Below are 57,671 nucleotides of genomic sequence, written 5' to 3'. Positions count from 1 at the left end.
TACCGAGCTCTGTGAATTTTTGATAAAGAGACATGGTGTAAAAATACGTTGGAAATACGGTTCTATTCAATAAGAAAGCGCTCTTTGTCTTCGGAGCTTAGTTTGGCTACGTGGCCCATTGTTTCAGTGTCGTTTAGTCTGTCAATGATAAATTCAGGATTCAATGCGAATACCCGTTCTGTACCGTCAAAATAAGCGACCCTGAAAAATTCACCGTCTTCTGAAAAAGAGTAGCTAACCCCACTGTTGTCAATCCAAAAAAGGTTCAGTTTTATAAGCAGGTCTCCACTCGCATTAAATACGCCCAAAAAATTAGCCTTGTAACCATTAGCCTCATTATCAATATAATCTAAACCCGAATGTTGCGCCTTTGGAAAGGAGGTAATGAATTCATCCTTATCATATAGCTCATGTGCTCCCAGAAAAACAAATGAGGATTCTTCGGCATCTTCTGGTAGTTGTATCTCCATATTTTCACCCAATGAATAATACATTCCGTCTTTTTCATTGGTATTGAATTCAATATAAGGGAATGGCTCTACTTGGTAGTAATATATTGCATTACCCAAAACAATGACTCGCTCATTCTCGGTCTTTGTAGATAAGCTTAAAGTGGCCAAGTACTTTTGGTCTTCGGAAAAGGCTACTTGTTCTATTGGATCATTGTTCCTGGTATTAAAGATGGCCCTATCTTTAAAAATATTTATTTTGGATTCTCTTTGGTAAAGGGTATTATCTATGAGAACAGCTTTGGAATTTGCTGCGCCTAGCAACGAATATTTTCCGTTTTCCGCGATGGAAACATCAGAAATATAGGCTACATAATCCAAGAACTCTTCCAATACAATATCAACTTTATTTACACTTAGATAGCCTTCGTAATCTTCCTCGAAAAAATGAAGTTGAGGAAATTCTGATTGTGGCCCCGTTCTACTTGTAATCAAATAAAGTGGTGGTATGCTATTGTTACCAGGAAAAATGGCTCCCGTGTAACTTGCGTATCCCTTATTTTGCCCCGCTTTTTGATAGATGGAATCTGCATAATTGCGTATGGCATAATAGTAAGGATTCTGCTGCTTTTTAAAATCAACTTCAGACTTGTTAAAATCGACGGACAAATTCAAACCTTCTTGATAGAATCCATTGCCACTATAAAAAACCTTTATCAACTGTTCCGCAGCCTCTAGCGAAGGCAGGTTTTTTTCCTTAGCATATAAATAGGCGTGCTCTGCGAGTCGTAACGCCTTCGTGGGATCTTCGCTCAATTGAGCTTTTGAACTTGCCAGGTAATTGTTCAGAAGAGCAGTATTTCGTTGTTTTATGGCATTAATTGTCGCGAAAATAGAAATCAATAGCAGCGTACTCAACACCGCAAGAGCTGCATTTCTAATTCGTAATGTGCGTTTGTGCTGTTTAGCTGCTTCACCCACCATATCACCAATACTTTTGCCGTGTAGCGTAGCAGCCAAAAGCACCAATCGATTTTTAAAGCCAGGATTGTCAAGGTTCTGTTCTTGGGGCTGACCAGCATCCCTAAAATCAATGAAAAAAGGTTCTCCTTTAAAAAATCCGGATAACTCCTTGGGCAATGCAGTGGTTTTGTCCCAATCGAAGTCATTGGTATTTTCATCCCAGAGAATTTCTCCATCAGTTAGTAGAATTAAAAAGTTGTCAACTGATTTATTTTCGCGCCAAAATTCGGCTTCGCGAACACACCATTTTGAGTTGGCATATTTGGGATTTGCCAAACAAATAAAGTACTCGGAGTTGTCAAGACCCCCTCTAATTTTTTCACCTAAATCTGCAGCCGCTGACAAATCGTTACCGTCTCTAAAGATTTCAATGGCCCGTCTCTTAAAAGTAGGTTTGGCAAACTTTTCTAAAGCTTTTTCTAAGTTTTTTGCTAGTGCATCATCATCACCATGCTTATAGGAAATAAAGCCTTTGTATTTCATTTTTGGTTGGTTTTAGGTTGTGGGGAACCTATTAAAGGTACCAAAATGAATTTCGGAATTGAATTGAAAGACTACAAATATGCACTGATACACATTACCGTATCACCAATATTTATTGGTGGGGTCGCAAGTTTGTATAAAATAATACCAGAAATGGAGGCTTTATATTCTTCAAGTACATTGCCAAATTCATCAGTGGTGTAACCAACTAGTTGCCCTTCTTCTACTTTATCACCGGCCTTAACCGAACTGTAGAAAATGCCTTGCTTGGTTGAACGAACGTAAACTTGGTGATTTCGCCTAATAATGTTTTCAACTTGCCTTGTGGGGTGATCATACATGTTAAGCTCCCTAAGCATATTGTATACCCCATTTTTGACCATTTCGACGGCTTCTTTTTGAACGTTGCCCAATTTACCTGCTTCAATACTTACCCCAGTCTTACCATCCTGTACCGCTTGTTTGAACATGTATTTTGCGGGGTCATCATCCGATAAGGAATAGGGGTAGGAGACCACATATTCAAAACCACTTGTCTCTGAGAGTTTTTTGGCCAATTGGGTTTGTTCAGGCTTTTTTTTGTTGTCGTAATAGCAGATAAACGGGAGTAAATCTTCTGGTGCATCGCCACCATGTATGTCTAAAAAAATATCTGTAACAGGAATAATATTTTCAGTAATGAAGTATGCGGTCTTTTGTGTAATCGTTCCATTTTGAATTCCAGGGAAAGCATTATTGAGATTGACATTATCCTGTGGATTTCTAAAGGGTTCCCGGCCGTAAAAAGACCCAACACTTGCTAGAGGAATGATTATGAGGTCTCCGCTTAATTTAGCTGGATCTAATTCTTGTAGTAATTCTTGAACGCCCATGATAGGGGGGTACTCAAAACCATGCACACCTGCAACTATAGTAAAAATAGGACCTTTGGTTTTCCCCTTTAGAATGGAAATCGGTAAAACACCTTCGTTTCCTAAACTATCAAGAATTGGAATTCTGATGTCCTGTCTTGATGGTCTAGGATTGTCTGAAAAACTAGTTTCAAAATTGGATTGACCCTGTGTTCGGAGAAATCCTAAAAGGCAAATGAGCATCAAAAACCTGGTCATTGTTATAGTTTTTCGAGTTTTTCCCGCCATTTTTGTGGAAGTGCCACTTTTTTCAAAGCACCATAATCATAAGGTATGATATCTTGTTTTGAGATGGCCGCAAGGCGATTGTGTTTTTCAGAAAAAATTCCACACTCTAATTTGAATCTATCCTCTAATATTTCAAAGCATCGAACGCCAACAATTATAGTATCTGGAAACGTGATAGGAAAAATGTATTTGCATTCTTGCCAACCTAAAATTGGACCGACATCGCCCGTTGAAAAGGATGTGGAAATCTCCGTTGCCCTCATAAATCCTATTCGTGCGGATTCCGCCCAACGTAAGTAAATCAAATTGTTGACATGGTTAGCGGCATCCATGTCACCCCAGTGAACAGGATACCGCTCCTTAATCTTGTATGACTCCAATGAAATCTTCATTGGCTATCCTAAAAATGGATAACGATAATCTTCAGGGCTGACAAAGGTTTCTTTTATCAATCTTGGAGAAACCCAGCGCAATAAATTCTGGGCAGAACCGGCTTTGTCGTTGGTTCCTGAAGCTCTTGCCCCACCGAAAGGCTGTTGTCCTACTACGGCTCCGGTAGGTTTGTCGTTAATGTAGAAGTTTCCAGCACTGTTCTGTAAGGCCTTTGTTGCCTCATCAATTGCATACCGGTCAGTTGCCAATACCGCTCCAGTCAATGCATATTCAGAAGTTTCATCAACCAGTTGTAAAGTCTTGTTCCAATCTTTGTCCTCATAAACATAAACCGTAACAACCGGGCCGAATAATTCGGTTTCCATTGTGGTGTATTTTGGGTCTGTGGTAACGATGACCGTAGGTTCTATAAAGTAACCAACTGATTTGTCGTAGCCTCCGCCCGTAATAATTTCCGCGGTTTTGTCTTCTTGGGCTTGGTCAATATATTTGGCCAATTTGTCAAAGGAACCTTCATGTATAACGGCAGTTATAAAATTTGAAAGGTCTTCAGGTGATCCAGGTTTGTTAAAACTTTCTACATCCTTTTTGACCAAGTCCAATATTTCATTTGCGGAAGATTTTGGTAGGTATACCCTCGATGCAGCACTACATTTTTGGCCTTGAAATTCAAAAGCCCCACGGGTTATTGCTGTAGCCACTTGTTGAGGTTTAGCACTGGGATGCGCTACTATAAAATCTTTACCACCTGTTTCTCCAACTATTCGAGGGTAGGTTTTGTACTTGTGTATGTTAGTACCGATTTGCTTCCATAATCCTTTGAATACGTGAGTGGAACCCGTAAAGTGGACACCAGAGAAATCGGGGCTATCTAAGATTGTTTCGGTTATCATGACGGGATCACCCATTACCATATTAATTACGCCATCTGGTAAACCTGCTTCTTTAAAAACATCCATAATTACTTTCGCAGAGTAAACTTGACTATCACTTGGTTTCCAAATAGTTACATTACCCATCATGGCTGCGCTTGCCGGAAGATTTCCCGCGATAGCGGTAAAATTAAAAGGGGTGATGGCATAAACAAAACCTTCTAAGGGACGGTATTCAACTCGATTCCATATTCCTTCTGCAGAATCAGGTTGTTCTTCGTAAATCTGACTCATAAATTCTACATTAAAACGTAGGAAATCTATGAATTCACAGGCAGCGTCAATTTCTGCTTGATGAACTGTTTTGGATTGCGCCATCATTGTAGCAGCGTTAATTTTTGCACGATAGGGACCTGCAATCAATTCTGCAGCTTTCAAAAAAATCGCAGCTCTTTGTTCCCAAGTCAAATCAACCCATTTTGAGCGTGACTCCAAACAGTTTGCAATTGCGGCCTCTATATGTGTTTTCTCAGCGGTATGATAATGACCCACTACATGTTGATGATCATGAGGTGGTGACATTGTTCTAGTTTGTCCTGATCTGATTTCTTCAGACCCAATGTATAGAGGTACTTCAATTTTAGAATTATAGTATTCCTTGTATTGTTTTAGTACTTCTTTGCGCTCAGCACTACCTGGAGCATAACTTTTTACAGGTTCGTTAATAGCTGTTGGAACTTGAAAAAAACCTTTACCCATTGTGAGAATATTTTATTTTGAATTCTCGCAAAGGTACGGAATGCCTAGGGTAAAAAATGTAAAATTTAGTAAGGGTAACTACTAATTAAGTACGAAAGGGGCCGCTAGTTTAAAGGTCGGTACTTCTACTTCAAATTCTTCGGTAGAAGCTAAGTTTACCATATTATAGTAACCTGTCATGGCACCAATTGGTGAGGCCAAAAGGCAACCAGAACTATAGGTATGCGATTTTCCTGGTTGAATGACCGGTTTCTTTCCAATCACGCCTTCTCCATCAATAGTCTCGGTTTCTTTTAAAGAATCTAAAATGTCCCAATGTCTCGAAGTCAATTGAACAACATCATTAGTTTGGTTTTCAATTGTGATAGTGTAACCAAAGGCATAGTGCATTTTGTAATTTTTGAAGAAGGTACCTTCAAAAGTGGTTTGAACAGATACTTTAATTCCTTTGGTAACTTGGGTCATCATAATTCAAATGGTAAAAAAATACTCCCTATAGACAGCAACAATAAGGCAACGACGGCCAAAATTGTAAACACTGTGTTAAGGAACAAATATTTTATAATCGTTTTAAAAACATTCTGCCCGTAAAATCTACGCATCGCCTGAAAAAGGTAAGTTGCAAAGAGAACAAGGGCTAAACCAGCGGTTGCAAGACCAAATATTTTGTCAACAATCCAGCTAATTATGAGCAAGATAAATAATAAAGATTGGTTGTGGAAACTAAAGATCAAATGATCGGTATAGGTGTAATTTTTGCGGATGTATGCCACAAAAATGAAAACGGTGAACACCGGTAGAAACAGAAAAATGACAAATGGAAGTTTTGCAATTGTATCGTTGAGCCAGTCACCAGGTTGGGCAATTGCCTTCATAAAACTCTTTGAAGAATTAAAGGCCATTTCACCGCTGAAACTTTCTTCAACACCAAATTTTTCTTGAGCTTCTTTATAAGTAGAAATGGAATCCCTACGAAGCATTGTCCAAAAAAATTCGAATTGAGGGCCAAAACCTAGGTTATCTTCTTTTTTCAGTTCGGCTATGTATTGTCTGGGGTTAGCCTTCAATAAAGAATCTTTTCGTTGTTTTTCCTTGACTCCTAATGCTATTATTGAATCTAGCGAACCCAATTGGGAAAGTCCTTCGGCTACCTCGGGACTTCCGTTTTGTATGGAATCTATTGGGATTAGGTCTTTTATTTTTTTACGATTACCCAAGGTATCCACTTCAAAGCCATCCTCATTAAAACTGAAATTGAAGTTCTCTTCGTTGTTAACCTTTTTGTCTAGATTCCAACTATCGGCAGTCTCTGCCCAATTACTACCCAACGAAAACAATAAAAGATAGATAAACGCTAAACTAAACAAAAAACGAAATGGGTTGGTATAGCTAATTCGTTTACCATTAATATAATCTCTAGTGATGGTGCCTGGCTTTAACATCATCGTGTATAAGGTCTTCAGTAGCTTCGAGTCGTAGTTGATTAAACTGGATAGGAACTCATCAACAAAATCGCGTAAGGCCAGTTTCTTGGTACTGTTAACTTGACCGCAATTAGGGCAGTATTTGTCGGTAATATCTAAAGGTTGCCCACAATTACGACACGCTTCCCCTCGATATTTAAGTTCAAAGCGCCCTTTGGTGATAAGGGCTTTCTTTTTTCCCATTTACTTTATCGGTTCTGGGAATAAAAATAATTAATTAGTAATAGTTCTAGAATTAGCAGTTCCAATACCTATTATGCCATCATACAAATCACCAAAATCCCGGTAATAGACCAAGATGAGGTAATTGTTTTCGGTAAAATGAAAGTCTCCACTAACCAAATTGGAATCCAAGGTGCCATCTTCACGTTTCACCACGTATTTATAGTTATAAAAACCTTGTTTGAATGGATATTCCAACTCGAAATTTGCAGTTTCATCGTTGTAGACCATTTTATTTTCCTCATTCAAATCGTAGTTGTTGAACTTTCCGATTACATAAACGTCATCAAGACCTATGTCGGAAGAATAGGGTAGACTGAAATGGACTTTGGTGTATTCTGCCTCTCGGTCTACATCAGTGCCCTGTAAGGTTCTTACAGCAAAGTCTCCATTTATGTCAGGAAAATAAGTATACGGCCTATCAAATCGATAGTCGTTTGTAAACAAATAATGATGGTACAGTTCTTTGAATTCAATCTTGGAAATGGCAAAGCTAGGTGCCCGTAAATCTTTGGTGTCGAAATTCAGAAATTCATTTCCTCCCATAAAACTGGTCTCCTTATCATAACGATATACCAATTCCTGTCCTCTCGTAAACTGTGGTTTTATGTTGAACTTTGCTTTGGGCCAATAGTAATTTTGAATAAGCGCTACTTTGACTTCAGTCCTCGGATTCACAACGGGGAATCCGGCCGTGTTAATGGTGAATTGAACACTTTGTCTTTCGTTCAAAAACCCAAAATCTCGTGAACGTTTGACAACTCCGCCGACACTAACTAAATCTCTGTAGACAACAAACCGTCTTGTGAATTGTAAATCACCGAACATATTGTAAACCTCAAGAACGTAGTTTCCGTCTACTTTAAGGCTTACTTCATTATTAGGAATGGTCAATCGATAGTTGGAGTAGGGTTGTAAGGTGGTATAGCTATTTTCGTAATCAATGATACGTTGATTATCCATCCCATCTAGGTATTGCGATTTTAGTAACTGACTGGGAGCCCAATCATAATCACAGTGTACAATTTTGTAATAATAGTCTTGTTCGTTTGCTGTTAAGTCATCAAAAGTCAAAAAAATGGGTTCTCCGAGCTGAACAATAGGAAACTGATCTTCGGTCTCACCTCTAAATATGATGGTTTTTATGTTTTCAGGCGGATTAACTTCAACTTGTTCTTGGCCAAGCGTGAACTGCACAATGAAGAAGAGTACATAAAATTGTTTAACGCAATGGGGCATATTTACGCAAAATTTCGGTCAAAGGTAAACAAAAAGCATGCCGTTCAAACTTAGTTCGATAAAACCCCATTTTTCTAGTCAAATAATGCAAAAAATTGCCTTCTATGTGGTAAATTTGCATCGATTTTTACTAATCTAAGGTCTACAGAAATATGTCAAAAGACATCCGAATTAAAAAAGGTTTGAACATTAACCTTGTCGGGGCTGCAGAACAGACTACCACCAAAGCTGTATCAAGTAATATTTATGCCATTAATCTTGATGATTTTCATGGTATAACTCCTAAGATGTTTTTCAAGGAGGGTACAGAGGTAAAAGCTGGCGAACCGATTTTCTTTAACAAGAACAACGAAAAAATGCTTTTTGTCTCACCTGTTAGTGGTGAATTGGTTGAAATTGTTCGCGGGGCACGACGCCGAATCCTGACCGTGAAAATTTTGGCTGACAAAGAACAGCAGTATAATGAGTCAAAGACGTTGGATTTGACAAAAGCCAATGCAGAAGGGTTGACTGAACATTTGCTTGCTTCCGGTTGCTGGCCATTCATTAAGCAGCGACCTTATGACATTATCGCAAATCCAGACGCAACCCCTAAGGCAATTTTTATTTCGGGGTTTTCGACATCTCCACTTGCAGCTGATGTTGATTATCAGTTAAGGGGTAGGGAAAAAGAAGTCCAAGCAGCCATTGATGCCCTAAAGATTCTTACTCCTGGTAAGATTCATGTTTGCGTTGCGAATGCTGAAACATCCGTATTCACTTCGATTCAGGGTGTTACCAAGCATAAAGTGTCGGGTCCACATCCGGCAGGATTGGTTGGAACCCAAATAAACAAGATAGACCCTATCAATAAGGGAGAGGTGGCATGGACCATCAATCCACAAGATTTGGTAATCATGGGTGAGTTCTTGCTAACTGGTAAATTTAATGCAGAACGCACAGTGGCATTGGCCGGTTCGTCAATAAAGGCTCCAAAGTACTACACCACTAAAATCGGAGCTGAAATTTCTACATTTCTCTATGCGAGTGGAGTTAATGACAATAATTTCAGATTGATTAATGGTGATGTGTTAACGGGCAGTGCTGCAAAGCCAGATGGACACCTTGGTTTTTATAACACCACCGTGACCGCCATTCCAGAAGGAGATGATTACGAATTCTTTGGATGGAACAAGCCTATTTTTAATAAAATTTCTTCTACACGGGCATTGACCTTCTCATGGTTGAATCCGAAGAAGAAGTATGACTTAGATACAAATACCAATGGAGAACACCGGGCTTTTGTGGTCACCGGAAGGTATGAGGATGTTTTTCCGCTCGATATTTATCCGTTACAGTTGTTGAAGGCTTGTATGGTAAAGGACTTGGATGAAATGGAGCAATTAGGTTTGTATGAAGTGGCTCCTGAAGATTTTGCTTTAACGGAGTTCATTTGTATTTCAAAACAACCACACCAGCAAATAATCAGAGAAGGATTGGATTTATTGCATCAAGAAATTGGATAAGCTATGGGATTGAAACAAAAAATGCATGAGTTAAAAATGAAGTATGAAGGCAAAAAAATGGCACCGGCCTTTAATGCCTTTCATACCTTTTTATATACTCCAAATTTTACGACTAAAGGCGGTACCCACGTAAAAGGGGCCGACGACCTTAAAAGGACCATGAATACGGTCATTTTGGCCATGGTTCCTTGTTTGTTATTTGGCATGTTCAATGCCGGATATCAACATTATTCTGCCATCAATGGTTTTCCTGAGAACTTTTCGCTGTTCGAGCACTTTTTAACTTGGGATAACTTCTGGCTAGGGGCGATTACCATATTGCCATTGGTTATTGTTTCATACGGAGTAGGTCTATTGGTTGAATTCATTTTCGCTGTTATCAAAGGGCACGAGGTTGAAGAGGGCTATTTGGTAACAGGTATGTTGGTACCATTGATTATACCAGTTGATACGCCTTTATGGATGTTGGCTGTCGCCGTAGTTTTTGGGGTGGTCATAGTTAAAGAGGTATTCGGTGGAACTGGCATGAATATTTTAAATCCAGCACTTAGTATACGAGCTTTCTTATTCTTTGCATATCCGACATGGATGAGCGGGGACAAAGTTTGGGTTCATGGTGCACGTGAACGAGCTGATATGATTACAGCTGGGGCAAATATGGATGCCATTTCTGGTGAGACGGTGTTAGGTTATTTGGCTGCTGGCAATACGGAGAGTATGTATGAGAAATACGACTTAGCTGAAATGTTCTTTGGATTTATTCCCGGTTCGGTCGGGGAAACTTCCACCTTATTAATATTGCTTGGAGGTCTATTTTTAATATTTACCAAAATCGCAAGTTGGAGAATCATGTTGAGTGCTGTTCTAGGTGCTTTAGCAATGGGTCTGATTTTCAATGGAGTAGTTGAAATGGAGTGGATTCAAGACTACAGTAAATTCTACGCCTTGATGAAATTTGAATTCTGGCAACATTTAATTGTTGGTGGGTTGGCATTTGGTATTGTCTATATGGCAACGGATCCGGTGACCGGCTCACAAACCAATAAAGGAAAATGGATTTATGGCTTTTTGATAGGATTGCTATCCGTTATGATTCGAGTGTTCAATCCTGGTTATCCAGAAGGTGTCTTTTTGGCCATTCTTTTAATGAATGTATTTGCACCGACCATTGATCACTATGTGGTCCGCGGCAATGTTAAAAGAAGACTGAAGCGTATGAAAAATGCTACGATTCTTCCAAAACCAAGTGATAGTCAAGCAGAAGAACTTAAAGTTGAAACCGTTTAATTATGGCAGTAAATACTGAAAAGAATATATATACCGTAATCTTTGCCGTTGTTATGGTAGGGGTCGTAGGAACCATTTTGGCTTCTATGGCTTCAGGACTAAAACCAAAGATTGACGAGAACCAACGATTTGAAAAACAACAGAACATCCTTTATGCAATGGGTGTCAATGATAATGAGGGAGAGGGTGATGTTGCTTTTGTGCCAAAAACAGAAGTTGAAGGTGAGTTCTCTAAGTACATTACCAAGCAACTACTGGTTGATTCAAGTGGTAATACAACAGAAGATAATGAAGCTTATTTGGTAGATGTCAAAAAGCAACTTGCGTCTTTAAAGTCTGGTCAGGACGTTGGCCTACCCTTGTTTATAGGTGAAAAAGATGGGGAAACCTTTTACATATTGCCAATGTATGGTAAAGGCCTTTGGGATGCCATCTGGGGATTTGTTTCCCTTGACGAAAATATGGTAGTCCAAGGTGTGTATTTTGACCATAAGGGCGAAACCCCTGGTCTTGGTGCCAATATCAAACTGCGTTATTTCATGGATGACTTTACAGGGGAATCCGTTTTGGATGGAAATAATTACAAAGGGATTGGTGTGGTCAAAGGAAATAATGATCCACTTAATTCTGATAAAGACGATAATGAAGTGGACGCTTTGGCTGGCGCAACGATAACCGGAAACGGCGTTACTGCAATGATTAAAGAAAGCTTGAATCTTTACAAACCTTATTTAGAAAAAATTAGAACCAATTAATATGGCATTACTATCAAAAAAAGATGCGAATCTAATTCTTGATCCGCTTGCCGATAATAACCCCATAACCATTCAGGTTTTGGGTATCTGTTCTGCATTGGCCATCACTGCCGAATTACAAGCCTCTGTGGTAATGTCTATTGCTGTAATTTTTGTATTAGGAGTTGGTAACGTTGTCATCTCATTGATGCGTAACATCATCCCATCAAAAATTCGAATTATTGTACAGCTTATTGTGGTTGCAACTTTGGTAATTATTGTTGACCAGGTATTAAAAGCTTTTGCTTACGAATTAAGTAAAACGCTTTCGGTCTTCGTGGGACTAATTATTACCAACTGTATTATAATGGGTCGTTTTGAAGCTTTTGCTTTAGGTAATGGACCTTGGAAGTCATTTTTGGATGGAATTGGTAATGCATTGGGTTATGGTGTAATCTTGGTCATTGTCGGATTCTTTCGTGAGCTATTAGGTTCCGGAACCCTATGGGGCGTTCCAGTATTGGGCGATCCAATTGCAAAGACAGGATTGTATGCCACTGGATATGAGAACAACGGATTTATGATTATTCCGCCTGCAGCTTTAATTGTTGTAGGAATCATTATCTGGGTGCAGCGCTCAAGAAACCGCGCATTAATTGAAGAAGCTTAAAAAAGAAAAACATGTTAGAGCATTTAGAATTATTTTTTAAATCAATTTTCATCGACAACATGGTTTTCGCCGTGTTCTTGGGAATGTGTTCCTACCTAGCGGTATCAAAGAAGGTGAGTACTGCAGTAGGCTTAGGTGCAGCTGTAATCTTTGTTTTAGGGGTGACGGTGCCACTAAACTGGTTGTTAGATCAATATTTACTTCGCGATGGTGCATTGGCATGGTTAGGACCAGAATATGCAGACTATAATTTAGGTTTCCTTTCCTTTATATTGTTCATCGCCACCATTGCAACAATGGTACAGCTTGTGGAAATTATCGTAGAGAAGTTTTCTCCTTCATTGTATAACTCTTTAGGTATATTCTTGCCTTTGATTGCTGTGAACTGTGCGATTTTGGGTGGTTCCCTCTTCATGCAGGCTAGGGAAATACCAACTTTAGGTTTGGCTTTGAATTACGGAATCAGTTCAGGTATTGGATGGTTCTTGGCCATTCTCGCGATTGCTGCAATCCGAGAAAAGATTAGATATTCAAATGTTCCGGCCCCATTACGTGGACTAGGAATTACCTTCATCATCACTGGTTTGATGGGCATAGGTTTTCAGAGTTTTGGTGGAATGTTGACTGGGGATAACGATCCTCCTGCAACTGAAGAGACTACGACGGCCGAAAATCTCGAAGAGAAAAAAGTAAAAAAAGAAATTGAAGAAGATGGCGATGCCATTTCGTTTAACGATGCTATAAAAGAAGAAAAATGATATTAGCTACAACTGGCGGTACGATTTTAATAACGGTAGTTTCATTTCTGGTTCTACTATTACTTTTGGTAGCCTTATTGTTGTTTACCAAAGAAAAGCTGAGCCCTTCTGGTCCCGTGACTTTGACCATAAACGGTGAAAAGAAGATTGAGGTTGCCTCTGGAGGAACACTTTTGTCTACGCTTGGTAACCAAAAGGTATTTTTACCATCGGCTTGTGGTGGTGGTGGAACCTGCATTCAATGTGAGTGTCACGTGCTATCTGGTGGAGGTGAAGCGCTACCAACAGAAACACCGCATTTCTCAAGAAAAGAGTTACAACATGGTGCACGTCTTGCATGCCAGGTTAAGGTGAAGCAAGACATGGAGATTACCATTCCTGAGGAGGTATTTGGTATCAAAAAATGGGATGCGAAAGTTGTTCGTAACTATAATGTTGCTTCATTCATCAAAGAGTTTGTTGTTGAGATTCCAGAAGAGATGAATTACAAAGCAGGCGGATATATTCAGATTGAGATACCACCTTGTGAAATCAAATATTCTGATATCGATATCACGGCCCACCCAGAGGAGCATGAAACCCCTGATAAGTTTCAGACAGAATGGGACAAGTTCGGTCTTTGGCCTTTGGTAATGAAAAACCCTGAAACTGTTGAGCGGGCATATTCAATGGCCTCTTACCCCGCAGAAGGTAGAGAGATCATGCTGAACGTACGTATCGCTACGCCGCCATGGGATCGTTCTAAAAATGGATGGATGGATGTAAATCCAGGTGTTGCGTCTTCCTATATTTTTGCTTTAAAAGAAGGTGATCCGGTAACTATTTCAGGTCCGTTTGGTGAATTCTTTATCAATGAATCGGAATCTGAAATGCTTTATGTAGGCGGTGGGGCCGGAATGGCACCAATGCGTTCACATTTATACCATTTGTTCAAAACATTAAAGACCAATAGAAAGGTAACTTACTGGTACGGGGGGCGCTCAAAAAGAGAGCTGTTCTACATTGATCACTTTAAACAGTTGGAAAAAGATTTCCCCAATTTCAAATTTTATATGGCATTATCTGAGCCTTTAGAAGAGGATAATTGGAAAGTAAAAGAAGACATTAATGCTCCTGGTGATGGTTTTGTTGGGTTCATCCACAATTGTGTTATTGATAATTATTTGAACCATCACGATTCTCCGGAAGATATCGAATTGTATTTCTGTGGCCCACCATTAATGAACAAAGCAGTTCAAAAGATGGGAGAGGACTTCGGTATTCCTGATGAGCATATTAGATTCGATGATTTTGGAGGATAGAAAATCCAGCAAAAGTTTAATCATAGAATATTTAATTTAAATATAAACCGATGCCTAGGCGTCGGTTTTTTATTAAATGAGGGACGAAAGAAGAACACTAACGGAACAAGAACTTCATAATCTTGCCATGAACATAGTTGGTCGGCAATTAGAGGCTGACGGATTTGAGTTTATGGCCGTGAACAGTAAACCAAAGAAAAACCCTCAGTTTGTTTGTCTCAAGGACAAAATCCTTCATTTTATAATTGTGAGGCATGTGAATCATCCAGAGAATCCTAGAACATACGATGAAGGACTCTTGGCTAAAATGAAGAACCATGCAGATAAATTTGAAGCCAAGACCTACTATGCCGGAGTAGGGCTTTCGAATGCAACAGATCAAAACATCCCCGTATATTTGAATGAGGATTATTTGGTCGATTATCAAGGACTAATTGAGGTATGATATGAAAAAAGCTTGCTTTGTCATTTTGTTATCTTTTCTGTTGTGTTGTAAAACTGAAAAGCCTTTAGAAAAGAATATTGCTGTAGGTGAGGCAATGGGTACAACATATGCAATTACCTATTTCGCGAAAGGCCAGGTTGATTTGCAAAATGAAATTGAATCGGTTTTTGCTGAAGTTTATCAATCGATGTCCACCTACATACCGAACTCAGATATTTCAAGAATAAATAGTGGTGACTCAACGATAGTAGTTGATGACATGTTCAAAAAGGTTTTTGAAGTTTCGAAAAAGGTACATAAGGCATCCAATGGTTATTTTGACCCAACAGTTGGTGTTTTGGTCAATGCCTGGGGTTTTGGCCCGGGAGAATCAATAATTTTGGACAGTACAAAAGTGGACAGCCTTCTACAATTCGTCGGATTCGATAAGGTCAGCCTTACCAAAAAAGGACGGATAAAGAAATTAAATCCAGCAATTGAATTCGATTTTAATGCCGTGGCCAAAGGGTATTCTATTGATTTATTGGGAAATCTGCTTGATGAAAGGGGTTATAAAAATTATTTAGTTGAGGTTGGGGGCGAGATTTTAACGAAAGGTACTAATGTACTTTCAGGCAAACGATGGACAGTAGGTATAGATAACCCTACTGATTTATCTTACCGTGGCTCTGCTGCTGTAGTTTCACTTGAAAACAAAGCATTGGCTTCTTCAGGGAATTATAGAAAATTTAGAATTGATGAACGTACCGGTGAAAAATACGTTCATAGTGTTGATCCAAAAACTGGGTATACCAAAAATTCAAATGTTTTAGCTACAACGGTTTTAGCAAAAGACTGTGCAAGTGCTGATGCATTTGCCACTGCATTTATGGTAATGGAATTGGAAGACACCAAAGCCTATCTAAAATCAGACAAAGATGTAGATGCTTTTATCATTTTTATAGGTGATGATGGTACCACCCAATCCTATATGACGCCAGGATTCGAAAATTCTTTGGTTCGAATGGGTTTTTAATCAAATTTAGTTTGCAACCCAACTGAATAAAGACATATCCAAACTTGATGATACCTCATAATCGTCGTTGGGGTCGGCATCTTCACCATTAATGTTGACATTGGCCAAAGGGGCACCATCAACCATAATTAGTGAAGTATTAAACCCATCTAAAGAAAGGCTTTCAATTGTTGCACCGGAATTTTGTTTGAAGGCTAGTGCATTACCACCCATAGAACTGATTGCAGTCACATTTGTTAAGGTTGGCCTTGATTGATTTCCCTCGGCTTCAAGGGCACTTGAAAATGATGTTCCAATTTCTATGTAGGCATTTGTAATGCCACCAGCCCATTCTTCTGTCCAGTCAATCGAATCATCGGCGTTATTTTTCAGGTATAGGTTTTCTACAGCTACCGCACCTCCAAAAAACTCAATTCCATCATCATTACCGTTAAGAATTGCAATATTAGCGAGAGTAGTTCCAGAACCAACTGCATAGAGCGAAAGTCCGTTGTATTGTGACTCAGGATTTATCAATGCTCCGGCATATTCAATTTGTAAATAATTGACATTTCCTGAAGAATCTGCGTTATTGCTTCCACCGTAAACAATATTTCCTACTTCAGCCTGAATGTCAACACCAATAGAAGTAATTCCATTACCAGCAATTATCAAACCACCCCAGTCACCAGCTTCTTTATTTGAAGAAGTCATTAAAACCGGACTTTCAGACGTACCATTAATGGAAATTTGCGCATCTCTTTGTACTACAATGTAAGTTGCAGTTTCTTCACCGCCTTCAACATCTGCAATAATTTGGGTTCCTGCAGGAATAGTAAGGGTATTTCCTGCTTCTACACTTAAAACACCATCAAGGTAATAGGTGACTTCAGGGTTTAGTTCAAGGTCACTCATTAATTCACCAGTTATGGCCATTGAATTTACCTGAACTTTATCTGATACCCAATCAAAAAGATTTGAGTCAACAGTTGGTGATGCGATGTATGGCAAATCTGTATCTATACTATTGCCATCCAAAGAAATATTCGCAATTGTACTGCTATTAGGTACATCAAAAGACTTACCATATCCGAGAAGTGATAAATTAGAAATTTCCGCTCCAGAATCGTTCTTGAACTGCATCGCAGTTCCACCATGTTCCGAAATACAAGTAATATTATTTAATTCTGGATTGGCATTGATACCATCTGCCTCCACTGCTGTTGAAAAATTTTCAATAGTGTGGACAATTAAGGCATTAGTTATTGAGCCATTCCAACCTTCAGTCCAGTCGATGGAATCATCTTGAATATTTTCCAAATACAGATTACTTACAGAAACCGTACCGCCAAATAATTCGATACCATCATCACTCCCGTCAATGACCGCAACATTATTTATTGTGGTTCCCGAACCAACTGCATAAAGCGTTAATCCATTATATTCTGAGTTTTCAGTTATTTTGGCTCCAGTATTTTGAAGGACCAAATGGTTGATTGTCCCTGAGTCATCGTTGTCAGTTGTACCTCCATATTGAATTTCTCCAACTTCAGCAGTAGCATTTACACCTGCTGAGGTTGTCGCATTTCCAGCCAAAATTAGTCCGCCCCAATCTCCGGGTCGTCCATTCGAAGATTTCATCACCACAGGATTTTGTGCGGTGCCAGATACTTCGATTCGTGCTCCTTGTTCAACTAGGATAAACGTATTAGTAGAGTTGCCGTTTTCGACATCTGCAATGATTTCAGTACCCGCATCAATGGTTAGTGTTGCCCCTTCCTTTACGCTTAATGACCCAGTTAGAAAATAGGTTGATGAAGCTTCCAAAGTGGTATCTGAAGTTATATCACCACCGACCGTAACAAAATCAATTGTTGTTAGTTGACCTGCCCAGCCAAAATCGGTTTGGTCTACCCTTGCCTGTGCGATATAGGGTAGGTCTACGACTACATCTTCGCCGTTCACTGCTACGTTTGCATTGGTAACGGCATCAAAGAGCTCAAATGATTTTTCAAATCCAATTAAGGCAAGACCTGTAATATTAGCGCCAGATTGATCAAAGAATTGAAAGGCTGTATTGCTTTGCTCGGAAATTGCAGTAAAGTTTGAAAGATTGGGTAAATTATTCTCCCCGTTCGCGCTTACGACAGCAGTTAATAGATTTGTATTCACTGCCATTGAATTTGCAATCGTTCCTGACCAACCTTCATTCCATACCAAGGCATTTCGAGAAGCATTTTCAATGTATATGTTTTCTGTTGTATTGTTACCACCATAAATGGACAAAGCATCACCCTGAGTATCGAAAATAGCTACATGATCAATGGTTGTAGCAGTACCCAAACCATAAAGGGCTAGGCTAGCTCTACCAATTTCACTCGAACTTGAAGTTGAACCAGCATTTCTTATGATCAAGTAGGAAATACTACCAGAATTGTCTGCGGGTTCGTTTCCGCCAAAAGTTGTTGTACTTCCTGTAATCGAAGTGCTTTCGCCACTTGTTACCGGTGCATTGCCTGCAATGACAAGCCCTCCCCAAAACCCCGAGGAACCAGGTTTCAATTCCATAATCACTGGGTTTTGTTCCGTACCTTCAATGGCGATATCACCACCTTGCTCGACCAAGATATGATTTGAACTTCCAGATTCAGCTTGAATTCTAGTTCCAGCTGGTATGATTAAAGTACCACCACTCCGAACAACCAATGACGATCCCAACGTATAGGTAATTGAAGAATCCAAAGTAAATTCTTCAGTGATTGTTCCGCCCAGGTCTGAAGGGTCATCACTAACACATTGTGAACAAGTTCCTCCACAATCCACACCAAGCTCATCACCATTTTGTATACCATCGCTACAGGTTGCCGTAGGATTGTCATCTGGGGTGATAACTTCAGGATCAGTGTCTTTTGAACAAGAAATTATGACCATAAAAACGAATAGTAGGGCGAGTGATTTGCTTATTGTAGACATGGGGTATTTACTTACAAATTAAGTAGTAAAAATATCTATATGTAAGCTGGAGGAGAAATTATTGTTGTGAATGGGGAAATAATGTATGCAAACTAAAAAGGCCAGCATTTGCTGGCCTTGATTATATACTATTTTAAAACATTATTCAAAAATCAGCTTACCTGAGAGGTTATCTTCGTTATTTAAAATAAGTTGGTAAGAATAGTTGCCAGACGCCTGGTTGCCTCGCTCTATCTCTACTCGGTTTAAACCAGGTGTAATTTTACCTTGTTTTACGTAAACGACATTACCATTCAGATTATACACGTACAATTCAAAGTGATCTGATTTTTTACTTTCAAATGCCAGGGTTGAGACTGAGCTAACAGGGTTTGGATACACTTTATTTAGCCTTTCTTTTCCGCTGTTTTTACCTGTTTTTGCATCGTTACCGTTAGAGGTTAAACGTAATTTGGATAGTTCCAAGGCAAAATGGGTTTCTTCATATGTCCAGTTCAAGGCTTCGAATATGATCATTGAGATATTTTTCAAGTTTTCTTGATCACCTACAAATGAAGCGAAATCGATAAAATACGCATCTTGTTCTTCACCTAGTACTATGTTTGCTTTTAATTGCTCTTCGAAAGATAATTCTGGATTAATCAAAATCACATCCATTTCACGAACCTGACTTGCTTTTGCATCAAATGCAACACCTTCGTATTCTGAAATATCCTTAACACCGAATTTTGCTTCAACAGAACGGTACAGAACAAACTTCTCATTAATGGTACCTCTGATTTTGGCTCCACGTTCTATGTAAAGATCATCGTCATTTTCGCTTTGAAAATCTTGGAAGGTGGCAAATGTTGAAACGTTCTCTTTTGTTTCGTCAACATCATAACCCCAAACTCCATCTGCAAAGAATATGTTATCAGTTACCGGAGCATCGTCGTTAATTGTAAATCCGATAGTGTACACCCCTTCAGTATCAAAAACGATTTGGTCTTCAATATCTCCAGACAAATCAAAAGTGTCATAAAAGGCACGGTCACTATCTGTTTCTGTTGACGCCAATATACCTTTCACAGAAATTTGGTTCAATCCACCAGGATTTACGACATTGATGTATAGTTTATTATTTCTATAATCAAAATTTCGAACAAAAACTTCAGGGATATCACCAATAGTATAATTGAGCTCATCAGACGTTAATCCTTTAATATTTTGAATAACCTCATTTACCAAAAGCTTCAAATTAAACATATTGTCAGCCCAGACCTGTAGATTGTAGTATTGGTCATTATAAGTGTAATCAGCAATATTCCAATGGTTTTCGATATTGATTTTATCAGTTTCATCGATAAAGAAGGAGAACGTACAGCTGTATTCTATCAGGCCTTCTTTATTCTCAAGTTTCGAAACCATAAGTTCTTGGTCATCAAGCATTGGTACCTTCCAAATATTTATGATTGAAGTTCCTGTTACCCTATCACAAACTGCTTTGGTGTGCTCGTAAACCCCATTTTCGGAAACCGTACTTAAAATAGCGCCCTTACGTATTTCATTGTCAAAATAGTCAACGGAAAGGGTTTGTGTTGCATTGGTAATTCCGATTAAATCATCGGGTGTACTATTGTATACCGAGGTATTTGGGATGCCACTCGTTGGTATCAAATCAATCAATTCGAAAGAATCTACATTCTTAGCTGATTTTACCGGTCTCTTTTGAAAACGATAATCTTCAAATGAACGCTCTTGTGTATTGACCTTTAAGTTGAGCTTATTGTTTTTGTACCGTTCATAATTACGTTTTGCAATCTTTTCAGAAAGTCTGTTGTTACTTTCAAGACCACCATTGTTACCTCCACTGGTTGCAGTAGTCTCGCAATCTCCAAAGTTTGCACAATCGTCATCATCGCAATCAAAGAGACCATCCAAATCATCATCGATTCCGTTATCACATATTTCGGCAGTACCAATAGCCTGACGGTAATCTTCTACTTCACCCAATTTTTCGTTTATTCCAGAAATGTCCTCACTCGAAAGTGCTTCCTCGGTTACGACTACTCTAAAATTAACTTGGGTCGTTACGTAATCAACAGGAACACTTAATTGTTCTACTACTGAAGCCGCACCGTTTATGGCACTTGAACCTGAAATTATTTGATCAAAAGTTCCATCGCTATCCCAATCAACTCCTAACAAGTAATTCGCTGTTGTACTGAAATTCGAATTTAAATTTATGGTTACTGCTAGTTGGTTGTTATCAACTTGAGAGGCAATTACGATTCCATCATCAATGTCTCCGTCAGCAGTTGAATTGGAAAGGTCATTGTCATCAACAGTAATGGTGCTTCCTAGCCATACCATTTGGTTTTCAGGTATCGTATCATCACCAATATCTTGCTTATAACTAAGAAAACCAGCTTTTGGAATTCCAGAGTTATCGCCATAATCATAACCATAAACCGCGGGTATTGAAGTTGGGCATGAGAATCCATCATTCAACTGTAAACCATCAATTGATTGGGAAACTATTCTGGCAACACGTGTATTGACATCCACTCTTGTTATTTTACCTGTGGAGTTGTTTGATATGTATAAGTATCCGTCAGAACCGGTCCACTGAGCTCCGTTACCTGTCGATGGGATACCATCACCGATTAAAGCACCGACCGTAGATTTTTTATTGGTAGTGGTGTCAAATTTGTATAGAGTATTGTTATGAACCGAATAAAAGTTACCGTCCTTGTTATATGCAATATCCCAGCCAGATAGGCCCTCACCAACGTAACGGGCTATTTGGGTCGGTGTTCCACTAACATCTATAACTACCATATCGCTACCATCAACACCATACCACAAACTGTTCTGGTCAACATCGCCGCGGTATACATTTTTATTGAACGTAATACCTTGGTAGGTAACCACACCCATGCTGTCAAGCTGAATGAACTTACGTCCTGAAGCGCCATAGACAAGCCCAGTGTTTATATCAAAGCCAAGTGCATTTGCTTTATCTGATGCCACGGCTATTTGATCGTAATCTCCCGTTAAGGGATCAAGCCGCCCATATAAATTGGGTTGATTTTTTCCTCTTTTCTTGTAAACCTGATAGAATGCTGGGTCACAAGAATAGCCCTCTGGTGTATAATCGTCCACAACTTCAACAGCAGCCTGTAAAGTTCCTTCCTTAAGTTCATTATTAGAAAGAGTGAATAAATTTTGATAGGTATCGGGCTGTACAGAACTATTTATGATGAGGTCGTAAGCAATTCTCAGGGTTTCTCCTGGCTCTAAACTTAAGGTTCCCCACGATAAATTATTCTGGTCTCCTTCAATTGGATTTAAGGCAAAGTCAGATAGTCCGTTTTGGTCAAAGTCTAAAGTATCCTGTACAAATTCAAAACCTCCAGGCAATGTGTCATAAGCCGTGAAACTCTTATTTATATTCGTATTATTTGTTAGGAAAACTTGATACGTTACAAATCCATTTTCAAGCGATGTGGAAGTTGATAGAATGCTTCCATCAATTTTACATGCATCACTCAACGTACAATCGTCATCTTCACAATCAATTAGGCCATCACCGTCATCGTCTATTCCGTTATCACAAATTTCTGGGAAAACTGGTGGTTCTGCCTGAGAGCAAGCCATACCATCATTACTTCCATTAGGCTCACTTGTAGCTGCAAAGGTGAAACCGGTAACATTGCCACTTGCGTCAAAGCTAGCTTTGTAGATATTTCCGGTAGTATTATTAAAAAAGTAGACATTCCCTTCATTGTCTGTCCATACAGCACCAAAAGCCGCTCCGCCAGAAACTTCATTCGAATAATCGGCAATAGGGGTAACCGTAAAATTAATATTATCAAATTCATGAATCACACCCCCGCGCATACCATAGAATTTTCCGGTCAAAGTATTGTAAGCGACATCTGCACAATTGCCCAAACTACCCGAACCTGGCATTTCAAAAATGGTATCTACGGTAGCTGTAAGATTTGACGTATTACTTACATCAACAGTGTTCATTGTGAAAGTGCCGTTATTATCCTTAAAAGAATACCAGTTTCCATCGGTGTCAAAATCACCGGAATAGCTTAGGGCGTTAAAACCACTAACATTGCCCAGACTGGTTGCTTGGCCTGAGTTGTTGATGCGGACCATTGTAGATCCGCTCATGCCGTAGATGTACCCATCTTCAACATTAAAACCGGCTCCATTGTATGTAATACTCGAGGTGCCCACATGCTCATAGCTTCCAGTGGTCGGGTTAAGTTTTTTTAAGTCCCTACCATTTACAACTTGATACAATTCACTATTACAGTTGAAATTATCTTGGGCGTTGGTTAAAGAGGGTACTATGAATGTTCCTAAAAACAAAAAGGTCACGGCAGCGCGTAACGAAATTCGAAGAATCGTAGTTCTTTGCATAGGTAAGCTATTGTAAGATTTGTACTCCTTAAACTTATTTGTAAGTAAATTATTGTTAATAAGTAAAAAAATACCTACTCATAACGAAATAAATACTTAAAGGACAAAGAGAATAATTTTTAGGAAAGGAATAATATTTCAGTGGATTCTTGTCTATTAACTATCGACAATTGGTAAAAATATATCGATAATCGATTTCTATTTTTTTACAAATGGGATAATCTCACCCGATGCCAATCTGTATTTTTCCACTTCATTATCAGAAAGTTGACTTGTGTAATCAACCTCTTCTACTTGAAATCCAATTTCGCGAAGTCTATCAAAATAATCCCTTCCATAAATACGAACATGATCGTATTGGCCAAAAATTTTGGCACGTTCCTTTTTATCGGTTATTGAATCGTCTTCAAAAGTTGTTGGGCGATTCAAATCTTGCGGGACCTGAAAAATGCCCCAGCCTCCTTTTTTTAGTATGCGATACAGCTCTTGCATTGCCCTTTTATCATCGGGAATATGTTCCAAAACGTGGTTGCAAAGAATAACATCAAAAGATTCATCTTGAAAGGGAAGGTTGCAAATATCCGCTTTAATGTCCGCCAGTGGTGAGTTTAAATCGGTGGTAACGTAGTCCAAATTTTTGAGCTCCCTAAAACGTTTATAAAAAGCTTGTTCAGGGGCAAAATGGAGCACCTTAAGTTTAGCATTGAAAAAATTCGATTTTTCCTTTAAGAATAACCACAAAAGACGGTGCCTTTCGAGTGATAGGGTAGAAGGGGAAAGTACATTCTCACGCTGGTTTTCGTAACCGTATGGTAAAAATTTTCTGAAGCTCTTACCATCAATAGGGTCGACATAATTCTGACCTTTAAAAAACCACGCGATAATAGGCCGAACCCAATAACTGATCTTAATCAACCATGGTCTTGGAATTAAATTTAATAGGGTTTTAAAAATTTTTGACACTTAGACCAAGCTCTTACTTCTAAATTCCGATTCTTCATCAGATTGTATACCCAACGCTTCGTATATATATTTAAATGTCGATAGCAGTTCGGGTTTACCATCTATAAGTGCAACATCATGTTCAAAATGTGCACTAGGTTGACCATCTGCCGTCAATATTGTCCAGCCATCTTTAAGCTGCTTAATATTGCGCGTACCCATATTTATCATGGGTTCGATAGCTACTACCATTCCATTCTTAAATTTTTTTCCTCGACCACGTTTTCCATAGTTGGGCATTTGGGGATCCTCGTGCAGGTCTTTACCCAAACCATGGCCCACCAACTCCCTTACTACGCCGTATCCATGACTTTCGCAGTGACTCTGAATGGCAAAGGCCACATCACCAACCCTGTTGCCCAATTTGAATTGTCTAATACCGACATAAAGCGATTCTTTGGTCACTTCAAGAAGCTTCCTTGTCTCCTCTGCAACTTCACCAACTTCGAAAGTGTAGGCATGATCCCCATAGTAGCCGTTCTTTAAGGCTCCACAATCAACTGAAATGATATCGCCTTCCTTCAAAGTTTCATTGTTTGGAATACCATGCACGACCTGTGCGTTGGGACTCCAATTTAAGGTGTTTGGAAAATCATACATTCCTAAAAACCCAGGTTCAGCTCCCTGCTCACGAATAAAATCTTCAGCCATTTTGTCCAGCTTTAAAGGATTTGCACCTGGCTTAATTTCAGAAGCCAACATTCCCAGGGTTTTAGAGACCACTAAAGCGCTTTCGCGCATCATTTCTATTTCCTCTAACGTCTTGATTTTGACCATAGCTACAAAGATAATCTGATTTGATATAAAGCTTAATCGATTTTAAACCAATGACTTTTGGGTCATAGTTTCTGGTTGCCCTATGCCCATAAGTTTCAAGATTGTCGGCGCAATATCTCCCAGAACTCCATTTTCAATGGCATCAATGTCCTCATCAACCATTATCAATGGTACTGGATTTGTTGTGTGGGCAGTGTTTGGGCTCCCATCAGGATTTATCATGGTATCACTATTGCCATGGTCAGCAATTACGATAGTGGAATATCCATTTTTTGAAGCGGCTGTAATTACATCTTTTGCACATTCATCTACAGTTTCACAAGCCTTAATAGCTGCATTCATATCGCCAGTATGGCCTACCATATCAGGATTGGCAAAATTTAAACATACGAAGTCTACCTCACCTTTTTGAAGTTCGGGCACAATAGCATCACGAATTTCATAGGCACTCATTTCTGGTTTCAAATCATAGGTAGCGACTTTAGGTGACGGACAAAGAATACGTTCTTCTCCATCAAATGGCTCTTCCCTTCCACCATTAAAGAAAAATGTTACATGTGGATATTTCTCTGTTTCGGCAATTCTTATCTGTTTTTTTCCCGCTTTTGAAAGGATTTCGCCTAGCGTATCTTTTATATTTTCCTTGTCATAGACCACTTTCACTCCAGTGAAAGAATCGTCGTAATTCGTTAGGGTCACATAGTATAAATCTAGTTTCTTCATACCGTGTTCTGGAAAATCAGCTTGACTAAGAACTTGGGTCAATTCGCGACCGCGATCAGTTCTAAAATTAAAGAATATAATAATATCACCTTCGGAGATTTTTCCTTCGGAGTTTAAGCAAATTGGTTCTATGAATTCATCGGTCGTTCCTGAATCATAGCTATTTTGAATGCTCTGAGAAAGGTCACTACTTTTAGTTCCTTGCCCATTTACCAAAAGGTCATATGCTTTTTTAACCCGTTCCCATCTTTTGTCGCGATCCATGGCAAAATACCTCCCAATAACAGAGGCTATCTCACAATTTTTGTTTTCACAAAAGTTTTGAATTTCCTCTAAAAAACCTTTTCCACTTTTAGGGTCAACATCCCTACCATCGGTAAATGCATGCACAAAAGAGCGTTCAACCCCTGCCTCATCCGAAGCTTTTATTAAAGCCTTAAGGTGGTTGATATGACTATGAACACCACCGTTACTTACCAGGCCAAGAAAATGGACTTTTTTGTTTTGTGATTTTGCAAAATTAAAGGCCTCTCTAAGTACTTTTTCATCTTTCAAAGTGTTTTCTTCAACTGCTAAGTTGATTTTTGCCAAGTCTTGATATACGATTCTACCAGCTCCGAGATTCATATGGCCAACCTCAGAGTTACCCATTTGGCCTTCTGGGAGTCCCACGTTCATGCCATCAGTCAATAAATCGGCGTTGGGATATTTAATATGTAAGGAATCAATAAATGGGGTTTGGGCCTGATCAATTGCAGAAACTTCAGGATTTGGTGATTTACCCCACCCATCTAAAATCATCAAGACAACTTTTTTATTCATAGTGTTGAATTTCTGTCAAAAGTAAAATGAATTGTTCAGTGTAGGATAACTTATCCTTTGAAATCCGTAGGAATTGTTAAAAAAAGTATTGGTGAATCGGCAGCTGTTAAAGTTCGCATATCAAGCTGTTAAGCATGTAACATATTGCTATCGAGACAGTCTATCTTTATATCAATCATATTTATAATCAAAAATCGTACATCATGAAAAGAACAATCCTGACCGTGGCTTTTGCCTTATCAATGTTAGTAGACCTGAGTGCTTCTGAAAAGCCTGAACCTTATTTCGACAATACGATTGTTGTTGAATTTTTTAAACCCAATTCTTTCTGTAGAGCAATTATGAACGGTGACACCGAAACCGTTAAGAAGATGATTCAGCTAGGAGAGGATATTAACCAAAAATCTCTTGGTATGACCCCACTACATTTTGCTGCACGTTACAACAAGGCGGAAATCATGGAGGTTTTATTGGAGAATGGAGCAGACCTTGACAAAAGATGTGATAAAGGGTATACGGTTCGAAAACATGCCGAGCTTTCAAATGCTGACGAAGCACTTAAAGTTTTAAAGGCTGCAAATAAAAAGTAATTGGGGTTTATTCATCAAAATCAAAACCCATCCGTTTAAGGATGGGTTTTTTACTTATTTCATGTAGTGTTCAGGTAAAAGAGCGTTGTTCTTAAAACTCAAAACCTGTAAAAGCGCGGTGAAAAAATGCATACACCGCCATTGTAATCATAAGTGCACTAAAAATAGAATAAATTTTTAAAAGAACTACCAAAAAACTTGGTTTGCAATTTCTGAATGCCTCTACATACAGATCTCTAAAATTTGTAAGTGTTCCCATATTGTTAAATTTAAAGATTGAGGTGTAGGTCTTAATCCCGATTTCAATAGTTCAAATGTACGTAAAAAGCGGTAGACAGCGGTTTATCATCGACGAACAGGAAATATCATCGACCTTGATACTTAACGATTGCTTCTTTGATTCTTTCTATTCTATTTTCGGGATCAGGGTGGGTACTTTGAAATTCTGGAACCCTATTAGGACCAGCTGCCGCCTTAAGTATTTTCATTACTTCAATGAGCTCATAGGGGTCATAACCAGACTGAATCATTAGCAAAACCCCTAACTCGTCACTTTCAAGTTCGTCACCACGCCCATTTTTCAATAAGGTATTCTGGCCTATGGCACCGACAACGCTACCAAGGTCGCCAGCACCAACTGTGGCCCCCATCATGGTTTGTTGCCAAAATTGACTATCAGCAATGCGTTCCGCGGAATGCCTCCCAATGACATGACCAATTTCATGACCCATAACCCCCGCGAGTTGAGCTTCATTCAATTGCTTAAATAATGCATATGTGATAAAACATTGCCCGCCCGGTAGTGCGAAGGCGTTTATGGTCCTATCATCGGCCAATAGGTGAAAATCGTACTGATAAGGTGTCTCTCTCGCAATACTATTGTTTACTAATTTTTGCCCAACGGCATCGACAAAAGCTTGTAAACGTTCATCAGGATAAAGACCGCCGTGTTGTTGGGCCATTTCTGGAGCACTTTGCAGGCCTATGGCAATTTCTTGCTGTGCATCCATCGTAATATGTTGTTCACGGCCTGTATACGGATTGGTCTCCGTGTTGCTACACTTGTTGAAATAGGCAAAGGCAACAATTGCCAAACCTATGAATATTCGAATCTTCCAACTTCCTCTGCTTCTCATAATTAATTAGTTAGCAGGTGGAAGATACAAAAAACGCCTTACAGCAAATAAGGGTTGATATCTAAAATATTGTTGTGAATGTAATCCTTTAAAAATGCCGTTGTAAAGTGTTCGCAACCTTCGAAATTTTCGTTCGAAATCAATTTAAGAATATTACGTTGGCGAAACTGCTCAAGCATAGGAATTGACAAAGGGGCATAACTGTAATGCCAGGGTTCGTATTTGAATCCTTTGCGAAGAATACTATCGGTGTATACAATGTGAAAATCGAATTTCTTGGAATTTTCGTCCAACCATTTTTTGAATGGGGCAAAAGGACCGTCTCCCTCAAATTTCTCTGGAACAAGAACATCTCCTGAACTTTTCGGATTGCCATCGATGATATCAATCTCGGTCCCCCAATGATGACGACTGGTACCGGGTATAGTTGAATACTCAACGATTTTAAGAATGGCATCCATGGGTTTTAAACCGTCTTCTGTATATCTTATGAACTTACGCTCAAAAATTGCCTTTTGACGCTCAAATGAACGATAGCTTGATATCATCTTTACATCAAATCCCTCTGAATAGGCTGCCTTTTTCATTGCAACAAATGCATCGTGTGCCTCTTTTCTGAGGTTTATACCTTCACCGAACAATTCAATATCAGCTTGGCCCATCAACTCTTTGGTGCTGTATTCCTTTTCAACCGTAATTGGAAAAAGGGGTAAGGATGCAAGGGCTACCGAGGCTCCTGAGGTTTTTTTGAGAAACGAACGTCTTAGCATGGTTCAAAGAATTTGCGCAGAGTACGCAAAGATAAAACCATAAGTAGGACAAAATTATTGTGGGGATTAACCACTAACGGTCGAGAAAAATAAATCCTTGATAAGAGAGATTCATTTCAGGTAAGTCAATGGTGTAGAAATAAAAGCCCTCAGGAAGTCCGAGTTCTTCTTTGTATATAAGAAGACCAGTATTCGCAAAACCCCTGAATTCATTGGTATAATTCGCTTGTTCAAATACTTTTTGACCAAACTTGTTGAAAATTCTAACTACGTTTGACCCTTCTGCGTCCTCCAAATTATCAAATACCAACCCCTCATTAATTCCATCTCCATTAGGTGAAATAAAATAATCACCCAGTGTAGGATTGTTGGTCGCGAAAGTATTCGTTTCCAATGGTACGGTACCGAAAGTGATGGCTGCATATTCATTTGGCAAGAATGGATTACTAGTAATACTACCGCTGTCAAGATCACCAGAGCCCGAAGCATCACTCAACGGAACCCACCGACCCAAACCAATGTTCCAACCGACAAGAATTATTTCTGCAACATCGGTAGCCAATAAGCCAAGGTTGCTTGACTGGTTCCAATCAAGAGTAACTCTAGAACTGACATCTGTTGCAAGTTGCCAAAACTCGTTTTGTGACACAAAACCAATTCCTGCTGCGGTGATATCCGTATCAAAATTACCAGTGACTGAGGTTGGATCATTTGGGTTTTCAAAAAGATATCCTGCCTTTGCAAATGAATTAATTCCTTCTGAAATTAAACTCAAGGGTCTAAGTTGTGTGTTATAACCTATTGGGAAAACAAAATCTTGCTTACCCTGAATACCTGCAAAACCAACTAATTTTTCAGAATCACCTTCACCGGTATAGAAGGAGTTTTCTAAAAAGTTCACGAATGCCGCGTCGTTGTCATAAGGGGAAGAAATGTCTCCGCTAATAAAATTCAAATTGTTTACAACGTTCAATTGGGTCAGTAGGGTAGAACCTGAGAAATTGGCAAATTCAGCATCGTAGAGTGTAAATGGTTGACCCTCTATCTGATTCGGTTCAAAGCCATAAAAACCTACCAAAGAAGTAGCGTCGGCATTTATATCGCCAAGATTCGTTAAATCACCATGAATACCAACTGTTGCAGTATTGTGAACGCGCACATCTCCGAAATTCGCTATAGTTTGCGAAAAACCAAGCAAGGGTATAAAGAGCCAAAATGTAAGCAAGAACCTTTTCATCACTACCAGCTAGTTTTTGCCCAACATTTCTTTAATCGCTTCAATTTCGGCCTTTAGGCTGTCCAATTCAGACTTAAGTTCCTTATTCTCGTTGTTTAAATTGTCGATTTTCTTTTGCTGCTCAATGGTGTGCAGAAAAAGTTCTTCGATTTTTTCAAGGTTTATTTCAGTAGCTCGATTAACTAGTATTCCTCCTTGAACTTTTATCTGATTTGCAGAAGGTACACCTGGAAGATGGTTATATTTTCTTGTGAATTCCTCTATTTCTTTAAGAGAAAACATCTCATAGGAAGGTTTTAAGGGGCTGTAGCCGTCAAAATATGATTGAAAGACATAATCAGGAGTAATAGTTCCTGTCGCTAGGATATTACCATCAACATGCAATCTTTCGGCAATCGCTATGGCACCACCACCGTAGAACGCTGGTCCAATACCCACATTTTGGGCGGCATCAATTCGCATAGCTTCGGTTCCAGCTGTAGCAAAGTCTAATGTGCTGGCAACTTCTTTATACATTCCGGTACTTGAATCATCAAAGAAGCTATAAGAGACATTGCCTGCTGCCGCACCATTAGCATTCCTAATACCAGTCGTATTAATGGTACCATCTACTTGTAGTTTTGCTTCATTTGGATTATCGGGTATACCAGAAATAATAACGTTACCTTCTCCTGTTATTGTCAGGTTATTGTTGCTAAGGTTATGTGTTCTTGGGCCATTAAATGTCAAATCATCTTCAGCAAAATTTTCATCTGTAACGGCAGAGGGTGCCACCCATTCAACTCCTCCTGTTACAGCTCGTGATAGCACATCTCCCGGATTTCCAATGGATTGATTCACATCGGTAAGATTTGCTTCAAGCTCCAAATTTTCTTGGATTAATACTGTTGTAGCATTCGCTAATTCTGTAATTCGCATGGCTTCAACACCCCCTGCAGAAAAACCAATTTCGTCTGCAGCCGGTCTCCACATTCCTGTGTCAGTGTCGTCAGTAAATCTGAAAGATGGTTCTCCAACAACTCCATCAGAGTTTAGAATACCCGCGAATCTACCTGCACCATCTACATGTAGCTTATTAGCTGGGGCAATACCAATACCAACAGAACCTGTTCCGTTAAACGTTAAATCATTTCCATTAAGGTCATGAGTTCTGTTACCATCAAGGGTAAGGTCATTCTCGGCGAAATTAGTGTTGGCGCCAGCACCTCCAGCATCAATCCAATTCGTTCCAGTAACGGTTGATGATAGCACTTGACCAGCTGTCCCTGCATCTCCGTCAGAATCACGAAACTCGTTAACAACAAATAAATCTCCTTGTACATGTAGTTTGGAGGTTGGGTTGGTAAAGCCAGCACCAATACCTACGTTACCGTTGTTTCTTATTGTCATTACCTCGTCTCCAAAACCAGGATTACTAAAGGAATTTACACTGTTTTGTAAAAAATGGAAATTCCCTTTTCCAAAAGCCCCATCTGTATCATCTCTTCGGTAAATCAATGCACCCTTACCAAAAGTGGGTGTTTGGTCTACTCCAAAAGAAATACCGACCCCTTCACTTGGACTGAAGCCGTCAACATTGGTATGGGTAATATGAAGTGGATAGGCAACTAGGTTACCCGCATCATGCCCCATAAATATTTTTGCCCTTGAAGCTACGGAAGTACCTGCATTAAAAGCTCTGTCAGCAGCAACCATATTTACAAAGAGTTGGTTATTCGTGTCATCCCAGAATAGATTGTCATTATCTTCAGTTAGAGCCCCTGCGTTGTCTGCGAAGGGTATGGAGCCTTCTGTTAAAGCTGTTGGTAAAGAATTCGATAATTCAACAAGTGCTCCTTCAACATTATTCGAAACAAAATTGTCTGCTGTATCAATAATAGGAACCTCAGTTGCATCTTGATCATCACTATTTCCTGCTGCCACAAGTTCATCGATTGCTGCTTGGGTATCTGTAGCTGTTAGACCCGATGTGGTATTGTCATAAGGTACCTCATCTGCTTCTTGGTCATCGGTATCGACAAATGCATCAATCGCTGTATCCAATTCATCGATTGCTGCTTGTGTATCGGTGGCAGTTAAGCCGGATGCAGTGTTATCAAAAGGTACTTCATCAGCCTCTTGATCATCGGTATCAACAAAGGCATCAATAGCAGTATCCAGCTCGTCGATTGCAGCTTGTGTATCGGTGGCGGTTAAGCCAGATGCAGTGTTATCAAAAGGAACCTCATCTGCTTCTTGGTCATCTGTACCGGTGCCAGCGGCCACTATTTCATCAATTGCTGCTTGTGTATCTGTTGCTGTCAAACCAGATGCAGTATTGTCGTAAGGAACTTCATCAGCCTCTTGATCATCGGTATCGACAAAGGCGTCGATGGCCGTATCCAACTCATCAATTGCCGCTTGTGTATCGGTGGCGGTTAAACCAGATGCGGTGTTGTCAAAAAGAACCTCATCTGCTTCTTGGTCATCTGTTCCGGTGCCAGCGGCCACTATTTCATCAATTGCTGCTTGTGTATCTGTTGCTGTCAAACCAGATGCAGTATTGTCGTAAGGAACTTCATCTGCTTCTTGATCATCGGTATCGACAAAAGCATCGATGGCTGTATCCAACTCATCGATTGCAGCTTGTGTATCGGTGGCGGTTAACCCTGATGCGGTGTTGTCAAAAGGCACCTCATCGGCCTCTTGGTCATCTGTACCAGTGCCAGCGGCCACTATTTCATCAATTGCCGCTTGGGTATCGGTTGCTGTTAGGCCAGAAGCAGTATTGTCGTAAGGAACCTCATCTGCCTCTTGGTCATCTGTACCAGTGCCAGCTCCAATTTCTGTTTGCAATTCAGTAACCTCTACACCAACTTCATTGCCGTCACTATCACGTACAAAGAGTTCGCGATTACCTGAAATTGGGTTGTTTTGGAAACCGAAAAAAGTATTTACACTATTTCTATCGTCTTGGGGTTCCCAGGTACCTGCACCATCGTTCCATTTAATCGCTTGACCATCTGTGGCCCCCATTTGGTCTATCTTAACGGCGGTAATACCACCATCGGCGACTTGTAAATCGGTTGCAACACCATCTCCTACAATTGTTACCCCATCTGAACTAACAGCTCCACCAGTTCCGGTAGGTAAGTCATCCCAGACAACATCACCTGTTGTAGGATCGGTTCTTAAGAATTGACCGTTTACTGTAGAAGGTTCAATCTTGAATGGGTCTCCCGCACTACCATCACCGGTAATTGTAGTGCCATCAGCAACTTCGGTGCTTCCTGCACCCAAGCCTGCTAAAGGAACAGTACCGTTGAATCCTCCGTCGGCACCTGTAAATTCTAAATCTGTACCATTCAATACTACATTGGATACCACACCATCGGCCCCAGCGGCAGTGGAATTGATTATATAAGGGTCACCAATTGTACCGGTGCCTGTAACGGTGACATTTGTTCCTGCATTGATTATCGTTTCATCTCCATCTGCTGGAGGTCCTGTCAAGGCAGAAATATCAACACTGCCATTGAACGCTCCATTCGCACCAGTAAAATTCAAGTTTGTTCCATCAAATGCGACAGCACTTACCAAACCATCTGCTGCCAAAGCTGACAAATCAACGGTAACCGGATCTCCATCTTCAATTTCTATAGTCAGAATATTGCCTGCATCTAAAGTGGCATTTTCCAAATTCTGGTCGTCCGTGCCCGTTCCAGCTAGTGGATCCAGACTCACCGATTGGGTATTGGTACCTTCAGATAAGGTCAAAATATTCCCATCCAACCTAAATTCTGTAACAAGTTCATTCGTCTCGTCCAAATCATTGTCATCGGCCAAATGTTGTGTAAGATTGGTCGAATTGGTATTGATCTGGGTTTGCAATGAACTATCATCATAAAATGCACCTGCAGAATCTATGATATCATTACCCACATCTGGACTAACAATTTGAGCAGTGGTTAGATAGCCAGCATCGTTGGTAAAATCGTTTAGTGTTACCTGCGAATAATCGATTTCACTATCTGACACTGAGTTTTCGGATAACTCTGACTGACCTACAGAATTTGGTGCAAGATTGTTACTTCGTATGGTCTCTTCTGCGATATCCACTCCTTGTATTGTAAAATCGGCAATCTGTTCTCCGGTAATTTCCGAAACTTCAAAATTGAAATTATCCCCAGTCTGGGTAATAACTATTGTTTCACGAAAATTTTGAACTGCATCGGTGGAAAAAGTTTGCTGACTAATTGTTTCTAGCAGTACGGTTACCTGATTACCGGCACTATCTGTAAGAATTAATTCATTGTCAACCAATTCAAGACTTTCATTGGTTGTGCCTTCAGAGTCGCATAAATTATCCCAGACCAACCCGTCAAAATAGAATATGCATCCAACATCGGTATTGTAGACCAATGCTCCTTGCAAAGGATTCATCGAATTCATATTCGCATTGGAGATTCTAGTAAGCACGAGTGCTTTGTTGTCGTCTTCCAATTCTAGAATGGAAGCAGGATTTAACGACTGTGGATTTTGACCAATTTTTACCTGTGCACTTAAAGTTGAGCCAAGTATTGTAAATAATAGGCAAACAGCTAGTGTTCTCATTGTAGGTAGGGATTTAGAGCAAATTATAGCAATCACAAAAGTAACCTTATCGCCAAATAAACCTAATTTTATACGTCAAAATACCAAAGTGAACGGATGAAATGTTTAAGTTGTTTTTCAATATTTATTCTCGTCTAATACCCGTTTTTGCCAAGAATTAACAAAAGTTTACAACCATTTCATTTTTTTTAATGGGTCACTTCAATTTTCTTTATCCCATTGCAATGTATCAATGTCTATGAGGTTTTTTGGCGCGATATTTATCGTCTTTTTTTGTTCGAGTGTTATAAATGCTCAAGATGGCCGTAGTCTTTTAAGAGGTCAAGTAATTTACCGGGGGGTAAATGTGCCAAACGAGTACGTAATAAACACCACTACCGAGACCTCAACGATAACCAATGAAGATGGTCAGTTTGCCATTGAGGTTAAGATTGGTGATGAACTGGTTTTCACCGCAGTAAATTATCAGTACGAATTAGTGAAAATCACTGCAGAAATCTTACAAAAAAATAGATTGGTCGTCGAGGTCGAAGAAAAGGTTCGCGAATTGGACGAGGTTACGGTTAGCCCTGAAGATCAAGAAAAATTTGTTGAATTGAAAAATGAAGAATTTAAAGAAGTCGAATACGAAATTGACCGCGGCGCTGAAATAGAAAACGTTGCTATGTCTAGGACCGAGAGGGGAATGCGTGATGGCATAAATTTTGTTAACATTTTTAAGGCTTTATTTAAAGGACAAAAGAATAGTGAGGAAGATGGCATTGATTTAAGGGTCAGTGATGTCTTGAGAACGGTTTATGATGATGAGTTCTTTTTGGTTGACCTGAGACTGCCACGTGATAAAATAGATGCTTTTTTAATCTATGTTGATGAAAAAGTACCTTCAAAAACATTGTTACGCAAGGAAAATGAGTTTGAACTTCTTGATTTTTTGGTTACCGAAAGCGACAATTTCAGAGCTGAACTTGAAGAAAATTAGCATTCTTCTTGGCCTCTTCATGGTATTTTTTGTTGCCCAAGGCCAAAATGTCAAACTTTTAAAGGGTAAGGTCATTGCCCCTGGAGAAGATGTAACAGGTGTTACCATTCAAAATGTCTCCACAAAAAAAGCAACCATTACCGATTTTGAAGGCAATTTTTCTATAGAGGTTAGGGAGCTGGATACCTTGGTATTTTCAGCAGTACAACTTAAAAGAAAAATACTTCCGGTCACTGAACCAATTTTCAATTCTAGTTTTGTTCGGGTTCCTATGCAAGCCTTTGTAAATGAATTGCGCGAAGTGGTAGTCTTACCTTATAATCTTTCAGGAGACCTGAATACGGATGCAAAAGCAATGAATGTCGCTCCTGTAACCGCAGAGTCTTTGGGCCTACCAAACGCACATGCCAAAATACCCACGCAAAGTGAACGTAAATTGATGCAGGCCTCTTATGGTAAATTCAATTTGGGTATGTTGTTAAGCCCGCCTCTAGACCCATTGATAAACATGATTACTGGTCGTACCAAAATGTTGAAAAACCGGGTAGCTGTAGATAAGAAGTATGCAAAAACAAATGCTGTTGAAGCCTCGATTGTTGATTCTCTGTTTTTAAGTGAATTAAAAATTCCAAAACGGAAAATTGCTGATTTTATGTATTTCTGTGAAGTGGATGACGAATTTCAACAATTGGTTTCTAGAAAAGACCAATTACTACTTTGGGAATATCTACTCAGAAGAAGTAAGTTGTACCGTGAAAACAACGAATTAGAATGAGGGGCACTAACCAATACTATCAAAAAATGAAGAAATTCTTACTGGCTTTAACGTTGATATTAATGTCATTTAGCACCATGCATAAATTTTATGTTAGTGTGACTAATGTTAACTATTCAGAAAAAAATGATTCGTTTGAAATAACAACGCGCGTTTTTATTGATGATTTGGAATCTGTTTTAAAAGAAAGATATGATATCAAAGCAGCCTTGGACACTTCCAGTGAAAGTGACATGGCAGATTTTTATATAGAAAAGTATTTACGTGCCAAATTAGTTGTAGAAATTGATGGGGAGCCTTTAAATTATACCTACCTAGGGAAAAAATATGACGCAGATCTTGTTCTTTTTTATCTCGAAGTAGAAAATGTTGGGCTTTCCAATCTAAAATCACTTGCCATTTACAACGAAATTCTCACCGATTTATATGACGAACAAAAGAATATTGTACACATTAAATGGAAGGGCGATAAAAAAAGTTTTGTCCTCACAAAAAGTGATGCTAAAGGAATGTTAAACTTCTAACACCCTTTTTGGCTGGTGTTAAAAAACGGTAATTTTCCAAAATGTTTAAAATCAATTTAATAATGAACAAGTTAACGTATTGTTTTGCCTCAGTTCTCTTTTTGTTCGGGTCCTTTGTAATGGCCCAAGAAGAAGCTGAAAAAGAGGAACGCAAGCCTGGCCATACCAACCAAAGTAAGTTTAGGCAGATGTATCAAGAATTTTCAACGCCTAATACATATCGTTCTGCGTCTGGAGCTCCTGGTCCTGATTATTACCAACAACAGGCCGATTACAAGATGGATATTGAGTTGGACGATAAAAACGCAAAACTGTATGGTGAAGAAACCATTACCTATCACAACAACTCTCCTGATAACCTAGAATTCCTATGGGTTCAGCTCGACCAAAATGTTCGTGCAAAAGACTCTAAGTCGCCTTTACGCAATGGCGGTGGTGTTAATTTGGCCTATCAGGCGGGTACATTCACAAATACATTTATGAGTGACGGCTTTGAGGGTGGTTTTAATATTGATTGGGTAAAGGATGCTTCAGGTAACAATTTATCCTTTACTGTTAATCAGACTATGATGAGGATTAATATTCCACAGCCCCTCAAAGCAGGTGAGAAAATGTCTTTTTCAATAAAATGGTGGTATAACATTAATGATAGGCCAAATGATGGAGGTCGCTCAGGGTATGAATTTTACCCAGGTGATGGAAACAGAGATTACACTATAGCCCAGTTTTTTCCAAGAATGGCGCACTATAGTGACAATGAAGGATGGCAGAACCATCAATTTTGGGGTAATGGCGAATTTGCCCTTCCATTCGGAGACTATGAAGTAAACATAACTGTTCCTGCTGATCATATTGTAGATGCTACTGGGGTACTTCAAAACAGAAAGGAAGTTTATTCGAAAGATATGTTGAAGCGCTATGAGCAAGCTAAAAAGTCTTACGACAAGCCTGTAATCATTGTTACTCAAGAAGAAGCTACAGCAAAAGAATCTTCTTTTTCAGAAAAAAAGAAAACTTGGCGATTTAAGACAGAAGCTGGTATTCCGGTTCGTGACTTTGCCTTCGCATCATCTAGAAAATATATTATGGATGCCCAGGCGGTTAAAATGGGTAATCGAGATGTAATGGCGGTTTCTTTGTATCCGAAAGAAGGTAATCCACTTTGGGAAGAATATTCAACAAAAGCAGTTGTTCAAACATTGCAGACCTATTCGAAATTCACTTTTGATTACCCTTACAATAAAGCAATTTCGGTAAGTGCCAAAAATATCGGAATGGAATATCCGATGATTTGCTTCAATTTTGGAAGACCGAATCCTGATGGGACAGTTTCTGATAGAACAAAGTATGGAATGATAAGTGTAATAATCCATGAGGTTGGACACAATTACTTTCCAATGATTGTTAACTCCGATGAACGACAATGGGGATGGATGGATGAAGGTCTTGATACTTTTATGCAATATTTGACTGAGCAGGAATTTGGGGAGAATTTTCCGGAAGCCGTAGCACCTAATGATAAGTATCCATCGAGAAGAGGAGAGCCTTCTAAGATTGTTCCTTACATGGCGGGTGAGCAGGATTTTATTGCCCCCATAATGTCAAATCCTGAAAACGTATATCAGTTGGGTGCAAATGCTTATGGAAAACCCGCCACGGCTTTGAACATTCTTAGAGAGACCGTAATGGGCCGTGAGTTGTTTGACCATGCCTTTAAGACATATGCACAACGTTGGATGTTCAAACATCCTTCGCCAGAAGATTTCTTTAGAACAATGGAAGATGCCTCAGCGGTTGATTTAGATTGGTTTTGGAGAAGTTGGTTCTATACAACCGACTATGTTGATATTGGTGTAAAAGACATCAAAAAATATTACGTATCCGATAAACCAACGAAAAGAATGCAGGAGTATATGGCAGCTCGTAACCTTACAGAAGCTGACTTACCTCCATTAGTGTATTTAGCCGAAGAAGGCAGTGAGGATTACAGTGAGGACTTGAAGGGTAAGGCACCCAGTGAGACTTCTCAAAGCCTGAAGGAATTTTTGATGGATAATATGTCTGAAGAAGAAAGGGCAAACGTTGAAGAGCCCAAATACTTCTACGAAATAACCTTTGATAAGCCAGGTGGTATTCCTATGCCTTTAATAGTAGAATATACTTATGCAGATGGAAGTAAGGAAAACGTTACCTATCCACCAGAGGTTTGGCGAAAAAATGATAAAGAGGTTAAAAAACTAATTTCTTCCCAGAAAGAATTGGTAGGTATTGTTGTTGATCCAAAATTGGAAACAGCTGATATTGATACCACAAATAATTCTTGGCCAAAAGAAGAGCAAAAGTCTGATTTTGACCAATTCAAAGAAAAAGTCAAAGGATAGTTCTTTTGTAAAAGAGCAAAAAGCCCGACCAATTTGGCCGGGCTTTTTTTATTGGCTATAAGTTCGGCTATATTTGTGTATGCGATTATTATTTATCAGCGGAGCAGAAATTTTTTTCATACTTTTCATTGTTGTAATGGTATTTGGTGCGGACAAACTGCCGGGTATTGCCAAAGGTTTGGGAAAAGGTATGCGTCAATTACGTGACGCTACAGACGACATTAAACGTGAAATACAGAAGAGTGCAGAGAAGCAAGGTATCGATACAGACTTTACCAGTGACATAAAGAAAGAGATTGATGAGGTTAAAAAAAATGTAAACGAGGTAACCGGTACAATTAAGAGAAGTTCAGATTAGCGATGTTCGATAAATTAAGGAAATGGGATCATGACACCTTTATTTACCTCAATAGTGTAGGTATTGAGGAGTTTGATGCATTTTGGTCAATTGTAACAAACATTACCACTTGGATTCCGCTGTATTTATTGATTATTTGGTTGTTCTTTTTCAGACTACCTCGGCACCAGGCCATTAACCGCATATTGGCCTTAATTATGTTAGTGGTCTTTGTGACCCTTATAACCTTATTGGTCAAGGAATGGGTGGCACGAATAAGACCAAATAACATTGGTCAATTCAGTCCATTTATACGAGTATTAAAAAGCCCAACAGATTATAGCTTTTTTTCTGGGCATGCTTCGAGTTCTTTTGCCGTAGCAACTTTGACATACTTATTCTTAAAAGGGGTTTACAAATGGGTTTGGATTTTGTTTTTGTGGGCCATTATATTCTCTTTAAGTAGAATATTTGTTGGGGTTCATTATCCTATTGACATAATTGCAGGAGTACTAGTAGGAATAGCCAGTGGATGGTTCTTTTACTTCCTTTTTGTCTATTATGGCAAACTACACTTTAGTTGACCGAATATTCTATTTAACCCTACTTAAGGTTAGACCATCCCTTATTGACAATAAAACAGTTTCAACCCTTGGGTCAGATTTTAGTTTTTTGTTATACTCAAGTAATGATTTGGTTGCCTTATCCGACGCATTAACAGTTTCAGTTACCTTACCTGACCACAACACATTATCTGAAAGAATAACAGAACCAGGATTACATTTTGAGATTACCGTTTCAAAATAGGTATCGTATTTTTTTTTCTCTGCATCAATAAAAACCAAATCAAACTTCAAATCGAGCGTAGGCACTATAGAAATTGCATCCCCAACATGTTGAACTATTTTATTTCCATATCCACTCTTGTCGAAATATTTACGTTGAATTGAACTCAATTCCTCATTAATGTCAATTGTGTGTAATTCACCATCTTTTTGAAGCCCTTCGGCTAAACAGAGAGCTGAATAACCTGTATAGGTGCCAATTTCTAAAATACGTTTTGGGGAAATAAGTTTTGATAAAATACTCAATACCCTTCCTTGATAATGACCCGTTATCATTCTTGGTTGAATAACCCTTAGATGTGTTTCACGAGTTAATTGTTGTAGAATTTCTGGTTCATCTTCAGAATGTGTTGCAATGTAATCTTCTAGTGACTTGGAAAGAAAATGCATAATATCAATTAAAATTCCTTTCCAAATATGGGTTATTTTCGCGTAATGGAAAACTTGTTGGTTCGCAAGGCAAGTTTAAAAGATTTGCCAACACTCAAAGCGTTTGAGCAACAAATTATTACTGCCGAACGGCCGTTTGACCCGACTATTCGGCCTGACCCTGTTAGTTATTATAGTCTTGAAGAGTTGATAAAAGACGAAACAAGTCAAGTGGTAGTTGCAATTGCAGATAATGAGATAGTTGCGTCTGGTTCTGCTCGAGTAAAAAAGGCAAGACATTATTTGGACCATGTTGATTATGCATACCTCGGATTTATGTATACTAAACCTGAGTATAGAGGAAAAGGAATAAATAAATCCATAATTGATGAACTTTTGATTTGGGCGAAAGAACAAGACCTTTATGAAGTTAGATTAACCGTTTATCATGATAACCACCCAGCAATTAAGGCTTATGAAAAGACTGGTTTCAAAAGCCATTTGAATGAAATGCGTTTACGTTTGAATTCTGATATATGAAGTTTGAAAATACATTACAATTCGCTACCGAGATGGATAATAATGATTCCTTAAGAGCTTTTAGGAATCAATTTATTTTTCCTCAAGTCAATGGAAAAGATGTTATTTATTTCACCGGAAATTCTTTAGGCTTACAACCAAAGATTGCAAAGAACTATGTCGATGAAATAATGAAGGATTGGGCAGAATTGGCTGTAGAAGGTCATTTCTATGCAGAAAAACCATGGTGGGATTACCATGAGCGACTTGCAAAACCTTTAGCTAAAATAGTTGGAGCAAAACCGGATGAGGTTTCAGTAATGAACACTTTAACGGTTAACCTTCATTTTTTAATGGTATCGTTTTACAAGCCAAATTCTAAAAGGTTTAAGATCATATGTGAAGAAAAGGCATTTCCTTCAGATCAGTATATGTTACAAAGTCAAGTACGATTTCATGGCTATGAACCGAGTGAATCCATAATTGAAATAAAAAAGAGGGAAGGGGAACATTTTTGGAGAACTGAAGATGTAATTTCCAAAATCGAAGAAGTTGGTGATGAATTGGCCTTGGTACTTATCGGTGGTGTCAACTATTACAATGGTCAGGTCTTTGAAATGGAATCCATTACTAAAAGTGCCAAGTCGGTCGGTGCGATGGTTGGTTGGGATTTGGCCCATGCAGTAGGCAATGTCGAATTAAAATTGAACGAATGGGGAGTTGATTTTGCCGCATGGTGCAGCTATAAATACATGAATAGCGGACCTGGAAATGTTTCCGGTATATATGTCAACGAGAAATACCTTAATAGAACCGATTTCAATCGGTTTGAAGGTTGGTGGGGGACAAAAAAAGAAAGTCGATTTTTAATGAAGCCAATATTTGAGCCTATAGCAAGTGCAGATGCTTGGCAAGTTAGCAATCCGGCTGTTCTTTCATTAGCTCCATATTTAGCCTCGTTACAATTGTTCGAAGAAGTGGGTATGCAAGCACTAATAGAGAAACAAAAATTGCTAACGGCGTATTTAGAGTTTGTATTACAAGAAGTTGATAAGGCTGTTGACAGTACATTCGAAATAATAACTCCGAAATCAAGAGGATGCCAACTTTCGGTTTTTCTTCATGGTGAGGGTAGGTCAATTTTCGATTACCTAATGAAAAATGGTGTTATTGTTGACTGGCGTGAACCCAATGTAATTCGATTGGCACCAGCACCTTTTTACTGTTCATTTGAAGACATGTATCGATTTGGTGAGATTTTAAAAACCGGAATTCTAGCAGAATAATAGATGAAGTCGCTTTATCTGATTCTTTCCAATCCTCGATATTTTGCACCTGCCTTTGTTTTCGCAAGTCTGAATATTTGGTTTGGTACTTGGGCAATTTATATTCCTTACGTCAAGGATAAATTGGAAATTAACAAAGCTGATTTGGGGATTGCCCTTTTTTTCTTGGCTTTGGGGGTTTTTACGGTTTTTCCAATAGCCTCTAAAATTATAGATAAACTTGGTGTTGGTAAAACTACATGGTGGGGAGTTTTGTTTTGTACGCTCGCGGCTTTACTGCCATTAGCTTCTCCTAGCTACGAGCTTTTGTGTGTTTCACTTTTTGTATTTGGACTGTCAAATGGAATCACAGACATTGCTATGAATACACTGGTTACTGAATTGGAAAAGGAAGATAAAGTCCAATTTATGTCGGCAGCTCATGGGTTTTTTAGTCTGGGTGGTGTAGTTGCGGGTCTAGGAAGTTTTTTAATGCCCGTCTTTGAAAATCCAATGTTACATATGGGTTTAATCGCCCTAATTGTACTTATCATCAATCTTATTTTCAAACGTCATTATGTAACTATAAAATCGGCTCCTGTTGAAAAGGAACCCTTTAGTTTGAAATTGTTTAAACCTCTTTTTGTTCTAGGATTAATTGGGTTTATAAGTTTTGCTAGTGAGGGTGCTGTAGTAGATTGGAGTGCCTTGTATTTAAAAGAAATTACGTTGGCTCCATCTCATTTGTTTGGCGCTGGTTTTTTGGCTTTTTCAATAACAATGACCTTAGGACGTTTTCTGGGAGACGGTATTAGTGAACGTATAGGTTCAATTAAGATAGTAGCAGTTGGAGCTATCGTTGCTATTCTGGGATATTTCGGTATTCTTTCTGAAAATTCACTTTTTGCGATTCTCGGTTTTGCATTGACCGGATTGGGTTTTTCGGTAATGGTACCTGAACTTTTCAGAATTGGTGGTAAAGTAAAAGGCGTTGATTCGGCCCAAGGTATTGCATTTATTGCTGGTATTGGTTATTTAGGATTTCTATCAGGACCGGTAATCCTTGGTTTTTTGGCCGAAGAATTTACTCTAAGAACCAGTTTCTGGACTCTCCTGGTATGCGCTTTTCTGGTCCTTTTGCTAACTTGGACTTTAAGGGGTAAAAGGAATTAATGGAAATTTTGTCTTATTCGGAATTCCTTCTTCTTTGTTTCAAAATTTTCTATGAATTCAATCATTTCTTTGGTCAGCGGTAAGGTATTTTGACTGTCCCAAAAGCTTTGATTGTATTCATGTTTGAGTTTGAAAATGTCCTTTTGTCCGTTAGTATTTGCCTTAAAAGAAAAATCTTCATTGTTGTCCATTGTATGAAGAATGTATTCACTCTTATAAATATCCACAAAATCATTTTTGGTAGACTTGATTTCTATTTCGAAAAGTAACTTGGCAAGTGTGATAAAGTATTTTCCTTGCACCTTTGATTTAGTAAAAATAGCTGATTGAATTCGGGACAAAGGGCGTTGTTCAACTTTGCCATTTCTTCTATAATTATCAATATCGAAATAACTGCTCAAGTCAATTGATTCTATGGCGTTATTGGCATTGTTAATGATGTAATCGCCTTCAGTTTCTATTCTTGGCTGTGTGGAATCACTTTTGATGCTGATTCTCGAATAAGGTTCAGTTTTAAATTGTTTTTCGGTAATAGTAAAACCTTCACCTGTTGCATTTAACCTTATACTTTCGAACAAAAGCTGTGAAAGGGAAAAGAAGTTGAAATTCACATTATTCTCGTCTTTAACAACTCCAATTTTTCTCATATTTTCAATTTCAAATTGAAAATCCTTTTCTGAAGCGTCCATACCTTTTTTATACAACATGGTACGTCGACTTAATTTACCAGAGATATCCTGAAGGCGTATAATTTCGCCATTCTTACGAAGAATACAACGTAAAAAAAACCGCTCTTTATAAGGTTTAAGTAGGTAATTTGATGAGACTGAATCTCTAACTTTATCCCAAAGCGATTTTATATTAGTTAGTGTGATTCCTTCAAGTTCAAGTGCTTTGGGATTAAGAAAAACGGAATCTTGTACATTTTTAACAGCAAGGCGTAGTGGCTCATATCCAATTTTCCTAAAACTGATTGAATCCCAAGAAGCAAGAATAAAAAAAGAGCCGTCGGTATTGGTTATGGTATGGTCAAAATTATTGTAAACATCAACAAACTCAATTGGATTTTTTGTCTTTGAATCCAATACAACTCCCACCTTTTGACCTGTTAAGTAGCTCGTTATAAAGAATATCAGCAGTACGTTATAAATGCGCAGGTTCAATTTTCCGTTTTAATTTCAACACCATCAAAATACAATTTGAAGTCTCCGAGGTCATTTCTATGATCTCTAGCCAATTTCAGTCCCATTGTATCTAAATAATTTTCCCAAGTGGTTATCATTGAGGGCTCTTCTTGATTTGCTTTACGAAAAACCCATTCTTTTAAAACATAATCATCTTCAAAGTAAAAATCATAAGCATCCCCAGGGGTATATCCTCCTTCAGAGCCATAAGTAATCGTCAATCGATTCATAGGTATTTTGGCTATTGGGGCAGAATCATTTTCAACTTCAAAATAGTCATAACTATTCTTATCCCACATAAGGTTAAAAGGGGCAAAGAGCCAGTATCTATCATTAATAAACCCAGCATTTACTTTAAATGCAACAGAATCCATATCAGACCTGTTATATGTAATGGTATCCTTGCTTGTAATGTGGGTTACATTCTTTGTTTTAGGAAACCAAATCCATTTACGTTCAAAGTGGGAATCTTCACGGTCAACATTGAATGTAAATTTGACTTCATTCACATTTTTCCAATTCTCAAAACCATGGGCTAAAGCAATTTTCTCTGGAGTCGTATGTTCTTTCGATTCTACCTTTTGTACTGGGGTATCTTTTTTCTTTGTTTCTGTTTTACAGCCAATTATAAGGCCAAAAAAAAGCAAAAAAAGTATTCTTGAATTCTTCATTGGGGCTAATTTTTTCAAAGATAAGGGCTTTTGAAGTATCTTTTGCCCCACAACTAAAAACCAGCACGTGACTTTTCTAAAGCAGTTGTTTCTAATTCTTATAAACCAAGCAAAAGAAAGATTGGGTAAGAACAGTGCTTTTGATAAGCTGTCAGACGAAGAATTAGTATCTAAAATAGTCGCCAAAAATGACACTCTGTTGTTCGGCGTGCTCTATGACCGTTACGTGCCTATGGTGTATAATAAGTGTTATGGTTTTGCGAGATCTCAAGACGAGGCCGAAGATTTGACCCAAGACGTTTTTTTAATGCTATTTATAAAGCTAGCATCATTTAAGGGTAAGTCTAAATTCTCAACTTGGCTGTATTCGTTCACTTATAATTTTTGCGTCAATTATGTGAACAGGAATAAACAAAGAAAAATGAGTGATAAATCGGTTCCTGTGGAAGAAACCGAGTATCGTTTGACTGAAGAAGAAGTGCCTGATGACGCAATTTTCGAAATGAAGGCTAATAAGCTTGACAAGGCCCTCAATGAAATTTCGGCAGAAGATAAGTCGATTCTATTACTTAAATATCAAGACGGGGCATCAATTAAAGAACTTAGTGAACTATTAGAAATAGGGGAGAGTGCTGTTAAGATGCGCCTGAAAAGGGCAAAGGCCAAACTTGTTGAAACCTATAAATCTTTAGGATAGATGGCAGAAAAATTTGACAATCCGTTTACGCAATTAAACACCAATCTAAGGGAGGTTCCTCCGGAGATGAGAAAGAGGGTGATGAACGATATTGCCATTGCAAAATTAATATTGGATATGGCCGTCTTGGTCACCTCTAATTACTCCGCATTGATAGGAGGGCTTTTTAAAACGAATAAAAGAAACTAATTTACTTTACCAAAATAAGTACCAAAAATGAGCACGTTGAATGATTTAAGCAATACCATTCAGGAAAGTTTTAAAAACCTGTTCTCTGATGTCGCCGCTTCACTTCCAAAAATCCTTTTAGGAATTTTAGGAGTCATTTTCGCATGGATAGTTATCAAGATCATACTATTTATTCTAAAAAGAATTTTAAAAGCAGCTAAGATAGATGTCCTATCACAACGGGTCGCTGACGCAAAATTATTTGGTGACCGACAATTGAAAATTGATTTGCTAAAATTGGTTTTAAGCACTGTAAAAGTGCTACTGATTTTACTATTTACTTTGGTATTGGCACAAACCCTTGGTTTAACTGCAATTTCAGACGGCATATATTCCTTGCTGAGTTATTTGCCCACTTTGCTGACTGCTTTACTGATAATGGTAGCTGGTCTTTATTTAGCTTCGGTTGTAAAAAAATCTGTTCATCAGCTACTTGAATCCATGGGGGTTTCAGGAACAAAGTTCATAAGTGGTAGTATTTTTTACCTAATCGTATTTTTTGTTTCAATTACGGCATTGAATCAAGCAGGAATTGATACTGAGATAATCACCAGTAACTTCACATTGATTCTTGGTGCCTTTTTGTTTGCAATTGCTTTAGGATTTGGATTGGGTTCTAGAGAAGTGATTTCCGATGTATTAAAGATGTTCTATACTCGTAAAAAATATATGGTCGGTGACAAATTGAAAATTGACGACTTAGAAGGTGAAGTTGATACTATCGATAATATAAGTCTAACCCTTAAGACGAAGAAAGGTAAAATTGTTATTCCGATTAGCGAGATTACATCAAAACGAATTGAAATACTTGAATAATAAAAAAGCCCCTATTACGGGGCTTTTTTTATCTTCTATTTGTCAAAACCTGAGAACTTGAATTGAACTGAACAATTGGGAATTCAGTTCTTCTATTGAGCTCCAACATTTCAGGTGGACAATCAAATTTTGTCTTACAATTATTTACTGGTCTACTTTCACCATACCCTTGATAAGAAAGAATTCGACTACTCGGCACCCCTTGTTGTATGAGGTATTCGTAGGTCGATTTTGCTCTGGATTCAGAAAGTCTTCTGTTGTATTCGTCACCACCAACAGGATCTGTATGTGATTCAAGGCGAATGATGAGTTCTGGATAGGTCTCCAACATCAGTTTTACAACCTTGTCAAGCTCTAGTGCCGCATCTGGTCTTATGTTACTTTTATTGAAGTCAAAATAGATTTTATTTAAATCTGCCAGAACCTTTACGTCCATTACAGGCTCCAATTGTATGTTCTTGGTTACCTTTTTGGTCTCACGATTTATACCGTGAGTTTCAAATTCTATGGTTTTTTCTGGGTGTGTACTTCGATACGCCACCACTTTATAATTCATTTTTCTTTTAATGAGCATCTTGTAGTATCCATTGTCATTGGTCATGGTTTCTTCTATTAAGACTCCAGTTTTCTTATTGTACAATGAAATTTTTACGCTGTCCAAAGGTCTAAGGTTAATTGCATCGGTCACTTGACCTTCAAGGGTTAAAGAAGGAATAAACTGAAATTTGTAAATATCATCACCTCCTTTGCCGCCATTTCTATTTGAGCTAACATATCCATCAACACCATTATCAAGTGCATAGTAACCAAAATCGTCTTTTTCACTGTTTAATGGCTTACCCAAATTGATGATATCAATAATTTCACCAACATCATTTAAGACGGTACCAAAAACATCAAGTTGCCCAAATCCTACATGGCCGTCGGAAGAGAAAAATAGTTGACCTTCATTATTTATAAAAGGGAATAGTTCGTTACCTGGGGTGTTTACAATAGGTCCGGCATTTTTGATTTCCAGTATTCCACCACGTTCATGAATTGAAGCATAGTAAATGTCACTGCCACCAAAACCACCAGGTCTATCGGAGGCAAAGTAAATCTTCGTCCTGTTTGAATTTACTGAAGGGTGACCTGTAGAAAAGTGATCGGCATTCATTTTCATATTTCGGGTAACCCTCCACGTATCTTTATCCTTTTCAGCCTTATAGATTTTTAGATTGCTTAAATTTTCTATTGACTCTTTGTCTTTAGTTGTATAAAAGGTTTCCTCATTGTTGAAATAGCTATTTCTAGTGAAATATGCTATGGTATCGTTTCTGTGATCGGTTGAAAATACCAATGAACTCTCATGAAATTTTGTATTGATGTCACCTTCGATAGGTACTGGCACAGCGTTTTCATCATCTGCGCGCACATGATAGATGTCTAACCACGATTCTGCATTCCATCCATATACGTCATCAGAAGCGTTGCCATCAGGTCTGCTGGAACTAAAATAAATATCGCCATCCAACAAAAAAGCCCCAAATTCACTGAATTCGGTGTTGAAATGTACTGGCTTTACATCATATCTTTCATTACTGTTAAATACAACGGAAGCCAGACTTCCGTCTTTCAAAAACTGTTTTACCCTAGCATCGTTTTTATGGAATTTCTTATACTTCTTGAACCATTTTAATGCTTCTTCCTCCTGTCCGGCACTTTTTAAAGCCGTTGCGTACTTAAAAAAGTAACTAGTTGAAGTCTCAGGGTCATCAATAAAACGTTTAAAATAGGGTATTGATTCTTCAAAATCGCGAAGAAACAGGTAGCACTCAGCAAGTCTTTTGTAGGCATGAACGGTATTCTTACCATCAACTACCATTTGTTCATATTCTGGAATTGCCTTTGCATAGGCAAACTTTCCAAATAATTCATCTGCCTTTTTCTGAATACCTGATTGGGCATTTGAAATGCTAATGGCAATTATAAAAAATAATGTAGCTAGTGTTGTTGATTTCATAACAAATTGTGTTTAGAAATATCTAGGAGAACGGTATAAGTTTGATCTTTTCAACGATTTTGGTTCAAATATCAGGATGACCTCATGAGTGCCGCCAGTGTATGGTCTAATTGTTGACGTGGGCAAATCATATGCATAACCCAATCTTATGGTTTTTGAAAATTGATACTCCATAAATGCCCCAAAATTGGCAGCATCGTTAAATCTGTAAGATGCGCCAAACCAAATTTTTTCATAGAACAAAAAGCCAGCTGTCGCGTCATAAGACATGGGTGCCCCATTAGTAAATCTTGTAATTACTGTAGGCCTGAATTTAATATCCAATGACAGATCGACAACCAATCCTGCGATAGCGTAATAACTGTTTCTTTCTATAGCCTCTACAGCATTTAGGCTTTCAATATTTAAGCTGTTATTCAATATTCTTGGAGACGAAAATCCTGCGTACCATCTATCGGTTGTTATATAAACTCCTGCTCCAAAATTTGGATTCCAATTATTGACCGCAACTGCATTAGGGTCTGTGGGGTCGATTAATTCTCTATTGTAGTTCGTAAATCCTGCCTTTAATCCAAAAGATAGTGTCGCTTCATATGAAATAGGAATGGTGTACGAAAAATCACCGTAGACAAAATTTGTGTTTTCAAAACCCAATTGGTCTGAGATGTAGGAAACTCCAAGTCCGACACGCTCATTATTCAACGGTGTGTGAAAAGCGAATGTACTCGTAGTAGGGTTACCATCAATTCCTGACCATTGGTTTCGGTGCAATGCAGTCATATTCATACCTTGCCTACTACCCGCATAAGCCGGATTAATAGAAATCGTATTGAACATGTACTGGGTGAATTGAGGTAACTGTTGGGCAAATGAGGTCAGCGGTATGACCAATACCATTAATATCAAAAATTGACGGAACAGTCTCATATTACTTAAGTTAGGTGGTTCTTTTGATTGGAATTGTGATTTGGGGTTCTCATTTCCGTCGTAAAGGAACAAAAGTCATCAAAAAATCAACAATTTATACGTTCATTCATCTATAAAACTCGATTTTCATCCAAATAGTATTTGAAATCACCCTTAACATTGAAAAACAATTAGATAGCATAAAAAAAAGGGGCATAGCCCCCTTTTAATATTAGTTTCCAAGGAAAATAAATCCGTTAAATGGTTCGAATTCCGTTCCAGTTATATTTATGATATAATAGTACGTTCCAGACGGTAGTACTCCAGAACCTCCAACGGCATTTCTTGGTGAAAAGCCCGACCAATTGTTTTGGTATTCCCTTGCTTCAAATACTTTATCACCCCATCGGTTGAATATCATGACATCATAACTATAACCACATGCCTCGGTTCCTTTGATTTCAAAGAAATCGTTCAGGCCATCTCCATTTGGGGTAACAGTTTTTGATATTATGATATCATCCCTGCTACAATCTATACAATCTCTGTTAAAGCTTATTGTATAGGTGGCATTGTAAGCACAGGTAACAACTATTGAACTGTAATCAATTTGGTATTCACCAATCTCAGTATTCGCTGGGTCAAGAATACTACCATTAAGTGCGATGCCATCTCTATCTGGAGTGAAAAGACCGTTTCTGTCAAATATCTCTGGAAGATAATCGAGCAAATCGATTGGCGCATCGTCAACACATATTTCAATGCTGATTTCCTCCCTCTTCGCCTGAACAACATTGATTATTTGTTGAAATACTGCCTGCTCGCCACAGATATCGGTTACGGTCCATGTCCTGATTATTTGGTAGTCAGCTGGTTCATCTGGGAACTGGGTGTCTTCTGTAAACTCAACTTCTAAACCGCCACATCCTCCAGTAAACTCAATTTCGGGTACTTCAGGAATCATATCGCCACATACAATAGAGAATTCTTCAAGATAATCACTTGCCATAATAGGCCCCGAAGGTTCAATGGTCAATATTTGAACATGGGTAGCACTGTTACCTGAGCAGTCGATAGCTGTCCAAGTACGCGTAATGGTATATCCCATAATACAGTCTTCATCGTTTGTAACTGTTTCTGTAAAATCAATCATTACATCAGGGTCGCAATTATCAGTAGCTTCCAATACTACCGCATCTGGGATTTGCTCACATTCAACAATCATGTCTTCTGGAAGCTCACCAAGGAATACTGGTGCCTCATCATCTTCAACTGTAATCACTTGAACATGTTCATTTGTATTTCCTGAACAATCGCTAACCGTCCAAGTTCTTACAATCACGAATTCGTTACCACAAGAAGGGGACTCACTCTGGGTTTCAGTAAAGATGACCTCAACCTCAGTATCACAGTTGTCCACGGCTGTAAGAACAGCTGGCTCAATAGTCTCCGTACACGATATGGTTATATCTTGTGGAAGCTCTTCAACAAAATTTGGAAGAATATTGTCCTCAATGGTAATAACCTGTGTATGGGTTCTTACGTTACCGACACAGTCTGTTATTGTCCAAGTTCTATTAATGGTGTACTCAGTTGGACATCCGTCATCCAATCCGACGAATTCTTTGGTGAACTCTTCGGTGTAATCGCATCCTTCAGCATTGAACACCAAGGTATCAACAGGTGGAACATCATCCTCACAAGTTACAAACACATCTCCAGGGAAATCGTCATCACTGTCATTGTCTATAATGGTACCCTGGGCTTCACCTGAGTTAATTTCAATTAAATCAGTTGATAGATTTGATAATTGAACAAAGAATGATTCAGGATTTTCCACCAAGATATCATCGATTATCGCCACTGTAATTTGTTGCACTTCACCATTTGTTCCTTCAAATGTTAAAGTGCCGGTCGAAATAGTATAATCTTCATCTCCTGTCGCAGAAGCGTCTGAAGTACTATATTCTACGGTAAATGGTTCTCCCAAGTTACCGGTTAGCACTACATTGAAAGTGGCCGTCCCATCACCTTCATTTACAGTTATTTCTGTCGCTTCGAAAGCAATACCAGTAACCCCAGGTTCAGCATCATTATCAATAATATTTCCTGTCGCAGTAGTAGTATTTATATCGACAAGAGCTAATGAAGGATTACTAAGGTTAATTGTGAAATTCTCGATAGCTTCAATAATATCATCTTCGAGAATGTCGATGATTATGGGTTGTATTTCTCCATTATTTCCGGCAAAAGAAAGTTGTCCTGATAGTCCGGTATAATCTTCTGAATCTGTAGCCGTGCCTTCAGCACTTGCAAAATCAACTGTGAAGGATTCTGCAAAATTACCGGTAAGGACAACATTGAAGGTGGCAGTACCATCTCCTTCGTTGACGGTAACTTCCGTAGCTTCAAATGCAATTCCGGTGATACCTGGCTCAGCATCATTGTCAACAATAGAACCAACTGATGTATCACTGTTTATTTCAATTAAATCGGTTGAAATATTTGAAAGGGTAACCACAAAATTTTCAATCTCTTCAATGATGTCGTCTTCTAGAATAGGAACAATTATCTGTTGTATTTCCCCATCATTTCCATCAAACGAAAGTTGTCCAGCAACGGTAGTGTAGTCCTCAGCATTAATTGCAGTGCCATCAGACGTTACATAATCAACAGTAAATGCTTCAGAGACGTTTCCTATTAGAATAACATTGAATATCGCCGTACCATCTGCTTCATTAACAATCACTTCTGCTGTTTCAAAAGCTATTCCTGTAACTCCAGGTTGGGCATCGTTATCAATAATATTTCCGATTGCATTAAGGGTATTGATATTAACCAAAGTCGAAGAGGCATTTGAAAGTGTTACCGTGTAATCTTCAGTAGGTTCAATAATATCATCTTCAAGAATAGGAACAATAATTTGTTGAATTTCTCCATCGTTCCCGGCAAAAGATAGTTGACCCGTGATACCCGTATAATCTTCGGTATCTAATGCTGAACCATCTGAAGTTGCAAAATCAACAGTGAATGCTTCTGCAAAATTACCGGTAATTACCACATTAAAGGTTGCGGTACCATCGCCTTCATTTACAGTAATTTCCGTTGCTTCGAATGCAACACCTGTAACACCGGGTTCTGCATCATTATCAACGATATTACCTGTTGCCGCTGGAGTATTTACAGTTACAAGGCCCAAAGAAGGATTAGATAAGGTAACTGTATAATTTTCAGTAGCCTCTATGATATCATCTTCTAGGATATCGATAATTATGCTCTGAATTTCGCCATCTGTTCCAACAAATGAAAGTTGCCCAATCTGCCCTGTGTAATCGTCTATATCTGTGGCCGTTCCATCAGAAGTAGCAAAATCTACGGTAAATGGCTCGGCAAAATTGCCAGTAAGTACCACATTAAAGGTTGCTGTTCCATCCCCTTCGTTTACGGTAACTTCTAAAGTATCAAAAGCTACACCCGTAACTCCAGGATCAGCATCATTATCTTCGATGTTGCCGGTTGCTTCAGGTGTATTTATTGCTACTAGGGTAGAAGATGCATTGGATAGGGTAATGAGATAGTCCTCAGTCGCCTCGATGATATCATCTTCCAAAATAGGAACAACTATTTGTTGTGTCTCACCATCGGTACCTGCAAACGATAATTGACCTATTTGTTCAGTATAATCTAGGCCGTTAGTTGCTGTACCATCAGAAGTTGCGAAATCTACGGTAAATGATTCCGCGAAATTCCCAGTAAGCACCACATTGAACGTAGCTGTGCCGTCACCTTCGTTTACGGTAACCTCGGTGGCCTCAAATGCAATACCGGTAACACCTGGGTCAGCATCATTGTCTTCAATGTTGCCAGTAGCTTCAGGTGTATTTATTGTTACTAGGGTAGAAGATGCATTGGATAATGTTACCAGATAGTCTTCGGTCGCCTCAATGATATCGTCTTCAAGAATGTCAATCGTTATGGTCTGTATTTCACCATCCGTACCGGCAAATGAAAGTTGACCGGTCTGCGCTGTGTAGTCGAGGACATCCAGAGCGGTTCCATCAGAAGTTGCAAAATCCACGGTAAATGGCTCGGCAAAATTTCCGGTCAGCACCACATTGAAAGTTGCCGTACCATCACCTTCATTAACGGTGACCTCAGTTGACTCAAAGGCAATTCCCGTGACCCCTGGATCTGCATCGTTGTCAACAATGTTGCCCGTTGCGGTTGGCGTATTGATTACAACCAATCCCAGTGATGGGTTTGAAAGACTGACAATATAGTCCTCAGTAATTTCAATTATGTCATCCTCAAGGATGTCAATGGTTATGGTCTGGATCTCCCCATCCGTACCGGCAAAGGAAAGCTGACCTGTTTGTGCTGTGTAGTCAAGGGCATCCAGAGCCGTTCCATCAGCAGTTGCAAAGTCTATCGTAAATGGTTCAGCAAAATTACCAGTAAGTATTACGTTAAAGGTAGCTGTGCCGTCACCTTCGTTTACAGTAACCTCGGTAGCTTCAAAGGCAATACCTGTAACACCTGGGTCAGCATCATTGTCTTCAATGTTGCCCGTTGCCTCAGGAGTGTTTATTGCTACCAGTGTAGAAGATGCATTGGATAATGTTACGAGATAGTCTTCGGTCGCTTCAATGATATCATCTTCAAGTATATCTATCGTTATGGTCTGAATTTCCCCATCCGTACCGGCAAATGAAAGCTGACCTGATTGTGCTGTGTAGTCGAGGGCATCCAGAGCGGTTCCATCAGAAGTTGCAAAATCCACGGTAAATGGCTCGGCAAAATTACCCGTAAGTATTACGTTAAAGGTAGCTGTACCATCTGCTTCATTTACGGTTACTTCGGCGGCCTCAAAGGCAATACCTGTAACACCTGGGTCAGCATCATTGTCTTCAATGTTGCCTGTAGCCTGTGGTGTATTTATAGCTATTAAAGTTGTTGTCAATCCAGAGAGATCTACTAGGAATCGCTCCGTAATCTCAATAATATCGTCTTCAAGAATAGGGACTTGAATTTCGTAAGACTCCCCATCATTTCCATCGAAGTCTAGTGTGCCTGTGGTGGCCGTAAAATCAGCTGCAGCTTCGGCAGTATCATTTAAGGTGCCATAGTCCAATGAGAAACTTTCTGCAACATTACCCGTAAGGGTAACCGTGAATATGGCTATTCCATCCCCTTCATTTACGGTAACCTCAGTCGCCTCAAATGCAATACCAGTTACACCAGGGTCCGAATCATTGTCTTCAATGTTCCCAGTCGCCACAGGTGTATTTATAGCGACCAACGCAGATGATACATTGGAAAGTGTCACGGTAAAATCTTCAGTGAATTCAATGATATCATCTTCTAGAATGTCGATGGTTATGGTCTGAACCTCTCCATCCGTTCCCGCAAAATTCAGTTGACCTGATTGGGCGGTGTAATCCAAGCCGTCAATAGCTGTGCCATCTGTTGTGGCAAAATCAACCGTGAAGGCTTCAGGGAAGTTTCCAGTCAAAACAACATTGAATGTAGCCGTTCCATCCCCTTCGTTTACAGTCACGACCACAGGGTCAAAAGACAGTCCTGTAACACCTGGGTCTGCGTCGTTGTCCTCGATATTACCGGTTGCATTAGGGGTGTTTATTGCTACAAGGGCAAGTGAAGGGTTTGATAAAGTAACCGTATAATTTTCGGTCGCTTCTATGATATCATCTTCAAAGATATCGATGGTAATGGTCTGTACCTCACCATCCGTACCTGCGAATGTCAATTGTCCTGTTTGCCCCGTATAGTCAGCTGCATCGACCGCAGTCCCGTCAGCAGTTTCAAAGTCGATGGTGAAAGATTCAGCGAAATCTCCTGTTAGTACCACATTGAACGTTGCAGTCCCATCACCTTCATTAACGGTGACCTCGGTTGCTTCGAATGCAATTCCGGTGTTTCCAGGATCCGTGTCGTTATCGGTAATATTTCCAGTCGCGCTAGGGGTGTTGATATCAACCAAACCTAATGACACATTCGAAAGTGAAACTGTGTAGTTTTCAGTTGCCTCAATGATATCGTCCTCAAGAATGTCAACGGTAATGGATTGGATTTCGCCATCGGTACCTGCAAATGTGAGTTGCCCCGATGCTACATTATAATCATCACCATCTGTTGCAGTTCCATCCGAAGTGGTAAAGTCTACTGTAAATGAAGAGGGGAAGTTACCCGTTAGCACCACATTGAAAGTAGCTGTCCCATCACCTTCGTTTACCGTAACATTTGTTGACTCAAAAGCAAGTCCGTTGCCAGTGGCCGCATCATTATCATCAATGATACCATTTGCTTGAGGCGTATTGATCTGGACCAGATTGTTCGAAGGATTGCTAAGGCTTACCAAGAAGTCTTCTCCTGGTTCTATGATCAAATCATCAATGATATCAATGGTAACCGACTGAACCTCTCCATCCGTTCCTGCGAAAGTAAGCTGCCCTGTTTCTCCAGTGTAATCCGAACCATCTGTTGCAGTTCCATCCGAGGTTGCGAAGTCAATTGTAAATGGTTCCGCAAAATTACCGGTCAGAATTACATTGAATGTTGCTGTACCATCCCCTTCGTTTACGGTAACTTCCGTAAATTCAAATGCAACACCTGTTACTCCTGGTTCTTCATCATTATCGATAATTCTACCTGTTGCTTGAGGTGTATTGATTCCAATTAATGTTGTTGTAAGACCCGAAAGATCTACAACAAAATCTTCGGTAAGTTCTATAATATCATCTTCCAGAATAGGAACCGTAATTTGATATGTTTCACCATCGGTTCCATTAAAATCCAATGTTCCCGTAGTTGCTGTGAAATCGGCTGCTGCATCAGCGGTGCCGTTCAAAGTGCCATAGTTTACAGAAAAACTTTCTGCTACGTTTCCGGTAAGCACGACGTTGAATGTGGCGGTCCCGGCACCCTCATCGACGGTCACCTCGGTTGGGTCGAATGCAAGCCCCGTCACGCCGGGATTTGCATCGTTGTCGGTGATGTTGCCCGTTGCATTTGCGGTATTGATGGCCACAAGTGCAAGTGAAGGGTTTGAAAGTGTAAGGGTATAGTCTTCCGTTGCCTCTATGATATCATCTTCAAGGATGTCAATGGTAATGGTGCGTACCTCACCATCGTTACCGTCAAAGTTGAGCTGTCCGCTCTGTGCGGTATAGTCGTCCCCTGC

45 protein-coding genes (1 of these 45 running past the window's edge) are annotated in these 57,671 nt (G+C 39.1%); 21 read left to right on the top strand and 24 right to left on the bottom strand.

Annotated features, from left to right (window positions below; translation table 11 throughout):
* From HCU67_RS00220 to HCU67_RS00185, 8 genes are all read right to left on the bottom strand, one after another.
* On the bottom strand, positions 1–70 hold the start of the coding sequence (locus HCU67_RS00220; RefSeq protein ID WP_246865673.1) for a DUF4442 domain-containing protein. 506 nt of this gene lie to the left of the window's left edge; only the first 70 of its 576 coding nucleotides appear in the window; it begins with the start codon at positions 68–70; its stop codon lies beyond the left edge, outside the window.
* Positions 63–1,955, bottom strand: a complete 1,893-nt coding sequence (locus tag HCU67_RS00215; RefSeq protein ID WP_168550604.1) for a toll/interleukin-1 receptor domain-containing protein — start codon at positions 1,953–1,955, stop codon at positions 63–65. The genes HCU67_RS00220 and HCU67_RS00215 overlap by 8 nt, the downstream gene beginning before the upstream one ends.
* 71 nt (positions 1,956–2,026) lie before the next feature.
* The gene (locus HCU67_RS00210; RefSeq protein WP_246865672.1) at positions 2,027–3,064 is read right to left on the bottom strand and encodes a succinylglutamate desuccinylase/aspartoacylase family protein; all 1,038 of its coding nucleotides are present in this window, start codon (positions 3,062–3,064) and stop codon (positions 2,027–2,029) included.
* 2 nt (positions 3,065–3,066) lie between these two features.
* Positions 3,067–3,486, bottom strand: a complete 420-nt coding sequence (locus tag HCU67_RS00205) for an acyl-CoA thioesterase (protein ID WP_168550603.1) — start codon at positions 3,484–3,486, stop codon at positions 3,067–3,069.
* Between the two features lie 3 nt (positions 3,487–3,489).
* A complete protein-coding gene (gene pruA, locus HCU67_RS00200; RefSeq protein ID WP_168550602.1) occupies positions 3,490–5,118 on the bottom strand; it encodes an L-glutamate gamma-semialdehyde dehydrogenase in 1,629 nt (542 codons plus the stop codon).
* 81 nt (positions 5,119–5,199) lie between these two features.
* Complete coding sequence (gene apaG / locus HCU67_RS00195; protein ID WP_168550601.1) at positions 5,200–5,586, bottom strand: Co2+/Mg2+ efflux protein ApaG; 387 nt, start codon at positions 5,584–5,586, stop codon at positions 5,200–5,202.
* A complete protein-coding gene (locus tag HCU67_RS00190) occupies positions 5,583–6,785 on the bottom strand; it encodes a DUF3667 domain-containing protein (RefSeq protein WP_168550600.1) in 1,203 nt (400 codons plus the stop codon). Before HCU67_RS00190 ends, apaG begins: the two co-directional genes overlap by 4 nt.
* Positions 6,786–6,815: 30 nt before the next feature.
* Complete coding sequence (locus HCU67_RS00185) at positions 6,816–8,063, bottom strand: type IX secretion system plug protein (RefSeq protein WP_168550599.1); 1,248 nt, start codon at positions 8,061–8,063, stop codon at positions 6,816–6,818.
* A gap of 152 nt (positions 8,064–8,215) precedes the next feature.
* Here HCU67_RS00185 and HCU67_RS00180 point away from each other — a divergent pair, with 152 nt between their 5' ends.
* From HCU67_RS00180 to HCU67_RS00145, 8 genes are all read left to right on the top strand, one after another.
* Entirely contained in the window at positions 8,216–9,568 is a 1,353-nt protein-coding gene (locus tag HCU67_RS00180) for a Na(+)-translocating NADH-quinone reductase subunit A (RefSeq protein ID WP_168550598.1), read from the top strand.
* Between the two features lie 3 nt (positions 9,569–9,571).
* Positions 9,572–10,855: an NADH:ubiquinone reductase (Na(+)-transporting) subunit B gene (locus HCU67_RS00175; protein ID WP_168550597.1), complete on the top strand. Its 1,284-nt coding sequence runs from the start codon at positions 9,572–9,574 to the stop codon at positions 10,853–10,855.
* Positions 10,856–10,857: 2 nt separating this feature from the next.
* Positions 10,858–11,610, top strand: coding sequence for a Na(+)-translocating NADH-quinone reductase subunit C (locus HCU67_RS00170; protein ID WP_168550596.1), 753 nt, complete (start codon positions 10,858–10,860; stop codon positions 11,608–11,610).
* Position 11,611: 1 nt separating this feature from the next.
* Entirely contained in the window at positions 11,612–12,259 is a 648-nt protein-coding gene (locus tag HCU67_RS00165) for an NADH:ubiquinone reductase (Na(+)-transporting) subunit D (RefSeq protein ID WP_168550595.1), read from the top strand.
* An 11-nt stretch (positions 12,260–12,270) separates the two neighbouring features.
* Positions 12,271–13,017, top strand: a complete 747-nt coding sequence (nqrE, locus tag HCU67_RS00160) for an NADH:ubiquinone reductase (Na(+)-transporting) subunit E (protein ID WP_168550594.1) — start codon at positions 12,271–12,273, stop codon at positions 13,015–13,017.
* A complete protein-coding gene (nqrF, locus tag HCU67_RS00155; RefSeq protein ID WP_168550593.1) occupies positions 13,014–14,318 on the top strand; it encodes an NADH:ubiquinone reductase (Na(+)-transporting) subunit F in 1,305 nt (434 codons plus the stop codon). Before nqrE ends, nqrF begins: the two co-directional genes overlap by 4 nt.
* Before the next feature lie 76 nt (positions 14,319–14,394).
* Positions 14,395–14,763, top strand: a complete 369-nt coding sequence (locus HCU67_RS00150; protein ID WP_168550592.1) for a Na(+)-translocating NADH-quinone reductase subunit F — start codon at positions 14,395–14,397, stop codon at positions 14,761–14,763.
* A gap of 1 nt (position 14,764) precedes the next feature.
* The gene (locus HCU67_RS00145) at positions 14,765–15,778 is read left to right on the top strand and encodes an FAD:protein FMN transferase (protein ID WP_168550591.1); all 1,014 of its coding nucleotides are present in this window, start codon (positions 14,765–14,767) and stop codon (positions 15,776–15,778) included.
* Positions 15,779–15,784: 6 nt separating this feature from the next.
* Here the strand turns inward: HCU67_RS00145 and HCU67_RS00140 are convergent, their stop codons facing one another.
* The 5 genes from HCU67_RS00140 to gpmI all read right to left on the bottom strand — a co-directional run bounded on the left by HCU67_RS00140 (position 15,785) and on the right by gpmI (position 26,473).
* Entirely contained in the window at positions 15,785–18,730 is a 2,946-nt protein-coding gene (locus tag HCU67_RS00140) for a beta strand repeat-containing protein (RefSeq protein WP_168550590.1), read from the bottom strand.
* Between the two features lie 141 nt (positions 18,731–18,871).
* Positions 18,872–23,149 (bottom strand): DUF6923 family protein, encoded by a 4,278-nt coding sequence (locus tag HCU67_RS00135; RefSeq protein WP_168550589.1) that lies wholly within the window; start codon positions 23,147–23,149, stop codon positions 18,872–18,874.
* 198 nt (positions 23,150–23,347) lie between these two features.
* The gene (locus tag HCU67_RS00130; protein ID WP_168550588.1) at positions 23,348–24,112 is read right to left on the bottom strand and encodes a methyltransferase domain-containing protein; all 765 of its coding nucleotides are present in this window, start codon (positions 24,110–24,112) and stop codon (positions 23,348–23,350) included.
* Positions 24,113–24,928, bottom strand: coding sequence for a type I methionyl aminopeptidase (gene map, locus HCU67_RS00125; protein ID WP_168550587.1), 816 nt, complete (start codon positions 24,926–24,928; stop codon positions 24,113–24,115). It abuts the gene before it with no gap.
* A 42-nt stretch (positions 24,929–24,970) separates the two neighbouring features.
* On the bottom strand, positions 24,971–26,473 hold the full coding sequence (gene gpmI / locus HCU67_RS00120) for a 2,3-bisphosphoglycerate-independent phosphoglycerate mutase (protein ID WP_168550586.1): 1,503 nt from the start codon (positions 26,471–26,473) through the stop codon (positions 24,971–24,973).
* A gap of 203 nt (positions 26,474–26,676) precedes the next feature.
* Here gpmI and HCU67_RS00115 point away from each other — a divergent pair, with 203 nt between their 5' ends.
* Complete coding sequence (locus HCU67_RS00115) at positions 26,677–27,063, top strand: ankyrin repeat domain-containing protein (protein WP_168550585.1); 387 nt, start codon at positions 26,677–26,679, stop codon at positions 27,061–27,063.
* Between the two features lie 91 nt (positions 27,064–27,154).
* Here the strand turns inward: HCU67_RS00115 and HCU67_RS16750 are convergent, their stop codons facing one another.
* The 5 genes from HCU67_RS16750 to HCU67_RS00095 all read right to left on the bottom strand — a co-directional run bounded on the left by HCU67_RS16750 (position 27,155) and on the right by HCU67_RS00095 (position 34,799).
* Positions 27,155–27,322 (bottom strand): DUF6747 family protein, encoded by a 168-nt coding sequence (locus HCU67_RS16750; protein WP_345890678.1) that lies wholly within the window; start codon positions 27,320–27,322, stop codon positions 27,155–27,157.
* Positions 27,323–27,428: 106 nt separating this feature from the next.
* Positions 27,429–28,199, bottom strand: coding sequence for a M48 family metalloprotease (locus HCU67_RS00110; RefSeq protein ID WP_168550584.1), 771 nt, complete (start codon positions 28,197–28,199; stop codon positions 27,429–27,431).
* Between the two features lie 38 nt (positions 28,200–28,237).
* Complete coding sequence (locus HCU67_RS00105; RefSeq protein WP_168550583.1) at positions 28,238–28,969, bottom strand: M15 family metallopeptidase; 732 nt, start codon at positions 28,967–28,969, stop codon at positions 28,238–28,240.
* Positions 28,970–29,042: 73 nt separating this feature from the next.
* A complete protein-coding gene (locus HCU67_RS00100; RefSeq protein WP_168550582.1) occupies positions 29,043–30,206 on the bottom strand; it encodes a T9SS type B sorting domain-containing protein in 1,164 nt (387 codons plus the stop codon).
* 9 nt (positions 30,207–30,215) lie between these two features.
* On the bottom strand, positions 30,216–34,799 hold the full coding sequence (locus HCU67_RS00095) for a hypothetical protein (RefSeq protein WP_168550581.1): 4,584 nt from the start codon (positions 34,797–34,799) through the stop codon (positions 30,216–30,218).
* Between the two features lie 238 nt (positions 34,800–35,037).
* Between HCU67_RS00095 and HCU67_RS00090 the strand changes: the two genes are divergently transcribed.
* The 6 genes from HCU67_RS00090 to HCU67_RS00065 all read left to right on the top strand — a co-directional run bounded on the left by HCU67_RS00090 (position 35,038) and on the right by HCU67_RS00065 (position 40,379).
* A complete protein-coding gene (locus HCU67_RS00090) occupies positions 35,038–35,778 on the top strand; it encodes a hypothetical protein (protein WP_168550580.1) in 741 nt (246 codons plus the stop codon).
* The gene (locus HCU67_RS00085; RefSeq protein WP_246865671.1) at positions 35,765–36,553 is read left to right on the top strand and encodes a hypothetical protein; all 789 of its coding nucleotides are present in this window, start codon (positions 35,765–35,767) and stop codon (positions 36,551–36,553) included. The genes HCU67_RS00090 and HCU67_RS00085 overlap by 14 nt, the downstream gene beginning before the upstream one ends.
* Positions 36,554–36,579: 26 nt before the next feature.
* A complete protein-coding gene (locus HCU67_RS00080; protein WP_168550579.1) occupies positions 36,580–37,077 on the top strand; it encodes a DUF6702 family protein in 498 nt (165 codons plus the stop codon).
* Positions 37,078–37,139: 62 nt separating this feature from the next.
* Positions 37,140–39,458 (top strand): M1 family metallopeptidase, encoded by a 2,319-nt coding sequence (locus HCU67_RS00075; protein ID WP_168550578.1) that lies wholly within the window; start codon positions 37,140–37,142, stop codon positions 39,456–39,458.
* Between the two features lie 79 nt (positions 39,459–39,537).
* Positions 39,538–39,816, top strand: a complete 279-nt coding sequence (locus HCU67_RS00070) for a Sec-independent protein translocase subunit TatA/TatB (RefSeq protein WP_168550577.1) — start codon at positions 39,538–39,540, stop codon at positions 39,814–39,816.
* Between the two features lie 2 nt (positions 39,817–39,818).
* A complete protein-coding gene (locus tag HCU67_RS00065) occupies positions 39,819–40,379 on the top strand; it encodes a phosphatase PAP2 family protein (RefSeq protein ID WP_168550576.1) in 561 nt (186 codons plus the stop codon).
* Between the two features lie 9 nt (positions 40,380–40,388).
* Here the strand turns inward: HCU67_RS00065 and HCU67_RS00060 are convergent, their stop codons facing one another.
* Positions 40,389–41,030, bottom strand: a complete 642-nt coding sequence (locus HCU67_RS00060; RefSeq protein WP_168550575.1) for an O-methyltransferase — start codon at positions 41,028–41,030, stop codon at positions 40,389–40,391.
* 27 nt (positions 41,031–41,057) lie between these two features.
* On the opposite strand from HCU67_RS00060, the gene HCU67_RS00055 reads away from it, so the two are divergent.
* Genes HCU67_RS00055 through HCU67_RS00045 form a run of 3 tightly spaced genes read left to right on the top strand, consistent with a single transcriptional unit; the run spans position 41,058 to position 43,966 of the window.
* On the top strand, positions 41,058–41,549 hold the full coding sequence (locus tag HCU67_RS00055; RefSeq protein WP_246865670.1) for a GNAT family N-acetyltransferase: 492 nt from the start codon (positions 41,058–41,060) through the stop codon (positions 41,547–41,549).
* On the top strand, positions 41,546–42,814 hold the full coding sequence (gene kynU, locus HCU67_RS00050; protein ID WP_168550574.1) for a kynureninase: 1,269 nt from the start codon (positions 41,546–41,548) through the stop codon (positions 42,812–42,814). Before HCU67_RS00055 ends, kynU begins: the two co-directional genes overlap by 4 nt.
* A 3-nt stretch (positions 42,815–42,817) precedes the next feature.
* Positions 42,818–43,966 (top strand): MFS transporter, encoded by a 1,149-nt coding sequence (locus HCU67_RS00045; RefSeq protein WP_168550573.1) that lies wholly within the window; start codon positions 42,818–42,820, stop codon positions 43,964–43,966.
* Here the strand turns inward: HCU67_RS00045 and HCU67_RS00040 are convergent.
* Together HCU67_RS00040 and HCU67_RS00035 are read right to left on the bottom strand one after the other, a co-directional pair.
* Positions 43,963–45,129: a peptidase associated/transthyretin-like domain-containing protein gene (locus HCU67_RS00040; protein WP_168550572.1), complete on the bottom strand. Its 1,167-nt coding sequence runs from the start codon at positions 45,127–45,129 to the stop codon at positions 43,963–43,965. The two genes, HCU67_RS00045 and HCU67_RS00040, sit on opposite strands and share 4 nt — an antisense overlap.
* A complete protein-coding gene (locus tag HCU67_RS00035) occupies positions 45,126–45,821 on the bottom strand; it encodes a hypothetical protein (protein ID WP_168550571.1) in 696 nt (231 codons plus the stop codon). Before HCU67_RS00035 ends, HCU67_RS00040 begins: the two co-directional genes overlap by 4 nt.
* A 67-nt stretch (positions 45,822–45,888) precedes the next feature.
* On the opposite strand from HCU67_RS00035, the gene HCU67_RS00030 reads away from it, so the two are divergent.
* Genes HCU67_RS00030 through HCU67_RS00020 form a run of 3 tightly spaced genes read left to right on the top strand, consistent with a single transcriptional unit; the run spans position 45,889 to position 47,562 of the window.
* Positions 45,889–46,518, top strand: a complete 630-nt coding sequence (locus HCU67_RS00030) for a sigma-70 family RNA polymerase sigma factor (RefSeq protein ID WP_168550570.1) — start codon at positions 45,889–45,891, stop codon at positions 46,516–46,518.
* Positions 46,519–46,707, top strand: coding sequence for a hypothetical protein (locus tag HCU67_RS00025; protein WP_168550569.1), 189 nt, complete (start codon positions 46,519–46,521; stop codon positions 46,705–46,707).
* Positions 46,708–46,734: 27 nt separating this feature from the next.
* Entirely contained in the window at positions 46,735–47,562 is an 828-nt protein-coding gene (locus HCU67_RS00020; protein ID WP_168550568.1) for a mechanosensitive ion channel family protein, read from the top strand.
* Between the two features lie 28 nt (positions 47,563–47,590).
* Here the strand turns inward: HCU67_RS00020 and HCU67_RS00015 are convergent, their stop codons facing one another.
* The 3 genes from HCU67_RS00015 to HCU67_RS00005 form a co-directional block, all read right to left on the bottom strand.
* On the bottom strand, positions 47,591–49,564 hold the full coding sequence (locus tag HCU67_RS00015) for an OmpA family protein (protein WP_168550567.1): 1,974 nt from the start codon (positions 49,562–49,564) through the stop codon (positions 47,591–47,593).
* A gap of 12 nt (positions 49,565–49,576) precedes the next feature.
* Positions 49,577–50,491: a PorP/SprF family type IX secretion system membrane protein gene (locus HCU67_RS00010; RefSeq protein ID WP_168550566.1), complete on the bottom strand. Its 915-nt coding sequence runs from the start codon at positions 50,489–50,491 to the stop codon at positions 49,577–49,579.
* A gap of 211 nt (positions 50,492–50,702) precedes the next feature.
* The coding region (locus HCU67_RS00005) for a Calx-beta domain-containing protein (RefSeq protein WP_168550565.1) at positions 50,703–57,671 on the bottom strand (6,969 nt) is incomplete at its 5' end.

Source organism: Croceivirga thetidis, from assembly GCF_012272815.1.
GTDB lineage: Bacteria > Bacteroidota > Bacteroidia > Flavobacteriales > Flavobacteriaceae > Croceivirga > Croceivirga thetidis.
Note: the sequence above shows the minus strand (reverse complement) of the source record. Positions and strands in the feature narration are given on the sequence as shown.

What these genes read in the sequence shown, in the direction of transcription:
- HCU67_RS00215 (WP_168550604.1), bottom strand. Translation starts at nt 1,955, where the DNA reads ATGAAATACAAAGGCTTTATTTCCTATAAGCATGGTGATGATGATGCA.
- HCU67_RS00210 (WP_246865672.1), bottom strand. Translation starts at nt 3,064, where the DNA reads ATGACCAGGTTTTTGATGCTCATTTGCCTTTTAGGATTTCTCCGAACA.
- HCU67_RS00205 (WP_168550603.1), bottom strand. Translation starts at nt 3,486, where the DNA reads ATGAAGATTTCATTGGAGTCATACAAGATTAAGGAGCGGTATCCTGTT.
- pruA (WP_168550602.1), bottom strand. Translation starts at nt 5,118, where the DNA reads ATGGGTAAAGGTTTTTTTCAAGTTCCAACAGCTATTAACGAACCTGTA.
- apaG (WP_168550601.1), bottom strand. Translation starts at nt 5,586, where the DNA reads ATGATGACCCAAGTTACCAAAGGAATTAAAGTATCTGTTCAAACCACT.
- HCU67_RS00190 (WP_168550600.1), bottom strand. Translation starts at nt 6,785, where the DNA reads ATGGGAAAAAAGAAAGCCCTTATCACCAAAGGGCGCTTTGAACTTAAA.
- HCU67_RS00185 (WP_168550599.1), bottom strand. Translation starts at nt 8,063, where the DNA reads ATGCCCCATTGCGTTAAACAATTTTATGTACTCTTCTTCATTGTGCAG.
- HCU67_RS00180 (WP_168550598.1), top strand. Translation starts at nt 8,216, where the DNA reads ATGTCAAAAGACATCCGAATTAAAAAAGGTTTGAACATTAACCTTGTC.
- HCU67_RS00175 (WP_168550597.1), top strand. Translation starts at nt 9,572, where the DNA reads ATGGGATTGAAACAAAAAATGCATGAGTTAAAAATGAAGTATGAAGGC.
- HCU67_RS00170 (WP_168550596.1), top strand. Translation starts at nt 10,858, where the DNA reads ATGGCAGTAAATACTGAAAAGAATATATATACCGTAATCTTTGCCGTT.
- HCU67_RS00165 (WP_168550595.1), top strand. Translation starts at nt 11,612, where the DNA reads ATGGCATTACTATCAAAAAAAGATGCGAATCTAATTCTTGATCCGCTT.
- nqrE (WP_168550594.1), top strand. Translation starts at nt 12,271, where the DNA reads ATGTTAGAGCATTTAGAATTATTTTTTAAATCAATTTTCATCGACAAC.
- nqrF (WP_168550593.1), top strand. Translation starts at nt 13,014, where the DNA reads ATGATATTAGCTACAACTGGCGGTACGATTTTAATAACGGTAGTTTCA.
- HCU67_RS00150 (WP_168550592.1), top strand. Translation starts at nt 14,395, where the DNA reads ATGAGGGACGAAAGAAGAACACTAACGGAACAAGAACTTCATAATCTT.
- HCU67_RS00145 (WP_168550591.1), top strand. Translation starts at nt 14,765, where the DNA reads ATGAAAAAAGCTTGCTTTGTCATTTTGTTATCTTTTCTGTTGTGTTGT.
- HCU67_RS00140 (WP_168550590.1), bottom strand. Translation starts at nt 18,730, where the DNA reads ATGTCTACAATAAGCAAATCACTCGCCCTACTATTCGTTTTTATGGTC.
- HCU67_RS00135 (WP_168550589.1), bottom strand. Translation starts at nt 23,149, where the DNA reads ATGCAAAGAACTACGATTCTTCGAATTTCGTTACGCGCTGCCGTGACC.
- map (WP_168550587.1), bottom strand. Translation starts at nt 24,928, where the DNA reads ATGGTCAAAATCAAGACGTTAGAGGAAATAGAAATGATGCGCGAAAGC.
- gpmI (WP_168550586.1), bottom strand. Translation starts at nt 26,473, where the DNA reads ATGAATAAAAAAGTTGTCTTGATGATTTTAGATGGGTGGGGTAAATCA.
- HCU67_RS00115 (WP_168550585.1), top strand. Translation starts at nt 26,677, where the DNA reads ATGAAAAGAACAATCCTGACCGTGGCTTTTGCCTTATCAATGTTAGTA.
- HCU67_RS16750 (WP_345890678.1), bottom strand. Translation starts at nt 27,322, where the DNA reads ATGGGAACACTTACAAATTTTAGAGATCTGTATGTAGAGGCATTCAGA.
- HCU67_RS00110 (WP_168550584.1), bottom strand. Translation starts at nt 28,199, where the DNA reads ATGAGAAGCAGAGGAAGTTGGAAGATTCGAATATTCATAGGTTTGGCA.
- HCU67_RS00105 (WP_168550583.1), bottom strand. Translation starts at nt 28,969, where the DNA reads ATGCTAAGACGTTCGTTTCTCAAAAAAACCTCAGGAGCCTCGGTAGCC.
- HCU67_RS00100 (WP_168550582.1), bottom strand. Translation starts at nt 30,206, where the DNA reads ATGAAAAGGTTCTTGCTTACATTTTGGCTCTTTATACCCTTGCTTGGT.
- HCU67_RS00095 (WP_168550581.1), bottom strand. Translation starts at nt 34,799, where the DNA reads ATGAGAACACTAGCTGTTTGCCTATTATTTACAATACTTGGCTCAACT.
- HCU67_RS00090 (WP_168550580.1), top strand. Translation starts at nt 35,038, where the DNA reads ATGAGGTTTTTTGGCGCGATATTTATCGTCTTTTTTTGTTCGAGTGTT.
- HCU67_RS00080 (WP_168550579.1), top strand. Translation starts at nt 36,580, where the DNA reads ATGAAGAAATTCTTACTGGCTTTAACGTTGATATTAATGTCATTTAGC.
- HCU67_RS00075 (WP_168550578.1), top strand. Translation starts at nt 37,140, where the DNA reads ATGAACAAGTTAACGTATTGTTTTGCCTCAGTTCTCTTTTTGTTCGGG.
- HCU67_RS00070 (WP_168550577.1), top strand. Translation starts at nt 39,538, where the DNA reads ATGCGATTATTATTTATCAGCGGAGCAGAAATTTTTTTCATACTTTTC.
- HCU67_RS00065 (WP_168550576.1), top strand. Translation starts at nt 39,819, where the DNA reads ATGTTCGATAAATTAAGGAAATGGGATCATGACACCTTTATTTACCTC.
- HCU67_RS00060 (WP_168550575.1), bottom strand. Translation starts at nt 41,030, where the DNA reads ATGCATTTTCTTTCCAAGTCACTAGAAGATTACATTGCAACACATTCT.
- HCU67_RS00055 (WP_246865670.1), top strand. Translation starts at nt 41,058, where the DNA reads ATGGGTTATTTTCGCGTAATGGAAAACTTGTTGGTTCGCAAGGCAAGT.
- kynU (WP_168550574.1), top strand. Translation starts at nt 41,546, where the DNA reads ATGAAGTTTGAAAATACATTACAATTCGCTACCGAGATGGATAATAAT.
- HCU67_RS00045 (WP_168550573.1), top strand. Translation starts at nt 42,818, where the DNA reads ATGAAGTCGCTTTATCTGATTCTTTCCAATCCTCGATATTTTGCACCT.
- HCU67_RS00035 (WP_168550571.1), bottom strand. Translation starts at nt 45,821, where the DNA reads ATGAAGAATTCAAGAATACTTTTTTTGCTTTTTTTTGGCCTTATAATT.
- HCU67_RS00025 (WP_168550569.1), top strand. Translation starts at nt 46,519, where the DNA reads ATGGCAGAAAAATTTGACAATCCGTTTACGCAATTAAACACCAATCTA.
- HCU67_RS00020 (WP_168550568.1), top strand. Translation starts at nt 46,735, where the DNA reads ATGAGCACGTTGAATGATTTAAGCAATACCATTCAGGAAAGTTTTAAA.
- HCU67_RS00015 (WP_168550567.1), bottom strand. Translation starts at nt 49,564, where the DNA reads ATGAAATCAACAACACTAGCTACATTATTTTTTATAATTGCCATTAGC.
- HCU67_RS00010 (WP_168550566.1), bottom strand. Translation starts at nt 50,491, where the DNA reads ATGAGACTGTTCCGTCAATTTTTGATATTAATGGTATTGGTCATACCG.